The 56311-nt window shown below is 64.7% G+C and carries 51 protein-coding genes (2 of these 51 only partly in view); 16 read left to right on the plus strand and 35 right to left on the minus strand.

Features of this window, described 5'->3' with window-relative positions; translation table 11 throughout:
* The 3 genes in view from VDP79_RS14315 to VDP79_RS14325 are tightly spaced (at most 3 nt apart) and all read right to left on the minus strand, a layout consistent with a single transcriptional unit that may run on beyond the window.
* A protein-coding gene (locus VDP79_RS14315; protein WP_323018831.1) for a TRAP transporter large permease subunit crosses the window boundary here: on the minus strand, positions 1-97 show its beginning. It extends 1184 nt beyond the left edge of the window; the window shows 97 of its 1281 coding nt (coding positions 1-97); its start codon is at positions 95-97; its stop codon lies beyond the left edge, outside the window.
* Positions 98-100: 3 nt separating this feature from the next.
* Complete coding sequence (locus VDP79_RS14320; protein WP_323018832.1) at positions 101-583, minus strand: TRAP transporter small permease; 483 nt, start codon at positions 581-583, stop codon at positions 101-103.
* Positions 570-1064 carry a gluconokinase gene (locus tag VDP79_RS14325; protein WP_323018833.1) on the minus strand — a complete coding sequence of 165 codons (495 nt, stop codon included), beginning with the start codon at positions 1062-1064 and terminating at the stop codon, positions 570-572. The genes VDP79_RS14320 and VDP79_RS14325 overlap by 14 nt, the downstream gene beginning before the upstream one ends.
* Positions 1065-1249: 185 nt before the next feature.
* Here VDP79_RS14325 and VDP79_RS14330 point away from each other — a divergent pair, with 185 nt between their 5' ends.
* A complete protein-coding gene (locus VDP79_RS14330) occupies positions 1250-2308 on the plus strand; it encodes a LacI family DNA-binding transcriptional regulator (protein ID WP_323018834.1) in 1059 nt (352 codons plus the stop codon).
* A 58-nt stretch (positions 2309-2366) separates the two neighbouring features.
* On the opposite strand, the gene VDP79_RS14335 is transcribed toward VDP79_RS14330, so the two are convergent.
* The gene (locus tag VDP79_RS14335) at positions 2367-5000 is read right to left on the minus strand and encodes a DNA topoisomerase III (protein WP_323018835.1); all 2634 of its coding nucleotides are present in this window, start codon (positions 4998-5000) and stop codon (positions 2367-2369) included.
* A gap of 64 nt (positions 5001-5064) precedes the next feature.
* On the opposite strand from VDP79_RS14335, the gene VDP79_RS14340 reads away from it, so the two are divergent.
* Positions 5065-7542 (plus strand): GDYXXLXY domain-containing protein, encoded by a 2478-nt coding sequence (locus VDP79_RS14340; RefSeq protein WP_323018836.1) that lies wholly within the window; start codon positions 5065-5067, stop codon positions 7540-7542.
* A gap of 16 nt (positions 7543-7558) precedes the next feature.
* On the opposite strand, the gene gluQRS is transcribed toward VDP79_RS14340, so the two are convergent.
* On the minus strand, positions 7559-8467 hold the full coding sequence (gene gluQRS / locus VDP79_RS14345; protein ID WP_323018837.1) for a tRNA glutamyl-Q(34) synthetase GluQRS: 909 nt from the start codon (positions 8465-8467) through the stop codon (positions 7559-7561).
* A gap of 20 nt (positions 8468-8487) precedes the next feature.
* Entirely contained in the window at positions 8488-8958 is a 471-nt protein-coding gene (locus VDP79_RS14350; protein WP_323018971.1) for a DUF494 domain-containing protein, read from the minus strand.
* A gap of 135 nt (positions 8959-9093) precedes the next feature.
* Between VDP79_RS14350 and VDP79_RS14355 the strand changes: the two genes are divergently transcribed.
* Positions 9094-9555, plus strand: coding sequence for a hypothetical protein (locus VDP79_RS14355; protein WP_323018838.1), 462 nt, complete (start codon positions 9094-9096; stop codon positions 9553-9555).
* A 38-nt stretch (positions 9556-9593) separates the two neighbouring features.
* Here VDP79_RS14355 and VDP79_RS14360 read toward each other — a convergent pair whose 3' ends face one another.
* From VDP79_RS14360 to VDP79_RS14385, 6 genes are all read right to left on the minus strand, one after another.
* Entirely contained in the window at positions 9594-11615 is a 2022-nt protein-coding gene (locus VDP79_RS14360; RefSeq protein ID WP_323018839.1) for an acetyl/propionyl/methylcrotonyl-CoA carboxylase subunit alpha, read from the minus strand.
* Between the two features lie 14 nt (positions 11616-11629).
* Complete coding sequence (locus VDP79_RS14365; protein WP_323018840.1) at positions 11630-13231, minus strand: carboxyl transferase domain-containing protein; 1602 nt, start codon at positions 13229-13231, stop codon at positions 11630-11632.
* A gap of 113 nt (positions 13232-13344) precedes the next feature.
* Positions 13345-14526, minus strand: coding sequence for an acetyl-CoA C-acyltransferase (locus VDP79_RS14370; RefSeq protein WP_323018841.1), 1182 nt, complete (start codon positions 14524-14526; stop codon positions 13345-13347).
* Positions 14519-16396 carry a bifunctional isocitrate dehydrogenase kinase/phosphatase gene (gene aceK, locus VDP79_RS14375; RefSeq protein WP_323018842.1) on the minus strand — a complete coding sequence of 626 codons (1878 nt, stop codon included), beginning with the start codon at positions 16394-16396 and terminating at the stop codon, positions 14519-14521. Before aceK ends, VDP79_RS14370 begins: the two co-directional genes overlap by 8 nt.
* A 4-nt stretch (positions 16397-16400) precedes the next feature.
* Entirely contained in the window at positions 16401-17579 is a 1179-nt protein-coding gene (locus VDP79_RS14380) for an isovaleryl-CoA dehydrogenase (RefSeq protein ID WP_323018843.1), read from the minus strand.
* A 10-nt stretch (positions 17580-17589) separates the two neighbouring features.
* Positions 17590-18030 (minus strand): MerR family DNA-binding transcriptional regulator, encoded by a 441-nt coding sequence (locus VDP79_RS14385; protein ID WP_323018844.1) that lies wholly within the window; start codon positions 18028-18030, stop codon positions 17590-17592.
* 121 nt (positions 18031-18151) lie between these two features.
* On the opposite strand from VDP79_RS14385, the gene VDP79_RS14390 reads away from it, so the two are divergent.
* Both VDP79_RS14390 and VDP79_RS14395 read left to right on the plus strand, forming a co-directional pair.
* Positions 18152-19228, plus strand: coding sequence for an MBL fold metallo-hydrolase (locus tag VDP79_RS14390; protein ID WP_323018845.1), 1077 nt, complete (start codon positions 18152-18154; stop codon positions 19226-19228).
* A 41-nt stretch (positions 19229-19269) separates the two neighbouring features.
* Entirely contained in the window at positions 19270-20493 is a 1224-nt protein-coding gene (locus VDP79_RS14395) for a PLP-dependent aspartate aminotransferase family protein (RefSeq protein ID WP_323018846.1), read from the plus strand.
* Positions 20494-20507: 14 nt separating this feature from the next.
* Here the strand turns inward: VDP79_RS14395 and VDP79_RS14400 are convergent, their stop codons facing one another.
* From VDP79_RS14400 to VDP79_RS14415, 4 genes are all read right to left on the minus strand, one after another.
* Positions 20508-21131 (minus strand): thiol:disulfide interchange protein DsbA/DsbL, encoded by a 624-nt coding sequence (locus VDP79_RS14400; protein ID WP_323018847.1) that lies wholly within the window; start codon positions 21129-21131, stop codon positions 20508-20510.
* A 110-nt stretch (positions 21132-21241) separates the two neighbouring features.
* Positions 21242-21946, minus strand: coding sequence for an SPOR domain-containing protein (locus tag VDP79_RS14405; RefSeq protein ID WP_323018848.1), 705 nt, complete (start codon positions 21944-21946; stop codon positions 21242-21244).
* A gap of 5 nt (positions 21947-21951) precedes the next feature.
* Positions 21952-23634 carry an arginine--tRNA ligase gene (gene argS / locus VDP79_RS14410; RefSeq protein WP_323018972.1) on the minus strand — a complete coding sequence of 561 codons (1683 nt, stop codon included), beginning with the start codon at positions 23632-23634 and terminating at the stop codon, positions 21952-21954.
* A 147-nt stretch (positions 23635-23781) separates the two neighbouring features.
* A complete protein-coding gene (locus VDP79_RS14415; protein WP_323018849.1) occupies positions 23782-26082 on the minus strand; it encodes a phospholipase effector Tle1 domain-containing protein in 2301 nt (766 codons plus the stop codon).
* Between the two features lie 4 nt (positions 26083-26086).
* Here VDP79_RS14415 and VDP79_RS14420 point away from each other — a divergent pair, with 4 nt between their 5' ends.
* A complete protein-coding gene (locus VDP79_RS14420; RefSeq protein ID WP_323018850.1) occupies positions 26087-26215 on the plus strand; it encodes a hypothetical protein in 129 nt (42 codons plus the stop codon).
* Here VDP79_RS14420 and VDP79_RS14425 read toward each other — a convergent pair.
* Positions 26205-27500: a DUF6531 domain-containing protein gene (locus VDP79_RS14425; protein WP_323018851.1), complete on the minus strand. Its 1296-nt coding sequence runs from the start codon at positions 27498-27500 to the stop codon at positions 26205-26207. The genes VDP79_RS14420 and VDP79_RS14425 overlap by 11 nt on opposite strands.
* Positions 27501-27593: 93 nt before the next feature.
* Here VDP79_RS14425 and VDP79_RS14430 point away from each other — a divergent pair, with 93 nt between their 5' ends.
* Complete coding sequence (locus VDP79_RS14430) at positions 27594-27938, plus strand: DUF1840 domain-containing protein (protein WP_323018852.1); 345 nt, start codon at positions 27594-27596, stop codon at positions 27936-27938.
* Between the two features lie 12 nt (positions 27939-27950).
* Positions 27951-28268 (plus strand): hypothetical protein, encoded by a 318-nt coding sequence (locus tag VDP79_RS14435; RefSeq protein WP_323018853.1) that lies wholly within the window; start codon positions 27951-27953, stop codon positions 28266-28268.
* 80 nt (positions 28269-28348) lie between these two features.
* Here VDP79_RS14435 and leuA read toward each other — a convergent pair whose 3' ends face one another.
* Positions 28349-30052, minus strand: coding sequence for a 2-isopropylmalate synthase (gene leuA, locus VDP79_RS14440; RefSeq protein WP_323018854.1), 1704 nt, complete (start codon positions 30050-30052; stop codon positions 28349-28351).
* A 378-nt stretch (positions 30053-30430) separates the two neighbouring features.
* Here leuA and VDP79_RS14445 point away from each other — a divergent pair, with 378 nt between their 5' ends.
* Positions 30431-31483: a hypothetical protein gene (locus VDP79_RS14445; RefSeq protein ID WP_323018855.1), complete on the plus strand. Its 1053-nt coding sequence runs from the start codon at positions 30431-30433 to the stop codon at positions 31481-31483.
* Positions 31484-31498: 15 nt separating this feature from the next.
* Here the strand turns inward: VDP79_RS14445 and VDP79_RS14450 are convergent, their stop codons facing one another.
* The 6 genes from VDP79_RS14450 to VDP79_RS14475 all read right to left on the minus strand — a co-directional run bounded on the left by VDP79_RS14450 (position 31499) and on the right by VDP79_RS14475 (position 37682).
* The gene (locus VDP79_RS14450) at positions 31499-32572 is read right to left on the minus strand and encodes an NAD/NADP octopine/nopaline dehydrogenase family protein (RefSeq protein WP_323018856.1); all 1074 of its coding nucleotides are present in this window, start codon (positions 32570-32572) and stop codon (positions 31499-31501) included.
* Positions 32569-33672 carry a PLP-dependent cysteine synthase family protein gene (locus tag VDP79_RS14455; RefSeq protein ID WP_416233120.1) on the minus strand — a complete coding sequence of 368 codons (1104 nt, stop codon included), beginning with the start codon at positions 33670-33672 and terminating at the stop codon, positions 32569-32571. Before VDP79_RS14455 ends, VDP79_RS14450 begins: the two co-directional genes overlap by 4 nt.
* Before the next feature lie 3 nt (positions 33673-33675).
* Positions 33676-35172 carry a tripartite tricarboxylate transporter permease gene (locus tag VDP79_RS14460; protein ID WP_323018857.1) on the minus strand — a complete coding sequence of 499 codons (1497 nt, stop codon included), beginning with the start codon at positions 35170-35172 and terminating at the stop codon, positions 33676-33678.
* A complete protein-coding gene (locus VDP79_RS14465; RefSeq protein ID WP_323018858.1) occupies positions 35169-35642 on the minus strand; it encodes a tripartite tricarboxylate transporter TctB family protein in 474 nt (157 codons plus the stop codon). The genes VDP79_RS14460 and VDP79_RS14465 overlap by 4 nt, the downstream gene beginning before the upstream one ends.
* Positions 35633-36592: a tripartite tricarboxylate transporter substrate binding protein gene (locus tag VDP79_RS14470; RefSeq protein WP_323018859.1), complete on the minus strand. Its 960-nt coding sequence runs from the start codon at positions 36590-36592 to the stop codon at positions 35633-35635. The genes VDP79_RS14465 and VDP79_RS14470 overlap by 10 nt, the downstream gene beginning before the upstream one ends.
* A gap of 61 nt (positions 36593-36653) precedes the next feature.
* Positions 36654-37682: a uroporphyrinogen decarboxylase family protein gene (locus VDP79_RS14475; protein WP_323018860.1), complete on the minus strand. Its 1029-nt coding sequence runs from the start codon at positions 37680-37682 to the stop codon at positions 36654-36656.
* A gap of 113 nt (positions 37683-37795) precedes the next feature.
* Between VDP79_RS14475 and VDP79_RS14480 the strand changes: the two genes are divergently transcribed.
* A complete protein-coding gene (locus tag VDP79_RS14480) occupies positions 37796-38707 on the plus strand; it encodes a LysR family transcriptional regulator (RefSeq protein ID WP_323018861.1) in 912 nt (303 codons plus the stop codon).
* A 33-nt stretch (positions 38708-38740) separates the two neighbouring features.
* On the opposite strand, the gene VDP79_RS14485 is transcribed toward VDP79_RS14480, so the two are convergent.
* On the minus strand, positions 38741-39301 hold the full coding sequence (locus tag VDP79_RS14485) for a hypothetical protein (RefSeq protein WP_323018862.1): 561 nt from the start codon (positions 39299-39301) through the stop codon (positions 38741-38743).
* Between the two features lie 19 nt (positions 39302-39320).
* Between VDP79_RS14485 and rpoN the strand changes: the two genes are divergently transcribed.
* The 3 genes from rpoN to bfr all read left to right on the plus strand — a co-directional run bounded on the left by rpoN (position 39321) and on the right by bfr (position 41514).
* Positions 39321-40652 carry an RNA polymerase factor sigma-54 gene (gene rpoN / locus VDP79_RS14490; protein WP_323018863.1) on the plus strand — a complete coding sequence of 444 codons (1332 nt, stop codon included), beginning with the start codon at positions 39321-39323 and terminating at the stop codon, positions 40650-40652.
* Positions 40653-40703: 51 nt separating this feature from the next.
* Positions 40704-40958 carry a (2Fe-2S)-binding protein gene (locus tag VDP79_RS14495; RefSeq protein WP_323018864.1) on the plus strand — a complete coding sequence of 85 codons (255 nt, stop codon included), beginning with the start codon at positions 40704-40706 and terminating at the stop codon, positions 40956-40958.
* 91 nt (positions 40959-41049) lie between these two features.
* Complete coding sequence (gene bfr / locus VDP79_RS14500) at positions 41050-41514, plus strand: bacterioferritin (RefSeq protein WP_323018865.1); 465 nt, start codon at positions 41050-41052, stop codon at positions 41512-41514.
* A 1-nt stretch (position 41515) separates the two neighbouring features.
* Here bfr and VDP79_RS14505 read toward each other — a convergent pair whose 3' ends face one another.
* The 4 genes from VDP79_RS14505 to VDP79_RS14520 are packed head-to-tail and all read right to left on the minus strand — an operon-like array spanning position 41516 to position 45938.
* On the minus strand, positions 41516-42145 hold the full coding sequence (locus VDP79_RS14505; protein WP_323018866.1) for a hypothetical protein: 630 nt from the start codon (positions 42143-42145) through the stop codon (positions 41516-41518).
* A 56-nt stretch (positions 42146-42201) separates the two neighbouring features.
* Positions 42202-43809 (minus strand): peptide chain release factor 3, encoded by a 1608-nt coding sequence (locus tag VDP79_RS14510; protein WP_323018867.1) that lies wholly within the window; start codon positions 43807-43809, stop codon positions 42202-42204.
* Between the two features lie 18 nt (positions 43810-43827).
* Positions 43828-44460: a LysE family transporter gene (locus VDP79_RS14515; RefSeq protein WP_323018868.1), complete on the minus strand. Its 633-nt coding sequence runs from the start codon at positions 44458-44460 to the stop codon at positions 43828-43830.
* A gap of 20 nt (positions 44461-44480) precedes the next feature.
* On the minus strand, positions 44481-45938 hold the full coding sequence (locus tag VDP79_RS14520; protein ID WP_323018869.1) for a DEAD/DEAH box helicase: 1458 nt from the start codon (positions 45936-45938) through the stop codon (positions 44481-44483).
* A 257-nt stretch (positions 45939-46195) separates the two neighbouring features.
* On the opposite strand from VDP79_RS14520, the gene VDP79_RS14525 reads away from it, so the two are divergent.
* Positions 46196-46813 carry a LemA family protein gene (locus tag VDP79_RS14525; RefSeq protein WP_323018870.1) on the plus strand — a complete coding sequence of 206 codons (618 nt, stop codon included), beginning with the start codon at positions 46196-46198 and terminating at the stop codon, positions 46811-46813.
* The gene (locus VDP79_RS14530; RefSeq protein ID WP_323018871.1) at positions 46810-47715 is read left to right on the plus strand and encodes a TPM domain-containing protein; all 906 of its coding nucleotides are present in this window, start codon (positions 46810-46812) and stop codon (positions 47713-47715) included. The genes VDP79_RS14525 and VDP79_RS14530 overlap by 4 nt, the downstream gene beginning before the upstream one ends.
* Before the next feature lie 62 nt (positions 47716-47777).
* Here the strand turns inward: VDP79_RS14530 and VDP79_RS14535 are convergent, their stop codons facing one another.
* The 6 genes from VDP79_RS14535 to VDP79_RS14560 form a co-directional block, all read right to left on the minus strand.
* Positions 47778-49256 carry a GTPase/DUF3482 domain-containing protein gene (locus VDP79_RS14535; RefSeq protein ID WP_323018872.1) on the minus strand — a complete coding sequence of 493 codons (1479 nt, stop codon included), beginning with the start codon at positions 49254-49256 and terminating at the stop codon, positions 47778-47780.
* A complete protein-coding gene (locus VDP79_RS14540) occupies positions 49249-50646 on the minus strand; it encodes a DUF2868 domain-containing protein (RefSeq protein WP_323018873.1) in 1398 nt (465 codons plus the stop codon). The genes VDP79_RS14535 and VDP79_RS14540 overlap by 8 nt, the downstream gene beginning before the upstream one ends.
* Positions 50647-50747: 101 nt before the next feature.
* Positions 50748-51161, minus strand: a complete 414-nt coding sequence (locus VDP79_RS14545) for a DUF1850 domain-containing protein (protein ID WP_323018874.1) — start codon at positions 51159-51161, stop codon at positions 50748-50750.
* Positions 51161-53182, minus strand: a complete 2022-nt coding sequence (locus tag VDP79_RS14550; RefSeq protein WP_323018875.1) for a TRAP transporter permease — start codon at positions 53180-53182, stop codon at positions 51161-51163. Before VDP79_RS14550 ends, VDP79_RS14545 begins: the two co-directional genes overlap by 1 nt.
* 86 nt (positions 53183-53268) lie before the next feature.
* A complete protein-coding gene (locus VDP79_RS14555) occupies positions 53269-54225 on the minus strand; it encodes a TAXI family TRAP transporter solute-binding subunit (protein ID WP_323018876.1) in 957 nt (318 codons plus the stop codon).
* A gap of 161 nt (positions 54226-54386) precedes the next feature.
* Positions 54387-54782, minus strand: coding sequence for a RidA family protein (locus VDP79_RS14560; protein ID WP_323018877.1), 396 nt, complete (start codon positions 54780-54782; stop codon positions 54387-54389).
* A 114-nt stretch (positions 54783-54896) separates the two neighbouring features.
* On the opposite strand from VDP79_RS14560, the gene VDP79_RS14565 reads away from it, so the two are divergent.
* Positions 54897-56311, plus strand: the 5' portion of a protein-coding gene (locus VDP79_RS14565; RefSeq protein ID WP_323018878.1) for an ABC transporter substrate-binding protein. The gene runs 172 nt beyond the window's last position; 1415 of the gene's 1587 nt are visible here — the first part of the coding sequence; the start codon lies at positions 54897-54899; its stop codon lies off the right edge, out of view.

A 56311-nucleotide genomic window follows, 5' to 3' on the forward strand; every position in this document is an offset into this window, starting at 1 on the left:
TCAGGGCGACGCCCGACACCAGCAAGGCGACGGCGATGGGGATGCCGATCGCCATCGAGGCGAACAGAACAGCCAGGAACAATAGGGTGGTTTCCATGAATTATTTCCCGGTGTGAGGGCGCAGGCGGTCCAGGATGGTCTGCTTGAAGAGCAGGACTTCCATCGCGATGGCCATGAACAGGGTGGCGGCCGCCGCGATGGACAAGGGATAGCCGATGACGGGGCTGTGGCTGTGCAGACCGGCGATGACCTGGTCCCAGGCGCCTTTGATCACCATGCCCAGGACGATGGCGCTGATCAGGCTGGCGAGGGCGCCCATGACGGCATGGGTGCGGGGGCCGACCCGGTCCACCAGCAGGGTGAAGCTCAGGTGCCGGTTTTCGTGGGCGGTGACGACGGTGCCCATGCAGACCAGCCAGACGAACAGCAGGCGGGATAGTTCTTCGTAGATCACCAGGCCGGTGCCGAAGGCATAGCGCAGCACGACGTTGCTGAAGACGGCGATCACCATCAGGGCCAGCGTGGCGGCCATGAAGGCTTCTGCCGCCTTGCGGATCAGGGGTTTGGGTTCAGGGGTTGGCATGAGGTCTCCTTTGCAGCCAGTCGGCGGCGCGTTGCAGGATATCGTCCAGGGGGTGCTCGCTGTCCAGGTGCAGCAGGCCGGTCTCGTCGTAAGGGGGCTCCAGCGCCGCAAACTGGCTGTCGATCAGCGTGGCGGGGAAGAAGTGGCTGGCGCCCCGGCCGGCTACCCGCTGGGCCGCCGCTTCGCGTCCGAGATCCAGCCAGATGAATGCCAGATCGGGGACATGGGCGCGCAACTGCTGCCGGTAGGCGCGTTTCAGCGCGGAACAGCTCAGGACCACGCCGTGGGCGGCGTGGCGGCGCAGTTCCAGGCCCAGGGCTTCCAGCCACGAGGAGCGGTCCTCGTCGGTCAGGGGGATGCCGGCGCGCATTTTGGCGTGGTTTTGCTCGCTGTGGAAGGCATCCCCTTCGATGAAGACCCAGCCTTGCTGCTGCGCCAATTTGTCGCCGACGGTAGACTTGCCGCTGCCGGAGACACCCATGACCACGACGGCCTGTCCCGAAGGGCAGGTATGCTCTGTCTGTGGCGATAAATGAGATAGCGCTATCTTTTGCATTGAAAAAAAAGGGGCTTTCCGTAAAATTGTGATCAACGAATCTGGCGCCGATGGCGGTGAAGTGCAAAGATAGCGCTATCTTTGCTGAATGGACATTAGGGAATTCCTGTATGAATGATGCCTCCTCTTCGAACCGGCGCCCGGCGGCGGCGTCACGCGGCCGCACGCGGGCGACTGGTCGGGTAACGCTGGCGGATGTGGCGGCGCTGGCGGGAGTCAGCCCCATCACGGCATCGCGGGTGGTGGCGGGCAAGACCACAGTACGCCAGGAATTGGCCGAGCGGGTACAGGCGGCCGTCGCGCAATTGGGGTATCGCCCGGACCCCTCCGCGCGGGCGCTGGCCTCGGCCAAGAGCAGCCATGTCGTCGTCTTGATCCCTTTGCTGTCGAATACCTTGTTTACGGAACTGCTGGAATCCGTCCAGAACGTCATGTGGGATGCGGGGTATCCGATTTTCGTCGGCATCACCCAGTATCAGCCTGCCCGGGAAGCCGCGCTGCTGGAAAGCTATCTGTCTCATCGGCCCGCCGGTCTGATCCTGACGGGTTTTGATCGCAGCGAGGCGCAGCGGCGGTTGATCGCGGACAGCAGCACGCCTTGCGTGCATGTGATGGAATTGAGCCCGGATCCGGCCCTGTATTGCGTCGGGCTGTCGCAAAGGGAAGCCGCGCAGACGGTCGCGCAGCACTTGCTGGCGCGCGGCAGGCGGCGCATCGCCTTTGTGGGCGCGCAGCTGGATCCGCGCACGCTGGAGCGCGCCGAAGGCTTCCGCAGCGTCTTGTCGGCGGCGGGCTGCCATGATCCCCGTCTGGAATTCCTGGACGACAGGCCGTCGTCGGCCGCGCTGGGGGCCGAGGCGTTCCGCCGGCTGATCACCGCCCACCCGGATCTGGATGGCGTGTTTTTTTGCAACGACGACTTGGCGCATGGTGCGCTGCTGGAAGCGCTGCGGATGGGGATTCCGGTGCCGGATCGGGTCAGCGTCGTGGGTTTCAACGACCTGCCTGGCAACGAGCAGATGCTGCCGGCATTGACCAGCCTGCGCACCCCGCGCCGGGAAGTCGGCGAGGCCGCCGCCCGGATGCTGCTGCAGCTGATCCGCGGCGAAACGGTGGACACGCCCGTGCTGGATCTTGGGTTTGAATTGAAGATCCGGGCCAGCAGCTGAACCGCGGCGGACGAGATAGCTCTCGTCCAACCGGATTCAGGCCGCTGGGTGGATGGGTTTAAAACGCCGGACTGTCGTCGTCTACCGGGGCAGTTGCCTTTTTAGCCGGCTTGCGGGTGCTGGCTTTAGCGCTGGCTTTGGCAGGCGCTTTTGCCGTTTTGGCCTTGGTGGCGGCAGCCTTCGTCGTGCTGGTTTTGGCGGCGGCCTTGCCCGTTGTGGCGGCCTTGGCCCCCGCTTTGGGCGCGCGTGCCTCGAATTCAAAACCGATCTTGCCGTCGGCCTGGCGCACCAGATAGGCCTTGAACTTGCGGTTGGTGCGGCTGGAGACGAAGCCGTCGAACAGTTTGGTCTTACCGGTCGCCAGCAGCTGCGTCATCTGCTCGGCGGGGATTTCCTGCTGCAAGATGACCTTGCCGCTGCGGAAGGTGCAGTTCTTGGCGGGTCCCACCGAGTGTTCGCAGACGTAGTTCATGCCGTGTTCGAACACCTTGCCGCCGCATTTCGGACAGTCGCCCAGGGGCGTATGGCCGGAAAAATCCACAGGCTCGGCGTCTTCGTCGTCCTTTTGGCCGAAATCGAATTCCAGCTTGAATTCGTCGGTGATGCGCAAGACCGCGGCAAAGGGGCGGCCCATCTTGCTGATGAAACCGGTCATCGGTCCCAGGGTGCGCTTGTCCAGCAGTTCTTCGACTTCGGGGACTTCAAACGTACGCCCGCCGGGATGTTTGCCGATGGAAAATTCGCAGGCGGTGCAGGCATAGCGCCGGTAGTTTTCCTTGACCACGCCGCCGCATTTGGGGCAAGGGGTCTGCAAAGTCGCGTAGTCGCCGGGGACGGTGTCGCGCTCGTATTCTTTGGCGCGCTTGACGATCACCTGTGTCATCTGCGCGATTTCGCGCATGAAGGATTCGCGGTCCAGCTGGCGCTGTTCGATCAGCTTCAGCTGATGTTCCCATTCGCCGGTCAGTTCCGGCGAGGTCAGTTCGTTGACCCCCAGGCCCGACAGCAGCGTCATCAGCTGACGGGCCTTGGCGCTGGGAATCAGGTCGCGGCCTTCGCGGCGCAGATAGGTTTCGTTGATCAGGCCTTCGATGATGGACGCCCGGGTGGCCGGGGTGCCCAGGCCGCGTTCGGACATGGCTTCGCGTAGGGCCTCGTCGTCCACCAGTTTGCCGGCGCCTTCCATGGCCGACAGCAGCGTGGCTTCGTTGAAGCGGGCGGGCGGTTTGGTGGCCAGGGGACGGGCTTCGATGTCCTCGGTGCGCACGCGTTCGCCGTCGGCCACGGCGACCAGGGAGGCGTCTTCGCCTTGTGATTCCTTGCCGTAGATGGCCAGCCAGCCCGGCGTGATCAGGATCTTGCCCTCGGTCTTGAATTGATGACCGGAGACTTGCGTGATGCGCGTGGTGACGCGGAATTCGGCCGCCGGGAAGAACACCGCCAGAAAGCGCCTGGCGATCAGCTCGTAGATCTTGAATTCGGCGTCGCTGAGTTCGCGCGGCACCTGCAGGGTGGGGATGATGGCGAAGTGATCCGAGACCTTTTTATCGTCGAAGATGCGCCGGTTGGGTTTGACCCACTGTTGGGCGACGACCTGGGCGGCGAAAGGCTGCACCGATCGGGCGACGCCTGATTCGCTGTCGGACAGGACCTGCATGGTCTGCTGCACCGTGCTGACATAGTCTTGCGGCAGATAGCGGGAGTCCGTCCGGGGATAGGTCAGGGCCTTGTGGCGTTCGTACAGGCTCTGGGCCAGGGACAGCGTGGTTTTGGCGGAAAAGCCGAAACGGGAGTTGGCCTCTCGTTGCAGCGTGGTCAGGTCGAACAGTGCGGGCGATTGCTGCGTGCTGGGCTTGGATTCCTCGGTCACGGTGCCGGGCTGCTCGCGGCAGGCGCTGACCACGCTCTGGGCCGCGCTGGCCGACCACAGGCGCGAATCGCGCGCATCCGGATCCTGCTCGTTTTTCTTGAAAGCGGGATCGAACCAACGGCCTTCGTACAGGCCGGCGGCGGCGACGAAAGTGGCGTGGACTTCCCAGTAGTCCCGGCTGACGAAGCTGCGAATGCGATCCTCGCGTTCCATGACGATTGCCAGGGTAGGGGTCTGCACGCGGCCGACGGGCGTCTTGAAAAAGCCGCCATCCTTGCTGTTGAACGCCGTCATGGCGCGGGTGCCGTTGATGCCGACCAGCCAGTCGGCTTCGGCGCGCGACCGGGCGGCGGCTTCCAGCGGCTTCATGGTTTCGTCATCGCGCAGATTGGCGAAGGCATCGCGGATGGCCGCCTGGGTCATGGATCGCAGCCATAGCCGTTGGATCGGCTTTTTCACGCCCGCATACTGAACGATGTAGCGGAAGATCAATTCGCCTTCGCGGCCCGCGTCGCAGGCGTTGATGACGGCGCCCACGTCCTTGCGCTTGAGCAGCTTGACCAATAGTTTCAGGCGTTCGGCGGACCGTTTGTCGGCCGGGCCGAGTTCGAATTGCGGCGGGATGACAGGCAGGTGGGCGAAACTCCATTTGCCGCGCACCGGATCGTTGGGCGCGACCAGGCTGAGCAGGTGGCCGACACTGGATGACAGGACGAATTGCTCGCTTTCGAAGTAATCCCCCTCGCGGGTGAAGCCCCCCAAGGCGCGGGAAATATCCAGAGCAACCGACGGCTTTTCAGCAATAATCAGAGTTTTAGTCATGTGGTTCCATGAGTGGCCGTTTTACGACCACAATAGCGCGGATCATACGAGGGGGCACCGCACCATGCAAGTCGTCACACCTTGGCAAGCAGCTGAAAGCCCGGTCTGGTGGCGTCAAAACCTGGCCTGGGGCGCCGGTCTGTTGGCCGTTCTGTTAGCCGGTTCAGCGTTGGTGTCCTGGGTGGCCGCCAACTGGCCGCAGATGGCGCCACAGGCCCGTTTGGCGCTGGTTCAGGGGGCGTTGGCACTGACCGTATTGCTGGCTGCCGGCCTGGCCTGGCGCGACAGTCGCTGGGCGGGTTTGCTGACGGGCGTGGCGGCCTTGGGGGTCGGCGGCTTGCTGGCGCTCCTGGGTCAAATATATCAAACCGGTGCAGATCGCTGGCAATTGTTCCTGTTGTGGGCGGCCTTGATCACGCCTTGGCTGCTGCTGATGCCTTCGGTGTTGTTGGCGTTGTTGTGGGCGGCGCTGCTGAATCTCAGCCTTTGGCTAGCCGCCGATGGGTGGACGACGCTGCATCGATGGGCATGGGTGGATGACGGGGCGATGGTCGCCGCCTGTCTGTTGGTGGTCTTGAACGCCGGATTGCTCGGGTTGGCGGAATGCCTGCATCACCGCCTGCGCGACTCCTGGCGTCTGGTCCGCCGGGTTCTGGCCGTGGCGGTACTGGGGTGGGCGTTCATCGCCGTCGTGCAGGGGCTGTGGCTGGGCCCGCGTCTGGCTGCTGCGCCGGGCCTGTTGGCGGGGTTGGCGCCGGTCGCCGTGCTCTATGGCGTGTACGCGTATGGGCGGCGGGACTTGGCGGTGGTGGCCCTGTCCCTGCTGGCCGGTATCGGGATGGTCGGGGTCTGGTGGCTGCAGATGCTGGATTCCATCAGCGGCGTACTGGGCTTGAGCCTGCTGCTGTTGGTGTTGACGCTGTTGGCGCTGCGGCATGTGATGCATCTGTGGCGCTCCACGGGCGGATCGGCGGCGGGGCCGGCCGCCGCCGATCCGGATCTGGACAGAAGCGCGATGGCGCCCTGGTACCTGACGGTGCTGCGGGTGGGGGCTATGACGCCGGTGCTGCTGTTGCTGGGGGTCTGGGTGGCGGTCAGTTTCGAGCTGGATTCGGCGGCGGACGCCTTGGTGGCCGGTGTGTTGTTGATGCTGCCGGGCTTGCTGGCGGAACGCATGACAATCCGTGACCTCTGGCGAGAAGTCGGCGCCGTGCTGGTCGTGTTGGGCCTTTTGCTGTGTGCAGGCGGCGCGGTGCTCCTGGTCGATGAGGGAGGAGACCGGGTGACGAGCCTGCTGGCGTTGACGGCAGTGGGCAGTGCGGCCTATCTCTTCACCCGGCAGTCTGCCGTGCGACTGGTGGCGGCGATGCTGGTGCTGGGGATCGGATTCTGGCTGACCGGCCCGGATGCCGACGCCGTCGCCTGGCCGTCGGATGCGTCGGGGATCGAAGCGTCGCAGCTGGCTTGGCGTCTGTGGGGGTTTCTGGCGGCGGGGACGGGTTTGTGGATCTGGTCGGTGCGGGCATCGCACCGGACCGTCTGGCGTCCCCTGGCGTGGGCCCTGATGGCCATGGCGGCAGGCGTGGCGCTGTTGATCGCGCAGGCTATGCCTGCGCCTGCCTGGAGATGGCCCTGGTTCGGCCAGGCCGCCATGTTCCTGTGCGCGTTACTGCCGGGCCTGCTGTTGGCCGCCGGGATGGCGGCAGTCCGCCCCGCTTTGCCTGCCGGCTTGCGGGTGGGGGCGCCGCTGGCCTGTTGCGTCGCCGGCTTGGGCTGGGTGAATGTACCCGTTCTGTCGGTGGCGCTGGTCTGGCTGGTGCTGGGCCGCCTGACCGGGGGGCGGATTTTACAGGTGCTGTCCGTCCCCTTGGGCATGCTGGGACTGCTGCTCCATTACCTGGACATGCAGGCGGGCAGCCTGCTGACCAAGGCGGCGGTCCTGGGAGTGACAGCTGCCTGGCTGGCAGCGCTGGCCGTGTGCCTGGTCGTGCGGCATCGGCAATCGGTTCCTCGTTCCAGTGGTGTGCGGCGGCGCCGCTTGCCGGCGGGAGTGCTGGCGGGCGGGCTGCTGGTGCTGGGATTGGCGCAGACGCAGGTTCAGCACTACGAAACCATCCTGTCTCAGGGGCGGCAGGTGGTATTGGCCCTGGCCCCGGTGGATCCCCGGTCATTGATGCAAGGCGACTACATGGTGCTCGACTATGCCGTGCGCCGTGCGGCGCACAATTGGTTGCGGATATCGACCGCTGACGAGCAAGCAGTGAGCGCTGCGGGCCGTGGTTGGCTGCTGTTGCAGCGTGACGATCAAGGCGTCTGGCAGCTGCAGGGGGTTGCGGCAACGCTGCCGCCGCCGACGCCGGATGCCGTTGCCTTGACCTTTCGCTGGCGCAAGGGGCGTGCGGATTTTGGGGCGGACAACTGGTTCTTTGCCGAAGGCCAGGGGGAACGGTTTGCCAAGGCCAAGTATGGCGTGCTGCGGGTTGCTGCAGATGGCACTGCTTTGCTGGCGGGCTTGCTGGATGAATCGCAGCAGCCTTTGTGATCAGGCGGATCGGATGTCAGGCAAAGCGCTGCGCCCATTGCGCGGTCGCCAGCGGCCAGAAAGCGTCGACCCGGGTGGCTGGCAGGGTTGCGAAGCCCAGAGCGCTCCAGGCCTGCTGCAAGGCGTCCAGCGGCCGTTCCAGGTCCAGAGCGGGGGCGTGGTTCTGCTTGGACAGTTTGCGTCCCTGCCGGTCGAGCACCAGTGGCACATGCAGGACGCGCGGGCAGGGCAGGCCCAGCGCACGCGCCAGCTGTCGCTGCCGGGCGGTGGAGTCCAGCAGATCGATACCGCGCACCACATCGGTGACGCCCTGCTGGCCGTCATCCACGACCACGGTCAATTGATACGCCCATAGGCCGTCCGTGCGGCGGATGATGAAGTCGCCCACCTCTCGGGCGACATCCTGGGATTGCATGCCCATCCAACGGTCTTGAAAGCGCTCTATGCCGGGCTCGACCAGGAAACGCCAGGCCGGTGTCCGGCGGTGTTGCGCCTGTGCCGCGTCCAGAGGCGGGCGGAGCGATATGTGCGGCGGGTTTCCAGGTGGCGGGCGGCAGGTGCCGGGATAGGGGCCGTCGGGCAGTTCACGCCGGGTGCAGCGGCAGGTGTAGATGCGTCCCGCCGCCCGCAGCGGTGCGCAGGCTTGTTCGTAGAGGGCATGGCGCCGGGTTTGCCAGACGGGCGGCTCATCCCAGTGCATGCCCAGCGCCTGCAACTGGTGCAGGATGGTCTGGTCTGCGCCCGGCACGGTGCGCGGTTCGTCGATGTCTTCGATGCGCAGCAGCCAGCAGCCGTGATGGGCGCGGGCGTCCAGGTAGCTGGCCAGGGCTGCCGCCAAGGATCCTGCGTGTAGCGGACCGCTGGGGCTGGGGGCGAAGCGCCCCCGGTAGCCGTGAGAGGCAGAGGCGGCGTGTGTCGGTGGCATGGACAGCGGCCTGCGTCTGCCTAGTGTGAGAGCCGGCCTTCGTCGTCGGTCAGCAGTTCTTCGAATACCAGGTGATCGACTTCGGCCTCCTGGCTCCAGAGCACCATCAGCGCCAGCACCTTGATTTCGGCCAGGGACAGCGGGAAATGATCCGCGGCCTGGGCGGCCTCGATCAGGATTTCCCGCAGGGCTGGCGGCAGGCTGTCGGAGTGTTCCAGGAAGCTGATGAAGCCGATGGCTTCGGTGCCCAGCGCGGCGTATTCCTCGTCGGTATAGATGCGGGCGGCGCGGGGTTGCGCGTCGTCGTGCTGGATCGCCAGCGGCAAGCAGCGTTCTGTGGTGCTGGCCAGGCCGCGCAGCCAGTTCAGCGCATCGTCGATGTCTTCGTGTTCGAACCCGACGGCCGCCAGCTTGCTGGCCAGGATCTCGGCGCGCGGGCAAGCCTGGGGCGTGTAGTAGTTTTCAAACAGATAGACCAGAATGTCGTACATGGCGGTGGGCAAGGCAAGGTTCTTTGATAGTGTACTTGGCTTGCGGCGGCATGGCGTGCGTGCTGCTAAAGACCTGTTGCCAGACGACGTAAAGAGTCATGAAGGGTCTATGCGCTTGCGCCAGGAGATGCCGCCATGAATATCATTGGTACTTTGCGATCCGCTGCCGATGCTGAGTCTGCTGCGAACCGCCTGACGGCGCGGGGTCAGGGTGACGGGCCGGCGTACCTGAGCCCGCCGTCTTCCGATTCGGATGTCTCCCCCGTGGGGAAAATCCTGTCGCAGATGACGGAAAAGGCGGGGGACTTCCAGGACATAGAAGACAGCAATCTTCCCGAGGCCATCAAGAGCTTCCTGAAAATCATCCGCAAGCTGCAGCAGGAACTGGCCGAACTGTATCAAAAACTGCAGGCCATCCAGGCGGATTCGCGTCTGGATCCAGAGGCCAAGAAGCAGCAGACGGCCCAGTTGCAGTCGCAGATCTCGCAGATCAACGGGGCCGTGTCGGCCATGACGCACAAGCTGGCCGATCTGATCCGGGAATTGAAACTGGATTCGGCTCAGTCCATGAAGGTCGCTTCGCTGCTGGCACGCTGAATGCGCAGCAATGCGGCAGCCTGTCGTGCAAGCCGCCGTTATTTTTCAGATGCTTCCAGCGCAATCAGCGTGACGCCTTCCATCACCTGGTCCCCTGCCGCGTAGAACACATCCTGCACGGTTCCGTCGTGGGGGGCTTCGATGGTGTGCTCCATTTTCATGGCCTCCATGACGACCAGGGGCTGACCCTGGCGCACACTGTCGCCGATGGCGACGGCGACAGACAGGATCTTGCCGGGCATGGGGGCGGTCAGGCCGCCGCCGGTGTCGTCGATCCGGCCGGTCGCCAGGGCGATCGGATCCTGCCAGTCCAGGGTGTAGCGCTGGCCATCGGTGAAGACGTCCAGGCGCAGACCTTTCAGATAGATCTCGCCGCGGTATTCCGCGTCGCCCAGCCGCACGCGCAGATGCCGGGGGTGTTGTGCGTCCGCCTGCCAATGAAAGGGCCGGCCATCGGCGTCGCCGATGCGCAAACGCCAGTCTGCGCCTTGGCGTTGCATCTGTACTGCATAGGCGCCTTGCGTGTCCTGCAGCATCAGCAGGCGTTCATAGGCGCCGCCTACGCGCCAGCCGTCCGCCTGCTGCCATGGGGCGGCGGCGTCCGGGTTGGTCGGGCCGGACCCGTGCAGGCCGCTGTGCTGCTGCACGGCAGCCGCTGCCAGCGCCAGGACGCCGTCCGGCACGGCCTGGGCGGGCGGGAACAGACGCGCGTGTTCGCGGGGGATCAGGCCGGTATCCAGGTCTGCCGCCACAAAGGCGGGATCGTCCATCAGCCGCCCCAGAAAGGCGATGTTGGTGTGCAGGCCGGTCGCCCGCACGGCGCCCAGGGCATGCAGCATGCGCTTGCGCGCCTGTTCGCGGTCTTGACCGTGCACGATCAGCTTGGCGATCATGGGGTCGTAGTAGGGCGTGATGGTGTCGCCTTCGCGCACGCCGCCGTCGACCCGCACGGGGCCGGTTTGAAAGCCGACGTGGGCCGGCCATTGCAGCACGTCCAGATGGCCGATGCTGGGCAGGAAGTCCTTGTCGGGATTTTCAGCGTAGATGCGGGCTTCGATGGCGTGGCCCTGGATGTGCAGCTGGTCCTGGCGCAGGGGCAGGGGTTCGCCGGCGGCCACGCGCAATTGCCATTCGACCAGGTCCTGGCCGGTGATGGCTTCGGTGACGGGATGTTCGACCTGCAGCCGGGTGTTCATTTCCATGAAGTAGAAGCGCCCGTCCGGTTCGGCGATGAATTCCACCGTGCCTGCGCCTACGTAGCCTACCGCCTGGGCGGCGGCCACGGCGGCCTGGCCCATGGCGGCGCGCCGTTCGGCGGTCATGCCGGGCGCGGGGGCTTCCTCGATGACTTTCTGAAAACGCCGCTGCACGGAACAATCGCGTTCGAACAGATGGACGCAGTGTCCGTGGGTATCGGCAAAGATCTGGATTTCGATGTGGCGCGGCTTTTGCAGATAGCGCTCGATCAGCACCAGCGGATTGCCGAAGCTGCTGGCTGCTTCGCGCTGGCAGGACGCCAGGGCGGCAGCGAACTCACCGTCCGATTCGACGATGCGCATGCCCTTGCCGCCGCCGCCGGCGCTGGCTTTGATCAGGATCGGATAGCCGATGGCGCGCGCCTGCTCCTGCAGGAAATCGGTTTCCTGGCGGTCCCCGTAGTAGCCGGGGACCAGGGGCACATCGGCGCCGGCCATCAAGGTCTTGGCGGCTGATTTGCTGCCCATGGCGGCGATGGATGCAGCAGGCGGGCCGATGAATGCCAGCCCTGCCTCTGCGCAGGCCTGGGCGAATTCAGCGTTTTCCGATAGAAAACCATAGCCTGGGTGGATGGCCTGGGCGCCGGTGCGCAGGGCGGCGTCCAGGATGGCATCGGCCCGCAGATAGCTGGATCTGGGCTCGGGGCCGCCGATGGGGACGGCCAGGTCGCAGGCCAGCACATGGCGGGCCTGTGCGTCGGCGTCGGAATAGACCGCCACGGTGCGGATGCCCAGGCGGCGGGCGGTGGCGGCGATGCGGCAGGCGATTTCGCCCCGGTTGGCAATCAGGAGAGAGTCGAACATGGCGGCGGTGATCCTTACATTCTGAACACGCCAAAGCGCGTGGCTTCGGCTGGGGCGTGACGAGCGGCAGCCAGGCCCAGGCCCAGCACCCGCCGCGTATCGGACGGGGCGATGATGCCGTCGTCCCAGAGCCGCGCCGTGGAATAGTAGGGGTGGCCTTCGTGTTCGTACTGCTCGCGGATGGGCGCCTTGAAGGCGGCTTCTTCGTCAGCGGACCATTGCCCGCCCTTGCGCTCGATGCTGTCGCGGCGCACGGTGGCCAGCACGCTGGCGGCCTGTTCGCCGCCCATGACGGAAATGCGGGCGTTGGGCCACAGGAACAGCAGTCGGGGGCTGAAGGCGCGCCCGCACATGCCGTAGTTGCCGGCGCCGAAAGAGCCGCCGATCAGCACCGTGAATTTCGGCACGGCGGCGGTGGAGACCGCCGTCACCATTTTTGCGCCGTGACGGGCGATGCCTTCGTTTTCGTATTTGCGTCCCACCATGAAGCCGCTGATGTTCTGCAGGAACACCAGGGGGATGTTGCGCTGGCAGCATAGTTCGATGAAGTGCGTGCCTTTTTGCGCAGCTTCGGAAAACAGGATGCCGTTGTTGGCGATGATGCCCACCGGCATGCCGTAGATGGTTGCGAATCCGGTCACCAGCGTCGTGCCGAAACGCGCCTTGAATTCCTCGAATGCCGAGCCGTCCACGATGCGGGCGATGATTTCGCGCACGTCGTAGGGTTTGCGCGTGTCTTGCGGGATGATGCCGTCCAGCTCTGCCGGGTCGTGCAGGGGTTCGGACCAGGCGCCGGGGGCGGGTGGCGCCGGGCGGTTCAGCCGCGCCACCGCGTCACGGGCCAGGCGCAGGGCATGGGTATCGTCTTCGGCCAGGTGATCGGCCACACCGGACAGGCGCGTGTGCACATCGCCGCCGCCCAGGTCTTCGGCGGATACTTCTTCCCCGGTGGCGGCCTTCACCAGGGGCGGACCGCCCAGAAAGATCGTGCCCTGGTTGCGCACGATGATGGACTCGTCGCTCATGGCCGGCACGTAAGCGCCGCCGGCCGTGCACGAGCCCATCACCACCGCCAGCTGGGCGATGCCCAGGGATGACATCACCGCCTGGTTGTAGAAGATGCGCCCGAAATGGTCGCGGTCGGGAAAGACCTCGTCCTGATTGGGCAGGTTGGCGCCGCCCGAGTCCACCAGGTAGACGCAGGGCAGATGATTCTGTTGGGCGATTTCCTGCGCCCGCAGGTGTTTTTTGACGGTCAGGGGATAGTAGGTGCCGCCTTTGACCGTGGCATCGTTGCAGACGATGACGCATTCGGTGCCGCTGATGCGCCCGATGCCGGTGATCAGGCCTGCCCCCGGAGAGGCATTGTCGTAGATGTCGTGCGCGGCCAGCGGCGATAGTTCCAGAAAGGGGGTGCCGGGATCCAGCAGACGTTCCACCCGTTCGCGGGGCAGCAGCTTGCCGCGCGCCAGATGCCGGGCGCGGGCGGATTCGCTGCCGCCTTGCCCGGTGCGGGCGATCTGTTGGTGCAGATCGTCGATCAGGGCGCGCATGGCGCGGGCGTTGTCCTGGAATTCCTGTGATCGTGGATTGACGCGGGATTCAATGACCGGCATGAAGTTTCCTGGAAAAGAGGATCAGGTCGCTGATGCTGCGTCGGGGTGGCCGGCGCAGCGCGGCAGGCAGGTCGGCGGCGGATGACCGCCGGCCTGCGAGGACAGTGAAGGCGTTAGAGCATCTCGATGGCCAGGGCGACGGCTTCGCCGCCGCCGATGCACAGGGATGCGATACCGCGCTTGCCGCCGGTCTTGCGCAGCGCGCCGATCAGCGTGGTCAGCAGGCGTGCGCCCGAGGCCCCGATGGGGTGGCCCAGGGCCGTGGCGCCGCCGTGGATATTGACCCGGTCATGCGGCAGGTTCAGTTCCTTCATGGCGGCCATGGTGACCACGGCAAAGGCCTCGTTGATCTCGTACAGATCAACGTCTTCCGCCTTCCAGCCGGTCTTGGCCAGCAGTTTCTGGATGGCGCCCACCGGCGCGGTGGTGAACCACTGGGGTTCCTGGGCATGCTGGGTGTGGGCCACGATGCGGGCCAGGGGCTTGGCGCCCAGTTCCTGGGCCTTGGACGCGCGCATCACCACCAGCGCCGAGGCGCCGTCGGAAATGGACGAAGAATTGGCCGCCGTCACGGTGCCATCCTTCTTGAAGGCCGGCTTCAGGGTGGGGATTTTTTCCGGCATGGCCTTGAAAGGCGCCTCGTCGGTATCGACCACCGTGTCGCCCTTGCGGCCGGGGATCGTGACAGGCGTGATTTCCCATTTGAAGCTGCCGTCTTCGGATGCCTGGCGGGCGCGTTTCAGGGATTCCAGGGAAAAGGCGTCCTGATCTTCGCGGGTGAAATGGTATTTCGAGACGCAGTCCTCGGCGAACACGCCCATGGCCGTGCCGCGCTGGTAGGCGTCTTCCAGACCGTCCAGAGCCATATGGTCGTAGACCGTGGAATGCCCGTAGCGGTAGCCTTGGCGACCGCGCAGCAACAGATAGGGGGCGTTGCTCATGCTTTCCTGGCCGCCGGCGACCACCACGTCGGCCGATTCGGCCTTGATGATGTCATGGGCCAGCATGACGGCCTTCAGGCCCGATCCGCAGACCTTGTGCAAGGTGCTGCAGGGCACGCTTTTGGGCAGGCCGGCGCCGATGGCCGCCTGACGGGCCGGGGCCTGGCCCTGGCCTGCCTGCAGCACGTTGCCCATGATGACTTCCTGGATGGCTTCGCCCGCGATGCCGGCGCGTTCGACGGCGGCGCGGATGGCGATGGCGCCCAGTTCGTGGGCGGACAGGCCGGACAGGCTGCCCATCATGCTGCCCATGGGCGTGCGGACGGCAGAGACGATGACGATGGAATCAGGCATGGAGTGCTCCTGGTGATGGCTGCGGCGCCGCTTCCGGGCTGGAAGCGGCGGGTTTAGGGGGCTGCAGACGCCGGCTGGGGTCGTAGGGGAAGATGTCTTCGATACGGCCCTGAGATGCGCGGCTGCGGCAGTCTTGCCACCATTGTGCATCCAGTAGCGCTGCATGGTGTTTCAGGAAGGCTGCCCGGACCCTGGTGTCGCCCAGCAGGAAGTGGGCGAACTCTTCGGGAAAGACGTCGTTGGCGCCCACGGGATACCAGGGCTCGCCGGATAGTTCGGCCTCTTCGTTGGGGGCGGGCGGGATGCGGCGGAACTGCATTTCCGTCATGCGCTGGATTTCGTCGTAGTCGTAGAACACCACGCGCCCCAGACGGGTGACGCCGAAGTTCTTGTACAGCATGTCGCCCGGGAAGATATTGGCGGTTGCCAGTTCGCGGATCGCCTGGCCGTACTGCCGCACGGCGGACTCCAGGGCTGCGTCGGACGCCCCGGCCAGAAAGATGTTCAGCGGCGTCATGCGCCGTTCGATATAGACGTGCTTCAGCACCACCAGATCGTCGGTTTCTTCGAGCAGGCTGGGAACTTCGGCGCGCAGACCCGCCAGCAGGCGCGCGGAAAAGCGGCTGCGCGGCAGGGCGACTTGGGAATATTCCCAGGTGTCGGCCATGCGGCCTACGCGGTCATGTTTTTTCACCATCTGGTATTTGCGCCGCACGGTGGGCTCGTCCATGCCTTCTTTGGCGATGCGGTCGCGGATCAGCTTGAAAACGTAGGGGTAGGACGGTTGATTGAACACCGTCATCACCATGCCCTGGATGCCGGGGGCGTAATCGAAATTGTCGCGTGAATGCGCCAGATGGTGCAGGAAGTCGCGGTAGAACAGGGTCTTGCCCTGTTTCTGCAGGCCGATGGTGGTGTAGATCTCGGCCTTGGGCTTGCGCGGAAACAGCGACGACAGGAACTCCACGTAGGCGGCCGGCGCCTCCATGTCCACCAGAAAATACGCCCGGGTAAAGCTGAACAGGGTGCTCAGATCGTCGCTGGTGTGCAGCAACGCGTCCAGCTGGATGTGGCCGGAGGGCGTATGCAGCAGCGCGATGGCAAAGGGGTGGATGGCTGTCTGGTTGATCAGGCGACCGACGATATAGGCGCCCTTGTTGCGGAAGAACAGGGTGTTCAGGACCTGGATCTGGCAGTCGGGCGCCAGGCGCTTGCCCAGGCCGCGCGGCAGGGTGTTGCGCAGGTGGCGCAGCCCCATGCGAGCCAGTCGGCGGGCGTCGGCGGGCAGGTCCTGGTAGGGTGCTGCCAAGCCGAAATCGGCCGCCAGGCGCACCAGGCAGGGCAGCAGGCCTTCGGTCAAGGGGTAATAGGATCGGTAGGTGGACAGGGCGCCGTCGATGTATTCGGTCGCCACCGCCGGGCGTACGAACAGGAAGTCATTGTTGAAATAATTGCGATGCAGGATGCGGCAGGACACCGAATTGAAGAAGGTTTCCGCGCATTCGGGCTGCAAGTGGCTGGACAGCAGGCCGATGTAGTTGGCCTTGGCGGCTTGCCAGAATTCCAGCTGTTCGGCGGTCAGGGCGGTGTCGGGGGCGGTCTGCGCCGGCGTCGTGCCGCGCAGCGCCTGGCCCAGGGTGGTGGCGCATTCGCGCACCCGCGTGTCATAGTATTCGATGCGTTCGCGCGACAGCTGCTGGATGCCGTGCCAGTCGCCGGATTCGAATAGCGCCTTGGCCCGCTGGGCGCTGTAGCGAAACAACGAGTAGTGGCGGTCGAAGCCGGCCAGGATGATGCGGGCGACCGCATCCGGGGATTGGCCCCGGGGCGTGACCGGTTCGATGTGCTGGTGATCGCCGTCGCTGCGCATGCTGTCAGGCCGTTTCGTTGAACAGTTCGCGGCCGATCAGCATGCGGCGGATTTCACTGGTGCCGGCGCCGATCTCGTACAGTTTCGCGTCGCGCCACAGGCGACCGGTGGGATTGTCGTTGATGTAGCCGTTGCCCCCCAGAATCTGGATACCTTCGCCGGCCATCCAGGTGGCTTTTTCAGCGCAGTACAGGATGACGCCGGCGCAGTCCTTGCGCACCTGACGCACGTGTTGTGCGCCCAGGCGGTCCAGGTTTTTGCCCACGGTATAGCAGAATGCGCGGCTGGCCTGCAGCGTGGTGTACAGATCGGCCAGCTTGCCCTGGATCAGCTGGAATTCGCCGATGGCCTGGCCGAATTGCTGGCGTTCGTGCACGTAGGGTACGACCACGTCCATGACGGCCTGCATGATGCCCAGCGGGCCGCCTGCCAGCACGGCGCGTTCGTAGTCCAGACCGCTCATCAGCACGCGTACCCCGCCGTTGACCTCGCCCAGCACGTTGTCAGCCGGGACTTCGCAGTCCTGGAAGACGAGTTCGCCCGTATGCGAGCCGCGCATGCCTAATTTGTCCAGCTTTTGCGCCACGGAAAAACCGGGAAAAGATTTTTCGATGATGAAGGCGGTGATGCCGTGCTGGCGGGCCTGGGGGTCGGTCTTGGCGTAGACCACCAAGGTATCGGCGTCCGGCCCGTTGGTGATCCACATTTTCGTGCCGTTCAGGATGTAGCGGTCACCGCGCTTTTCGGCGCGCAGCCGCATGCTGACGACGTCGGAGCCGGCGCCGGACTCGCTCATGGCCAGAGCGCCGATCTGTTCTCCCGACAGCAGGCCGGGCAGGTATTTGCGTTTCTGGGCTTCGGTGCCGTTGCGGTGGATCTGGTTGACGCACAGATTCGAGTGCGCCCCGTAGGACAGCGCGATCGAGGCGCTGGCGCGCGAGATTTCTTCCATGGCGATCATGTGCGCCAGGTAGCCCAGATTGGCCCCGCCATAGGTGTCGGCCACCGTGACGCCCAGCAGGCCCAGGTCGCCGAATTTACGCCAGAGGTCCATGGGGAACTGATCGTCGCGGTCGGCGGCAGCGGCGCGAGGCGCGATTTCCGCCTGCGCGAATTCGCGCACGGCATCGCGCAGCATGTCCAGGTCAGAGCCCAGATCGAAGTTCAGGCCGGGTAGATCCATGGAGTGTCTCCTAGGTGAGAGGCTGGTCAGATGCAGCTTGGGAGGATTGGGTAGACGCACTGGCGCCGTTGCGCCGGTCGCGTAGCAGCGCCTGGCAGTCCGCCTGCTGGCGGCGGATTTCCTTCAGGGTTTCATCCAGGTCGCAGCGCTGCTGTTCCAGTTTCTGGCGGTGGCTGTCCAGCACGTCGGCATAGTGCTGCAGCTGGGCGGTCGTGCTGCCATGATGGCGGTCGTACAGGTCGATCAGGGTGACGATTTCCGCTAGTTGCAGGCCCAGACGGCGGCCCCGCAGCGCCAGTTTCAGGCGGGCGCGGTCACGCGACGCATAGACGCGGTTGCGCCCGGCGCGGCTGGGGCTGACGATGCCCTGATCCTCGTAGAAACGGATCGTGCGCGGCGTGACGTCGAATTCCCGGGCAAGCTCGGAAATGGTCCAGGTGGCTTGGCTCATGAGGACCGCTGATGAAGATTCAGGAAGGTTTTATTATGCATGCAGTTTACGTTAACGTAAAGATCAGACTCTGACATAATACGGAAAACACTGGATCAGCCGGATACAAAGGAGACGCGGCATGAATCTGCAGGAACAGGAACTGCAATACCCCTGGGATCAGACCCTGCCCGAACCCGGCCATGCCCTGGCCGTAGCCGATGGCGTGCGCTGGATCCGCATGCCGCTGCCCTTTGCGCTGGATCACATCAATCTGTGGCTGTTGCGTGACCGCATCGGCGGCCGGGACGGCTGGACGGTAGTGGATTGCGGCATCGACCGCAGCGAGGTCCGTGAGACCTGGGAAACCGCCTTTGACCAGGCGCTGGATGGCTTGCCGGTGTTGCGCGTGATCGTCACGCACATGCATCCCGATCATGTCGGGTTGGCGCATTGGCTGTGCGAACGCTGGCAGGCGCCGCTGTGGATGTCCATGACCGACTACGCCCTGGCCCGTTTGTGGGCTGGCGCCGCCGTGGCGGATACCGCCCAGGAAGGCAGCGGTCCGGCCGGGGATAGCGCCGCCCGGCACTTTGCCCGTCATGGCCTGACGGATCCCGATGCCCAGACCTTGATTCGCAAACGCCACGATTATTACGCCCGTCTGGTGCCGGACGTGCCCAAGCGCTTTCATCGGCTGATGCACGGTCAGGATGTGCAGATCGGCGGCCGCCCCTGGCGCGTGATCGTCGGCTACGGCCACGCGCCGGAACACGTGTCCCTATGGAGCCCGACGCTGGGCGTGCTGATCTCCGGCGACATGGTGCTGCCGCGCATTTCCACCAATGTCAGCGTCTTCGATCTGGAACCCGAGGCCAATCCCCTGCCGCTGTACCTGGATTCCCTGAAGGCCTACGACAGCCTGCCGGCCGATGCCCTGGTGCTGCCCTCGCATGGCCGCCCCTTCCGGGGTCTGCATCGACGCATCGCCCAGCAGCAGACCCACCATGCCGAACGCCTGGTGGAAGTCCTGACCGCCTGTGCGCAGCCTCAAAGCGCCCATGATCTGCTGCCGGTGCTGTTTCATCGCCAGCTGGATCTGCACCAGCTGGGTTTCGCCATGGGTGAATCCATCGCGCATTTGCACGCCCTATACTTTCGAGGCGACCTGACCCGCACCCTGGATGCCGATGGGGTATACCGTTTTCAGCGGGTCTGATCCGACGCTTTACCCATTCTTGACGACACAGGATACGAACCATGACCAGCGCCGCGAACGGCCACGCCGACGACCGCATCGACACCTTGCTTCAGCACATCGGCCAGGCGCCGCTGGACCCTGTCACAGGGTCTGGGCCGGTCGCCCTGCCGTCGATGCGCACCAGCACGGTGCGGTTCGCCTCCATGGATCTGCTGGACCGCGCCCAGGATGCCAAGCAGCGCGGCGAACGCGCGCCCACCTATGGCCGGGTCGGCCTGCAGACGCACGAGGCCATGGAAACCCTGCTGTGCAGTCTGGAAGGCGGTCAACGGGCCTTTCTGGCGCCGTCCGGCATGGCGGCCATCAGCATGGCGCTGATGGCGTGTCTCAGCCAGGGCGATCATGCGCTGGTGGTCGATTGCGTCTATGGGCCGGTGCGCTATCTGCACAAGACCATCCTGGCGCGCATGGGCGTCGCCATGGACTTCGTGCGCCCCGATCTGGCCAGCCTGCAGGCGGCCCTGCGCCCCGAAACCCAGGTCCTGTATCTGGAATCCCCGGGCTCCCTGCTGATGGAGATGCTGGACCTGCCCGCCTTGTCGCGTTGGGCGCATGATCATGGCCTGACAGTGATCGCCGACAACACCTGGGGATCGGGCTACATCTATCGGCCGCTGGCCTTGGGGGCGGATATTTCCGTGATTGCCGCGACCAAATACATCGGCGGGCATTCCGACCTGATGCTGGGCGCGGCGGTAGCCAGCGATCCGGCGCTGATCCGCAAGCTGCATGAAACCCACTATGCCTTGGGCAATACGGTCAGCGCCGATGACGCCTGGCTGGCCCTGCGCGGCGCTCGCACCCTGGGTCTGCGCATGCGGGGCTGTGGCGAGCATGCGTTGACGGTGTGTGAATGGCTGGCGGCCCAGCCCCAGGTCTCCCGGATTTTCTTTCCCGCCTGGCCGCAGGACCCGGGGCATGCGCTATGGCAACGCGATGCCAGCGGGTCCAACGGCCTGCTGGCCGTGGCGGTCGATTTCACGGAACCGCAAGTGCGCCGCGTGATCGATGGCCTGCGCCTGTTTGGCATCGGCTATTCCTGGGGCGGCTACGAAAGCCTGGTGACGCAGGTGGAGCCGTCCGCCCTGGTTTCGCATGCCTACTGGGCGTCGGTGGCGGACGAGCGCATGAAAGCCGGCACGGTGCTGCGGCTGCATATCGGGTTGGAAGACCCGGCGGATCTGATCGCCGACCTGGCGCAGGCGTTTGCAGCAGCCGGCTGATTAAAAGCAGCCGCTTACTTCTGCCCCGCCAGCAACTGTTTCACCAGCTTGTCGGCCTCGTCGATCGCGCCTTGATAGCTGCCCGTATGCGACGGCGACGTCACATACCGGCCGCCGATGGCCAGCGACGGCGTTCCGTCGATACGATAGGCCTTTGCCAGTTCGTCGGCGCGCGTGATCTTCGTCTGCACCCCGAACGAATTGAAGGCATCCGTGAACGCCTTGCGATCCACGCCTTGGGCGGCTACCCAGGCGATGATGTCGTCCGCCTTGAACAGCTGCTTGTTGTCTTCGTGGATCGCCTTGAACACCGCGTCATGCAGGTCCATCCGGTCGACCGCTTCCAGCGCGTAGTACAGCTTTTGTTGGTCTTTCATGCTGGCATTGAAGGCGACGGGCACGCCCTTGAATGCCACCGTGTCCGGCAGCGTCTGGCGCCATTTCACCACCAGCGGCTCGATTTTGGCGCAGTGCGGGCAGGTATAGGAGAAAAACTCCAAGACCTCGATCTTGCCCGGGGTGTCGGAGGGCTGTACCGGGTCCAGGGTGTCGAAGGAAGCGGCGTGAGCAGGCGACAGGGCCAGTGCGGCCATGCCTAGCAGCAGACCGGAAGCGAAACGGGAAAACAAGGCGGTCATGATGGTGCAACTCCAAAAAATCTACAGGGACTGTGATCTTGGATCACTATAACCAGATCAGGTTCCCTGCTATGTGAATCCGTGACCTGGCTGGATGTACAGTGCGGGCCTCAGGGGCGGATGACGGAGGACTCGATCTTCTCGTCGCCCAGCTTGGTGCGAGCGCGGTTCATGTCGTCGATGCCCTTGAAGGGACCGACCCGCACCCGGTTGATGGCGGCGCCGTTCGATTCCCCTGCCTCAATGCGTACCGGCAGGCCCAGCAGCACTACGCGGGCCAGCATCGCCTGGGCCTCAGTGTTCGAGCGGAACGCGCCCGTCTGCAGGAAATAGGTGGTCTGGGTGTTGGCGGCGGGCTTGTTGGGCGGCGGTGCAGGCGGCGGGATGGGCAGACCGGCAACCGGTTTGGCGCTGGTCTCGGCCGGGACGGGCGCCTTGACGGCAGGCGGCGTCGGCGCCTTGGCGGCCGGCTGATCCAGTCCGGCGATGATCTGGCCGATGGCGTCGGACAGCGGGTTTTCCGGTTGGCCCGGTTCGGGGGCGGCGCCTGGCGGATTGATGGCGCTGCCGCCTTGCGCCGGCGCGCGGGTGCCGGCAGGACCGTCCTTGCCGTACAGGGCGATGTTCGGGTCGGGGGCGTTCTTCACGTCCGGCAGCAAGGTGGTCGGTGTGTCGCGGCTGGCCTTGTCCTTGAAGGGCATGGGCGCTTGGGTGACGAACAGCGCGACCGCCACGGCGGCGGCCACGCCCAGCACCATGCCCAGCACCAGGCCGAACCAGGCGCTGCCCGAGGTTTTTTTCTTGCGTGTGGCCATGAGGCTTACATCCGTTCGGGGGCGCTGACCCCCAGCAAGCCCAGGCCATTGGCGATGACCTGGGCGGTAGCCCGTGCCAGACGCAGGCGGGCGGCGCCCAGCGCGGGGTCGTCCACCAGAATGCGTTCAGCGTTGTACCAGGCGTGGAAATCAGCGGCGCAGTCGCGCAGCCAGAAAGCCAGTTGGTGCGGGGCCAGTTCGTGGGCGGCCTGCGTCAGCACGGCGGGATATTCGGCCAGGCGCTGCAGCAGGGTGATTTCGGTGGGGGCCGTCAGCAAGGACGGGTCGGCGGACTGCGCCTGTTGCGCCGTATCATGCTGGCGCAGCAGCGAATGGATGCGCGCATGCGCATACTGGATGTAATAGACCGGGTTTTCCTCGCTGTGCGACAGGGCCAGATCGATGTCGAAGACGAATTCCGAGTCCGCCCGGCGCTGCGCCAGGAAGAAGCGCACGGCGTCGCGCCCCACCCAGTCGATCAGGTCGCGCAGCGTGACATAGCTGCCGGCCCGTTTGGAGATTTTGACCTCGGCGCCGTCGCGCATCACGCGCACCATCTTGTGCAGCACATACGCCGGATAATCCGCCGGGATGCCCAGGTTCAGGCCCTGCAGACCGGCGCGTACGCGGGCGATCGTGCCGTGGTGATCAGTGCCCTGGATGTTGATGGCCTGATGAAAGCCGCGTTCCCATTTGGCGACGTGGTAGGCCACGTCCGGCACGAAATAGGTGTAGCCGCCTTCGGATTTGCGCATGACGCGGTCTTTATCGTCGCCGGTGCCCAGTTCGGTGGTGCGCAGCCACAGGGCGCCGCCCTGTTCGTAGGTGTGGCCGGCGTCGATCAAGGCCTGCACGGTGCGGTCCACTCGGCCGCTGGTATACAGCGAGCTTTCCAGGTAGTACCGGTCGAAGCGCAGATCGAAGGCCTGCAGATCCAGGTCCTGTTCGCGACGCAGATAGGCGACGGCAAAGCGGCGGATCGCGTCCAGATCGTCCAGATCGCCGCTGGCCTGGATGGGCTCGCCATCGCTGGCCTGCACCGTGGCGCGGGCCAGGTAGTCGCGGGCGATATCCAGGATGTATTCGCCCTTGTAGCCGTCTTCGGGAAAGGCGGCGTCCTCGGGTTCGACACCCCGGGCGCGGGCCTGCACGCTGATCGCCAGATTGTGGATCTGGTTGCCGGCGTCGTTGTAATAGAACTCGCGCGCGACCTGGGCGCCTTGGGTGGCGAACAGGCGGCAGATCGAATCCCCCAGCGCCGCTTGGCGGGCGTGGCCCACGTGCAGCGGCCCCGTCGGGTTGGCGGATACGAATTCGACCAGGATGCGTTCGTCCTGGGCAGGGCGGTGGCCGTAGCGCTCGCCCTGCGACTGGATGACGTCCAGCACGGCCTGGTGCGCGGCGTTGGACAAGCGGAAATTGATGAAGCCGGGGCCGGCGACCTCGGCCTGGGCGATCAGGTCGCCGGCGCCCGGCTGAGCCAGGACGGCATCGACGATGGCCTGGGCCAGTTCGCGCGGGTTGCGGCGGGCGCTGCGGGCCGCCTGCATGGCGATGTTGCAGGCCACGTCGCCATGCGCGGCGACCTTGGGGCGTTCCAGGGTGATGTCCAGCGCATGGTCCGGGATCAGGGAGTCCAGGGCGGTGCGCAAGAGGGAAGTAAGCTGGGCGGTTTGCTGTGGCAGCATGACGGAATGATGAACGGTGACGGCGGCGTCCAGCGTGTTTTGCACGTGTCGCCGCCAAAGATATCCCGAAATGATAGCCCGATTTCAGGGCCTTCGTGCCGGGGCGGCCTGTTCCACCCTGGGGGCGGCTCGACTCGGGCCCGGGGTTCAGCGCATCCCCGGCATCCCCAGTTGCGACTCTAGCCAGGCGCCGTAGCCCTGCATGTCCACCTGGCCCACGACATTGCCGGCATTCAGTTCCCAGTGGCTGATCCGTTGGATGAAGGTTTCAAACTGTTGGCGCTGGGCCGTTCCCAGCTGGGCATCGGCGCCTTGCGGGCCTCGTGATCGGGTGTCTGCGTCTTGCAGATTGCGATCACCCGCCAGCAGGCGTTGCGCGGGACTGCGTTCGTCATGCAGCCAGGGGCGTGTGATTTGCTGCTCTTCGGGCGCCAGCGCCTTCATGGGCGCCAGTGCGGCCAGTGCCTGCCAGCGCATCCAGTTCAGAGCGACATCCGACAGGTCGCCGTCCGTTTGATCCGGGCCGTCGTTGTCCCGCAACAGGCCGCCGCCGATGTCGGCGTGAGCGCCGATGAAGGGGGCTTCCACGGTATTGGTCGATGCGCCTGCTCGGGCCGCGACCAGAGGAAATGTGTGGCGCAGTTCGTGCAGAGCCACGGCGTGCGCCACCCAGCTCCAGGCGCCATCGATGGATAGATCGAACCCGGCGTTGGCAGCGCCCAGCAGCCCGAATTGGGCCACGGTATCGAACAGGCCCAGAAAGCGCAGGTCCACACATAAGCCGATCGTGCCGCGCAAGGGATCGTCGTAGGAAAACCAGCCGTTGCGGGTCTGGCGGGCAATGCGATTGGCAAAATCCCGTGCCAGGGCGGCGCCCCGTGAATACCCCAGAATGTCGATGGGGACGGGCGCGGCGGCCCCTTGCGCCCGCTGCAGGGCGTTCATCAGCGACTGCCATTGGTTGCGCAGAATCTGGCCGCTGCTGGCGGCGGTGACTGCGTCCCAGTCCAGGTACAGATTGTTGCCGGGACCGGCGTGGTAATAGACCGGGCCGTCGTCGTAGGCCTGGGACAGCCGCCAGACATTGCTCTGGTTGGCGCGGCCATAGCGGGTGCCGTCGAAGGCCAGCAGGATCAGGCCCAGCGGATCGGTATGGCGTAACGGTTGCTGGGCGGCATAACCCAGTGCTTGCTGTCCCGGAACCGGCCCCAGGGGGTCCGGCTCCAGATAGTGGCCGCGCTGCGGCAGATAGGTGCGAAAGACATTGTCATGCCACCCCGTGAACGGATCTTCGTCCTGTCCCGGCCAACGCAGCGGCAGGGACAGGTCGCCGGACACGCTGGCCCGGCCCAGGATGTCGTAGGCGGCGGACCAGCGGATGGCGCGCGTCTCGTCCGTTATCAGCACCGGGGCGCCCAGCAGATCGGCATGGATGAAGAACAGGCGGGTGCGGCCTTGGGCGTCGGTGCGCAGCAGGCCGACAGGGACATCCTGAGCATAGAGATAGCGTTCGCTGACGCCAAAGCGCGGCGCTGTCTGACCAGGGGCTGCCGTTGGACGGATCCAGCGCGCCGCCAGGCGGTTATCCAGGTAATAGCGTTCGATCTCCTGTGCGCCGGACCGCTGGCGGATCTGCTGGCCCCGGGCGTTGTAGGTGTAGCGGACCAGCACATGATCGCCTTGGCGGACATCGGCCAGACGCTGTTGCGCCTGGTATCGCAGGGTGCGGCTGCCCACCCGCAGCGGCAGACCGGCAGCGTCGCGTTGGATAACGGACAGGCGTTGCGTTGCCCCGCCAGGCGCTGCTGCGCCGGCGGATGGGCTGTCGGAAGGGCTGTCGGGAGGGCTGCGATTGATCAGGCGGCCATCGTCGGCCCAGGCCAGCCAGTGCCGGACTGCTTTGATTGCGGGGCCGGCGGATGCCTGGATGCCGATCAGTCTCCCCTGGGAATCATAGGCATAGCGGTGCTGCGTCCGGCGGTTCACGTTCAGTCGGTGCTGCTGCAGAATCTGCCCATGGTCGTCGTATTGGCGGTGCTCGCCCCAGAGCACCTGCTCGTCCAGCGTCAGCATCGAGCGATCAGCGCGCCCCTGCGGATCTGTGCCCGTTTGCAACTGCAGCCCGTTGCCGTAGCGATAGCCGGCTAGGCCCGTCACGGTTTCAATGACCGGGCGCCGTGAACCGTCAGGGGATTCCCAGGTGAGACCTGCCAGCCGCTTGTCAGTCGACCAGGCGTAGTGCAAGGCCCCGCCTTCCGGCAGATCGTGGCGCAGCAGGCGGCCGGCGTGGTCATAGGCAAAGGTTTCCCGGTATCGCAAGGGGCCGGATGCATGGGGCCGCAGCACGGTGCGGACCAGCACACGTCCATCAGGATCATGATCCAGGGATTCGGTTTCATCGGGGTGTTCCAGACGCCGCAGGCGCGGTCCGCGCCAATACAGTGTCACGGGAATGTCCGGCCTTTCCGGCGCTCGTATAGCGCAGGCTGACGGGGCGTCCTGCGCCATCCCGCTGCAGCGCCAGGGCGTCCCCATTGGCGGCCGTCAGCGCTTGCAGGCGGCCTTGGGCGTCATGACGTAGCTGGGTGCGGCCCGTCAGTGTGCTGCTCCAGGCGCTGCGGCGTTCCTTGTGCATCGTATTCCATCCGCAGGCCGGGCCAGCCGCCTTGTATCTGGCTTAGGCTTTGGATGCGGCCATCCCGGTCGCGTTGGATCTGCAGGCGATCGATAGCGCTCAAGCGACCCTGTTCATCTCGCGTCACGGTGGCGGATCTGTCAGGGGGATACTGCAGCGCCAGGCGGCCTGTGCTTTGCTCGGGCGGCCCGGGAATGGCGTGCGTGACCCGGCCTTGAGCATCGTAGGCCCAGCTGCGTATCCGCTGATCTTGCCCGGTGCGGCTGTGCAGCGTGACGCCCGTGATGGCGGCCGCATGACCGGCCTGTCGCTCAGGTTCATAGTGGTAGCGGCGCTGCATGCCGTCCGGGCGCGTGACGGCGCGCAAGCGGTGCAGGCCTGCGGGGGGCGCGTCTGCGCCAGGGATCGAAGCGCGGGGCAGAACATCGTATTCATAGAGAAAGGTTCCCAGCGGGGTGTCCAGCGACCGCATCAGGGGGCCGGGGCCGGGCGGGCCGTAATGCGGTGTCAGGCGCTGCGCCCCTTGCTGAATGCGGGAAATCAGGCCCTGATAGGGGCCGTCGGGGTGATAGTCGATCTGCGTGGCGGGTTGTCCGGTCCGGCTGATGGCGCGCAGGCGGCCCTGGGAATCGAAGCCCAGGCGGTGTCCATCCTGGCCGATCCAGCGATGGGTGATGCCGTCCTCGAGCATGGTTTCTGCACCGGTCGCGGGCGAGCGTATCGGCTGCGCCGAGACGACGTGGATGCGGCCGTTGCCTGCTTGTGCCGGATGGCCTTGCGTGTCGTACTGCGCGATCCGGCCATCGGCCAGTTGCAGCCGCCAGCCTCGCGGGCTGTGGTGCAGCGTGACGTCATAATCGCTGGTCCAGCCTGCGCCCAGCGGGCCGGCCTGGGTGGAGCTGGATCGGTACAGGCGGACAAAGCCGGGGCTGTCTCCTTTCAGGGCGGCGGGCAGGTCGATATCCCGCAGGAATTTTTCCCCCGTGGCCCGATGAATGGGGTTGCTGATGCCGGTATCCAGGTCCGGTTCGCGGGCGGGGCCCAGGGTCGATCCGGCGCCGCAGGGCGAGGACAGGCCGGGGGTGCCCGAGGGCGCCCGGCAGCTGAGATCGGCGCGTGTGTCCGCTACGCCGGGACCCAGGCACAACAGGCTGATCAGCAGCCACGGCCCCCAGGCCGGCTGTCGTCGAGGGAACGCCGGAAAGCGGCGACGGATGCGGGTTTCGGACATGGTTCGGCTCCTGTCAACGTCGGATATTGTCCGACTTGGCAGGGTGCTGAACTTGGGTTAGTGTATGTTTATGTCCATTGCGGAAGACCCACCATGCTCATTTTGTTTCAGTCCAAATCGGCAGCCGAGGTCCTGATGTTCGCCCAACACGCCAGGCCCATTCTGGTTGCTGCAGGCAAAACATTCGACTCGCCGGATCTGCCTGAACGAGGGGTCATCACCCGCGCCCAGCTGGATGCGGCGATTGCGGGCATCGAGTCGCTGGCGGCGGCCGATACCAGCCATCATGATCATGCCGATGAACACGACGATGCGACCGAACACCCCATCGCTCAGCATGTCGGCGTGCGTCGCCGCGCCTGGCCGCTGCTGGCCATGTTGCGCCTGGCCCGCGAAAAAGGCGAAGACGTCACCTGGGAACCAGCACCCATCTGGTAAGGAAACCATGCCATGCAGGGTCACGTGATCATTGTGTTTGATGCGCAGCATTCACTGGAATTCACAGTGGATGCGCCCGTCGATGCGGAACAGGCCCGGGCCGCTCGGGCCTGGTTCGAACAGCGTTGGGAATCCCTAGGCTGCGAACCGCTGCGGGTCAGCGGGAAGGTCCTGTTGTTGGACAAAATCCTGGGGGTGGCCGATGCACTGGGCTATCGCGCCCTGTCATCCCAGGCCGATCTGGCCCAGGAATTCGCCGCGCATGCTGTGCAGGCATTAGAAAAGCCCCGGGTCACTGTTGATGTACCGGGGCTGTCCATCGTGTATTGACGGCGTCTGGCCGCCGCCGCCCCGGCCGGGTAGGCCGGGGGGCTGGTCAGCTCAGATGGATCGGAACGATATTCCTGTGATCAGGCTGCGGCGGATACCCGCGCCGGCAATGTCTTGTGGCTGGCGCAATAGCGATTGATGGCGCTCAGGATGCCCAGGAACGATGATGTGACAATGTCTTCGTGGATACCGACGCCATAGCCATTGGCCTCGTCGCCGATGCGGATTTCCACATAGGACGCAGCCCGGGTATCGGTGCCGGTGCCGATGGCATGTTCCTGGTAGTCCATGATGCGGGCCTCGATGCCCAGCGCGTCCACAAAGGCGGAAATCGCACCATCACCCTGGCCTGACAGATGCCGGGTCTGGCCGTCGGCCTGGATCTCGACTTCGATCATGAACTGCTTCTGGCCGGTGGTCTTGGGGCTGCCCGTGATGCGGTGACGGATCAGTTTCCAGGGGGTCTCGCGATCCAGGTATTCGCGGGAGAAAATCTCGTAGACGTCCTTGGGCGTGACTTCGCTGCCGGTTTCGTCGGTCACGCGCTGGATGGCGCGGCTGAACTCGATCTGCAGGCGGCGCGGCAAGACCAGGCCGTGTTCGTGTTCCAGCAGGTAGGACACACCGCCCTTGCCGGATTGGCTATTGACGCGAATGACGGCGTCGTAGCTGCGGCCCAGGTCGGCCGGGTCGATCGGCAGGTAGGGGACTTCCCAGACGGCATCGGCTTGCTGGACGGCAAAGCCTTTCTTGATGGCGTCTTGGTGCGAACCCGAAAAGGCCGTGAACACCAGGTCGCCCACATAGGGGTGGCGCGGATGGACGGGCAATTGATTGCAGTCTTCGACGCAGCGGCGGACTTCGTCGATGTCGGAGAAGTCCAGACCTGGGTGGATGCCCTGGGTGTACAGGTTCAGGGCCAGCGTGACCAGGTCAACGTTGCCGGTGCGTTCGCCGTTGCCGAACAGACAGCCTTCGATGCGGTCGGCGCCGGCCATGACGGCGAATTCAGCGGCGGCCACGGCAGTGCCACGATCGTTGTGCGGGTGCACGCTGAGCACGATCGTGTCGCGTTGCGCCAGATTGTGGTGCATCCATTCGATCTGATCGGCGTACAGATTGGGCGTGGTGGCCTCGATGGTGGCCGGCAAATTCAGAATGATCTTGTCCTGCACGGTGGGTTGCCAGGCGGCGACCACGGCATTGCAGACATCCAGCGCGAAATCCGGTTCGGTGGTGCTGAAGACTTCCGGCGAATATTCGTAGCGCCAGTGGGTCTCGGGGTGTGCGGCGACGGCAGCCTTGACGGTTTTCGTGCCCGCGACGGCGATGGCGCGGACTTCGTCGCGGTTCATGTTGAAGACGATCTTGCGAAAGGCCGGCGCGCAGGCGTTGTACATGTGCACGATGGCATGCTTGGCGCCTGCCAGGGCCTGCACGGTGCGCAGAATCAGGTCATCGCGCGCCTGGGTCAGGCCGATGATGGTGACATCGTCGGGGATGCGTTTTTCATCCACCAGCTTGCGCACGAAGTCGTAGTCGGTCTGGGAAGCGGAAGGAAAGCCGACTTCGATTTCCTTGAAGCCGATCTTGACCAGTTGGTCGAAAAAACGCAGCTTGCGATCTACGCTCATGGGTTCGATCAGGGCCTGATTGCCGTCACGCAGGTCGGTGCTCATCCAGATCGGCGGCGTGGTGATGCGGCGGCTGGGCCAGGTGCGTTCGGCATAGTCGCGTGCGAACGGTGCGAACGGAATGTATTTGGAAGCGGGGTTTTGAATCATGGCAATACCTGTCTGGGTTCGGGGTCCGGATCACGGACGGACTACGATCGCGGGGTCGCGAAGATGTGGCGTAGGAAAGGTTGCCGAACTGCCACGCGGCGCTAGGCCCGGCAACCGATCGCTAGCAGTAGGAGACCCGATAGGACAGGAGAGCGCCGCACCGGAGTCGGTGCGGAAGCGCGCACAAACGCGTCGGCAGAGACCTGCCGGATAGCGTCAAAGGGTGCGCGTGAAATATTCATAGGCTCAAGTCAAACATATTTTCCGCGCCTTCGCAAGTGTCGAAGCAGGTTTGTCTTGGCACAATGTGCGGTTTATCCAACATGAAATACGTGTCCGCCGGGCTGATCCGGCCTGCTGCGGGCGAGTGAGAGCACCATGAATCGACAGGTTCTGCAGCTGGCTTCTGCATACATGAGCGTGATCATCGGGGGCGGCTTCGCTTCCGGGCAGGAGGTCCTGCAGTTTTTCACCCACTTCGGTCTGTGGGGCGTGGCAGGGACGCTGGTGTCCGGCCTGTTGTTTGCTTTCCTGGGCATGCAAGTGGCGCGCATCGGCACACAGCTGCAGGCGCATTCGCACAAGGTCGTGCTCAACGCCGTCTTTGGCGAGAAGCTGGGGTCGCTGGTCGATCTGGCCCTGATTTTCTTCTTGTTCGGGGTGGGCGTGGCCATGCTGGCCGGCACGGGGTCGCTGTTCCGGGAGCATTTCGATCTGCCGCTGGCGGCGGGCGGCTTGTTCATGGCCGTGCTGGTGTCGCTGACGCTCTGCCTGAATGTGCAGCGTATCGTCGATCTGATCAGCGCGGTGACGCCGCTGCTGCTGTGTCTGGTCATCGTGCTGGTCGTGTATGCGCTGTTTCGCAGTGATACCGATATCGCCGCGCTGAACGCCCTGGCGGCGCAACAGCAAGACCGCGCTGCGCCTAACTGGTTTCTGGGCGGCGTGCTGTATGCGTCCTTCAATATTGCCGTCGGCTTTCCGCTGCTGGCTGTATTGTCAGGGGGCAGCCGCAATATCCGCAATACCACGCGCGGCGGGGTGTTGGGCGGCCTGGGACTGGGGATGCTGATACTGCTGTTGAACGTCGGCCTGTTTGCCAATCTGAACCAGATCAGCGGAGCGGAGATGCCCACGGTCTTGCTGGCCAAGAGCCTGAACCCCTGGCTGGGCTGGCTGATGATGGTGTCGCTGTGCTGCATGATCTACAGCACGGCGGTGGGCATGTTCTTTGCCTTCAGCGCCCGTTTCGCCGATCCGGAGACGCCGAAATTCCGTCTGATCAGCGTGGTTTCCAGCTTTGTCGGTCTGGGGCTGAGCTTTGCCGGCTTCACGACGCTGGTGGGCACCGTGTATCCCTTGCTGGGCTATCTGGGTATTGCGCTGATCCTGGGGGTGACGGTGTATTGGTGGCGTCACCGCCGCGCCTGATTCAGGCGCGGCGGATTAGTTTTCGGCGGCGGGGCGGGCCAGGATTTCGTCCAGGCCGCAATCGTCGATCAGGTCATTGGCCGCAGCGAAGTCTTGCCCGCACAGGCTGCTGAGCAGCGTCAGTCCGGCTTCGTGCAGCGGCAGGTGTACGCCTAGCAGCTGGGCGGCGCGGATCATCGGCCACACCCCAAAGGGCAGGTCTTCGGTCAGAAAGCGGGTCGCCAGGCTGGTGGGGCCGGGGGGAGCGCCGCGCCGACGTCGGTGCAGCTCGGCCGCCATCTCGGCCAGCGTCAGGGTGTCGGGCAGATCGAAGCTGCGATGGAAGTGCTGGCGTACGCTGCGCACGGTCAGGCCGCAGCGGCTGGCCAGCTCCAGTCTTTCCCGATCCAGATCTTCGATCAGGCGGGCGACGGCGGGGGTGATGCCGTCATAGTTTCCCCAAGCTTCCGCTTTTTCGATGCGGGTGATGTTGCACAAGGCGTTGGCCATGTGGACGGGCGGGTTCAGATTGCCCATCAGGATCGCCAGCGGGCCGGCGGCGGTGAAGCCGGGGCCGAACAGCTCGGTGCAGACGGCGAGGGCGCGGTTCTGGGCCGAGACGGGCAGGACCGCCATCGGGCCCACGGGGCGGATGCCGCCGATCTGGACCTGATGGGCAGCCAGACGCCGGCCCATGACGGCGGTCGTGGACCAGGCCGCCACATCGGCTTCGATGCCTGCGGCCATCAGCCGACGGTGCAGATAGCTGCCGCCCAGGGACAGATCCCCGCTGATGATCAGGGTCTGTCCGGGGCGGATCATCGGCAGCAGGCGATCGAACAAGACGCGCCGGCCGTTGGCGGGCAGGGTCAGCAAAATGACGGCGGCATGTTCGACGACGGTTGCCAAGTCGCTGTCGACCAGCACCGGGAATCGGCCTTCCAGAGCGCCCTGGGCCTGGACGCCCTGTGCGCGGATGGCCTGAACGGCCGCATCATGGCGCGCCCACAAGACCGGTGCGTGCCCCTTGTGCGCCAGTACGGCGGCGCAGGCCAGGCCTACGCCGCCCGCGCCCAGAATGGCGACGCGAATCGGCGTGTGCGTCGTCATAGCAGGGCGCCTTCGCCGGTATCCAGGAAGGTTTCGATCCGGCTGCGCCATGCGTCGATATTGATGTCCTGGGCCTTCAGCCAATCATCGTTGTAGTAGGTGGTGGCATAGCGGTCGCCGCTGTCGCAGATCAGCGTCACCAGAGATCCCGTCTGACCGCGCTGGCGCATCAGCGATGCCATGCACAGGATGCCCATGAAGTTCGTGCCGGTCGATCCGCCGACCCGGCGGAACAGACGGTCGGACAACACATGGGCGGCGGCGATAGAGGCTGCGTCGGGGATGCGGATCATCTCGTCGATGACGCCGGGGATGAAGGATGGCTCGACGCGCGGGCGGCCGATGCCTTCGATGCGGGATCCGCGCGCCGTCGTGCTCAGGTCGCCGCTTTGCCAGGCATCGTAAAAAGCCGATCCTTCGACGTCCACGACGCACAAGTGGGTATCCAGGTTGCGGTAGCGGATAAATCGGCCGATGGTGGCTGACGTGCCGCCGGTGCCGGCGCTCATGACGACCCATTCCGGGATGGGGTGCGGTTCGCCCGACAGCTGGCGGAAAATGCTTTCGGCGATGTTGTTGTTGCCGCGCCAGTCGGTGGCGCGTTCGGCGTGGGTGAACTGGTCCAGATAATAGCCGCCCGCCTCGTCCACCAGCGTCTGTGCTGCGGCATAAATTTCGCCGGCGTGCTGGACGAAGTGGCAGCGGCCGCCGAAACATTCGATCGCCTGGATCTTCTGCTGGCTGGTGGATTCCGGCATCACGGCGATGAAGGGCAGACCCAGCAGCCGGGCAAAATAGGCCTCGGATACCGCAGTGGAGCCCGACGACGCTTCGACCAGGGTCGTGCCCTTGCGAATGCGGCCGTTGCAGATGCCGTACAGAAACAACGATCTGGCCAGCCGGTGCTTCAGGCTGCCGGTTGGGTGGGTGCTCTCGTCCTTGAAGTAGATGTCGATACCGGCCAGGCCGGGGAAATCCGGCTTGACCATGTGGGTATCGGCGGACCTTTTGCCATCCGCCTCCAGGATGCTGATGGCATGCCGGGTCCAGTCACGATCGGCGAGGGATAGGGCGCTGGGCGCCTTGGTGCAATAGTCCACGAATTATTTCTCCTGTGTTTTGCGTGTTCGCCACATGGCGCGCAGCGGGATGAACAGGATGACCGCCGTGAGGAACACGAGAATCATCGACATCGGCGAGGCGATCAAGGCCAGCGGGCGGCCGCCTGAAATCGTCAGGGCAAGATTCAGTTGGCTTTCCGCGATGGGACCCAGGATCACGCCGAGAATGATTGAGACGCTGGGGTAACCCAGACGATCCAGCGCATAGGCGACGATGCCGACGATGACCAGGGTGCTCAGGTCGAACAGGGAATTGTTGACCGCATAGACGCCGATCATCAGGAACAGCAGGATCATGGGCGCCAGCACCACGGGTGGCAGGCGCAGCGCCTGACCAAAGATCCGGGTCGCTGCCAGACCGCCCAGGGCGATCAGGAAAAATGCCGAAATCAGCATCTGCAGCATGAATCCGTACACGATGTCCGGATGCTCCGTGAACAACTGCGGCCCGGGGCGCAGACCGTGCACCAGCAGTCCGCCCAGGATGACGGCGGCGACGCCCGATCCTGGAATGCCCAGGGACAATGCAGGAATCAGGGACGCGGCGTTGTCCGCGCCGTTGCCGGCTTCCGAGGCGGCGACGCCTTCTGGGTTGCCCTTGCCGAAGGTCTCGGGTTCTTTCGAGCGCTGCTTGGCGTCGTTATAGGCCAGGTAGCAGGAAATGGACCCCCCGGCGCCGGGCAGGATGCCGACGATGATGCCGATCACCGAGGACCGCATCCAGACCGGCAGGAAGCGGCGCCAATCGCGCAGGACCGAGCCCTGGCGTTTGAGTTTCAGCAGTTCGCGTGGCATGCCTTCACGGCTGGCTTGTTCGATCATTTCCAGCACCGGCGGGATGGCGAACAGGCCCGTGAGCAGCACCACCAGATCAATGCCTTCCGCGAATTCCAGCCGCCCGAAGGTGAAGCGTTCGACGCCGGACGAAATATCGATGCCGATGGTGCCGAGCAACAGGCCGATGACGGCCGCCAGCAGACCTTTGAGCAGGTCGTCGCCCAGCAGAGACGCCACGGTGGCCAGGCCCAGCAGCGCGACCCAGAAGTATTCGGCAGGTCCGAACAGCAGGCTGAGTTTGGCCAGTGCGGGCGCGAAGGCGATCAGAGACAGGGCCGAGAGCACCGACCCGATCACGCCCGAGACGACGGCGACCTGCAGCGCATAGGCGGCACGGTTCTGCTTGGTCATCTCGTAGCCGTCGAGAATGGTGGCAACCGCCGCCGGCGTGCCGGGGACGCGCAGCAAAATGGCGGGAATCGCCCCGGCGTAGCTGCCGCTGTTGTACATCCCTGCCATCATCCCCAGCGCGAACAGGGGTTCCATGCCGAAGGTGAGCGGGATCAGGACGGCGATGCCGGTGGTGACGGTCAGGCCGGGCAGTGCGCCGACCACCAGGCCGGCCATCGAACCCAGCAGCACGGCGAACAGATTCGAGAGCGAGAAGACGTGTGGCAGCGCGCTCAATAGTGCGTCAATCATCGCAGGAACTCCAGGATCGGGTTCAGGAGGTCTGGCGGCATCGGACGGCCCAGGATCGTGTGGAACACAAGGACGATGAACACGATCGTGCCCAGTGTGACCGTCAGGGACAGCTTCAGTTTGCGATAGCCCAGACACCAAGGCACGAAGACGCCAATCGCAAGGCTGGGCAACAGATAGCCCACCAGGCCGATGGCCGCCACATAGGCGATGATGGCGGCCAGGCCCAGGGCGAATCGCCCTGCATGCAGGAACAGACGGGGTTCGTCATCTCTGGCTGCAGTCCTCAGGCGCCGCGCGATCACCAGCGCGGCCCCGATCGCCAGCAGGATGCCCAGCACCTGGGGATAAGTGCCGCTGGTCCCCGGGTAGTCGCGCGCCTGGGCGATCACCCAGGCCGCGACCACGAGGAGGATCGCTGCAAATCCCAGATCGGCCTGTTTGCCGCTTGGATTTGTGCTTAACGCCACGGCATCACCTTCCACGTAGCGGTCAGGCCGGTGTAGATTTTGTTGATGAGCGCGGTGTAGGCGGCGGAATCCATATAGGCCAAGGGGATTTCAGCTTTTTCCGCCGCCTTCAGGTATTCCGGGTCTTCCATGGCGGCCTTGAGGGCGCCTTCCAGCTTGACGACGATCTCATCCGGCACGCCCGCGGGAGCAGCCAGCCCGCGCGAGGCGGTCACGATCAGGTCGTAGCCGTTTTCCGCGAACGTCGGCGCGTCGGGCAGATAGGGGGACCGCTCTTCCGACATCACGCCCAGCACCCGGATGTCGCCGCTGCGCACCATGGTCAACGCTTCGGACAGGTTCATGGTTGCCGCCGGCACGTGGCCGCCCAACAGCGCCTGGCGAGCCGGGGCGGTGGCGCCGAAGAACGCCGGGGTGAAGGTGACGCCGGCCGTGTGGTTCAGGCTCAGCAGGCCGATGTGCTCGGATGAACCCGCGGCCCCGGATGTCCCCACGACAATGGCGCCGGGACTGGCTTTGGCCGCCGCCATGATGTCTTTCAGCGTTTTATAGGGGCTGTCCTTGCTGACGGCCAGAATGCCGGGATCCAGCACGATGTTGCCGATGGGCTTGAAGCTGTCCATCGTGTATTTCGCCTTGCCTTCGACGGCCAAGGCAACGAAGGCCGGCGGATTGATCATGCCGATGGTGTAGCCATCCGGCTTGGCTTGCGACAGCATCGTCCAGCCGATTTCACCGCCGGCGCCCGGTTTGTTGATGACGGCGACTTTGGCGCCATTGCCCAGCTTTGCTTCCATGAATCGGGCGATGGAGCGCGCCGCTACATCGGTGCCGCCGCCGGGCCCAAAGGCCACGATGACTTCGATGGGTTTTTCGGGATATGCCGCGATGGCCGGTGTGGCGATGGTTGCGGACAGGGCCAAACACACAAGGGGAATCAAGCGTTTCATGTCTTACCTCACGGTTCCTGGATGGAATGATTTTGTAGTGATTCTGGGTTGTCGGGCGAGTCTACCCGGTGGAAAGCGGGTCGGCGGCGTGCTCCTCCTGCCGCGCACTGGGGTTGCGGATGAAATCGCGCAGGGCGACGATGGTGTCCGTGTCGAAGCCGGCACGAATAGTACAGCTGGGGGCCAGGATCAGATCGCCGACCTCGCTCATGGCGTTCAGGGCCGTCGAGATCTGGCGGCGGATGGCCGGAATGTCGTTGCGCGTGACAGAGCGGCGATCGATGCCGCCCAGGATGCATTTGCCCGATGTCAGCGCGCCGGCGGTGACGTCGGGATGGGTTTCCCAGCTGTGCCAGTTGAGCGCATGGACCGGGTAGTCCTGCAGTTCCCGGAAACGGATGCGTTCGCCGTGGATGTGCAGCACGTTGAAGCGCCCGGCGGCAGCGCCTGCCAGGACGGCGATGTCATAGGGGGCGACGAATTCGCTGAAGGCGTCATAGGACAGCAGATGTCGTCCCGTATCCTGATGCGCGAGAAAAACGCCATCCGCGCCGGCGGCCAGGGCAGCCTGGGCATAGGCGCTCGTGGTGTCGGCCAGGCGGCTCAGGGCGGCATGGATGCGAGGGCCGTCATGGCCTTCCGCAATCTGGCCGTGGATACGCCCCTGGCTGAGTTTCGAGGCGATCGTCATGGGGCTGAAAATCGTGAAGACGATGGGGACGTCGGGCAGGGCTTGGCGTACCAGGCGCAGCGAATGCAGTTCGCGAGCCAGCGCGCCCCGGGTCAGGTCGCCTTCGGGCAGCTTGTCCCAGTCGGATGCTTGTTGATAGGGCGTCGACACGATGCGGGCCACGCCCCCCAGGGGTACCTGGGAAAAGTCGATTTCCACCCCCAGGTCTTCGACGGCATACATGCCGTTGGGGGCCGTTTTCACCAAGTCGCACTGGAACTGCTGTTGCAGACGGATGGTGGCCTCGGCCAGGCGCTCCGCATCCAGGTCGGCGTCGGGGAAGTGCGTCCAGAAAGTGAACAGAGGTCCGCGATCCGCTCGGTCGCCAAAGACGCTCTTGGTGGCCTGACTGTATTTCAAAACGTCCCCCTCTTGGATTTTATGTTATGTCCAAGGCACTATAGCGAGCTATTTGCAATCGTGAAAATAGTATGTGAGGATGATTGCCATCGCAAAATACGATGGATAAACAGATGCGTCTGGATCAACTCAGGTTCTTCATTGCAGCGGCTGAAAGCGGCAGCATCTCCGAGGCGGCGCGGCGGGTGCATCTGGCGCAGCCGGCCTTCTCGGCGCACATCAAGGCCCTGGAGCACGATCTGGGGGTCACGCTGTTTTTGCGCAGCACGCGCGGCGTCTCTCTGACGGCGCCGGGCAAGCGGCTGTATAACGGGGCGACGGCGCTGTTCCGGCATGTGGCGCAGGTACGGCAGGAAACACTGTCGGCGGGTAACGAACCGTCGGGCGATGTCCGTATCGTGCTGGCGGGCTCGTTGGCGCCCCTGCTGGCGGGGCAGGTGTTCTTTGATGTGCAGCGGGTCTACCCGGAAATCCGCCTGTCGATTCTGGATTTGTTGCGAGTGTCCGGTGAAAACCTGGTGACGGCCCGGCTGGTGGATTTTGGCCTGTTGCCGAATGCGGCGACCCTGGCGGGGGCTGCATCAGAAGCGGTGCTGTCGCAGGAACTGTATCTGGTCGGGCGGGCGCTGCCGGGCGACGAGGTGGCTTTTCAGGATCTGCATCACTATCCCCTGGTGATGGGGGGGCGCCACAATCAGCTGCGCATCGATCTGGAAAATACGGCGGCCCAGGAAGGCTACCGCATCAATGTCGTATCCGAGCAGGATTCATTGTCCATCTACCGCAGCATCATCATGAATGGGCCGTACTACACCGTCGTACCTTATTCCGCGTATGTGACGGATATCGAAAGCGGCCGCCTGGCCGCCGCGCGCATCGTCGGGCCCGCCGTCGAGCGTACCGTGTCGTTTGTCTGGCATGCTCATTCCGATCTGTCCGTGGCCGCGCGCGCCGTGATGGATCTCTTGCGGGCCAGCATCGCCGAGACCATCGAAAGCAACAGTTTGCGCGGACGCTTGCTGTGATCGTTGGCAGGCGATGCGTCGCAGGAGCAACACCTATGCGGCGTCTGGCGTCTGTTTGCGCGTGCGGGCGTTTTCCAGCGCAGCCAGCTGCTGGGCGGCTTGCTGCAAACGGTAGGATCGGCCAGTCGCCAATTCCTGACGGGCCAGTTGCAGATCGCCGACCCGCAGCGGCTCGTCGCGCGGTTGCCAGGCCCATAGCAGTACATCCAGGGCGGGCGCGCTCAGGTGGTTGGTCAGTTGTGCGAAAGAAGCCTCGTCCACCCGTTTCAGCCGGACGCGGGTCAGGATTGCTCGCGCGGCCAGATACACCATCCAGGCGACGATGATGGTGCACAGGATCACCAAAGCCCCCCAGAAATAAGGGTTGTAGCGCTGCAGCAGGGCGGTGGCTTCCGCTCCCATGATGTGGTTTCCGGCATAATCGATACCGTTGCCAAACGCCAGCAGGCGATTCAGCAGGTCATACCAGGTCAGCGCCACCAGCACGACCAGCGTGGCAGACAGAATCTTGGATGTCGCCGTCAATTTCAGCAGAAGCTTGCGCAACAGGGCGAAATCCTGCCGGCTGGGAGTTTGGAATGATTCCTGTGTCATGGCCTTCAATGAGTTGAATATGCGTTCGCAACCGTCCCTGGAACTGGGCCAGCATCAGCAGCTGGCGCTGACGCCGCAGCTGCGTCAGGCGCTGCGGCTGCTGCAATGCTCGACTCCGGAACTGGAACAGGAGATTGCCCAGGCGCTGGCGGACAATCCGCTGCTGGAGCGCGAAGAACCTGCGCCGGATGCAGTGTCAGCCGAGATGCTGGATCGCCACTGGGCGCAGCCGTCGCGCCGGACTGTCACGGATGATATCCCGGAATCACCCGCTTCGCAGAGCCTCACGGATCATTTGTTGCAACAATTGCGCACCACACGGGCCAGCCCCCGGGATCAGGGGCTGGTGACGATTCTGATCGGTGAACTGGATGAGCAGGGCTATCTGGACTTCGATCCACAGGGCTATGCGGTATCCCTGCCGGGCCTGGATATCCAGGAGGAGGAGTGGCTCGCTGCCTTGAGACTGCTGCAATCCTTTGATCCTGTCGGCGTCGGCGCGCGGGGCGTGGCCGAGTGTCTGCGCCTGCAGCTGCGGGCGCGCGCGGATGAATGGCCGCCTGAAGTATTGGACCGCGCTTTGCGCCTGACGGGTTTGCTGGATGACCTGGGAGCGGGACGCTGGGGGCGCTTGTGCGAGGCGCTGGGGTGCGATCGTGCGCAGCTGGATGCCGCGCATCGGGCCGTGCTGTGCCTGGACCCGCATCCGCTCGGTCTTTGGCAGGACGAGGCTACGTGCTATGTGGCGCCCGACGTGCTGTTTTACCGCAGCGGCGACGCTTGGCGGGCCAGCCTGAATCCGGCGCTCGAGCCCCGCTTGCGGGTGGATGCCGATCTGGTCGCTCGGCTGGAGAGCGCATCGGCGCCGGCGCTGCGCGAGCAGATGACTCAGGCCAGGCAGCTGATCCAGCAGCTGGGCCAGCGCCGGCAGACGATCTTGCGGGTGGCGGAATTCATGACCGTGCATCAGCGCCTGTTTCTGGATCAGGGCGCTGCGGCCTTGCGTCCTTTGGCCTTGCGCGAGGTGGCGCAGGCGCTGGAACTGCATGAATCGACCATTTCCCGGGCTACGCGTCTGAAATACGCCCAGACCCCCTGGGGGGTGATCGAACTGAAGCAGTTTTTCGGCAATAGCGTGCAGACCGCCTCGGGAGAAGACACATCTTCCCGGGCGATTCAGGCGGTCATGCGCACTTTGCTGGATGCCGAATCGGCGGATCGGCCATTGTCGGATATGCGCTTGGCCCAGTTGCTGGCGGACCAGGGCACCGTCATCGCCCGCCGCACGGTTGCTAAATACCGCGAGGCCATGGGCGTGCCTGTCGCCAGTCTGAGAAAGGCCCGTCGCTGAGGATGCCAAAACCGCTTGCTTTCTAAATAAAGAAGGATGATAATGATTCGCATGTATATTTGTGTATGCAATGCGATCAGCGAGCGTCAGGTGCAGGAAGCCATCGCCCAAGGGGCGGCGGATCTCAGCGATCTGCAGGCTCAGCTTGGCATCGCCACCTGCTGCGGCCAGTGCGCCGATACGGCGACTGACTACCTGCCGGGGGGCCGGTATGCGACTGAATTCGTGTCGACTCCGGCGGTAGCGCCTGATCGCGTGGTTCAGGCGCCCTTGCTCTCCAGTACCGAAGTCCGCCGCGTCGCCTGACGCACGACTGCCTTCTCGGGCAGATCGCTGCGTGTTAGCCTAATGACTTGCAGCCCGCACGCCTGCGGGCCGTGTCTTAGGAGCACAGGTCATGAAGGGCGACAAGACCGTCATCAAATATCTGAATCAACAGCTGAAAAACGAACTTTCAGCCATCAACCAGTATTTTCTGCACGCGCGCATGATGCGCCATTGGGGCTACGAAAAACTGGGCAAACATGAATACGAAGAATCCATCGGCGAGATGAAGCATGCGGACATGCTGATTGAGCGCATCTTCATGCTAGATGGCCTGCCCAATCTGCAGGATCTGCACAAACTGCTGATCGGCGAATCCGTCCCGGAAATCCTGGCCTGTGACCTCAGGCTGGAATCTGCCGCCCAGGCGACGGTCAAGGAAGCCATGCAGTACTGCGAATCGGCGCAGGACTATACGTCGCGCGATTTGTTCCAGACCATCCTGAACGATACCGAGGAACACATCGACTGGCTGGAAACCCAGCAAGGCCTGATCGAGCAGGTCGGGCTGCAGAACTATCTGCAGTCCCAGGTCTGATTCAGGGTTTGGCGGGGCAGTCTTTTGCCTTGCCCCAGGCCTGGTGGGCTTCACAGTATCTGTTGCGGGCCGCCCAGGCGCAGGAAGGCCGGGAAAAGAAGCCCAAGGTTGCGCAGGTCTTGAGTTCAGCCTGGAATGCAGCCTGCCAGTTGCCGCTGTCGGCGGTCTGTGCGCCGGATGGATTCGGGGCGGCAGGCAGCGACGGCACGTCGATGGGCTGCACCGGCTGATTCGTGATCAGGGCGCCGATATCGGCGATCCCCTGCAAGCCAAAGCCATCCTGCTGATTCTGGGCAGCCAGGGCGATGGCCTCGTCCATGCTGATGGTCGTTGTCGCCAGCGCGATAGGCCGGTGTTCGCCCATCAGGGGGGCGGTCTGGATCTGCCAGTCGACGGGCGGCGGCAGGCTGGGGACGCCCTGGCGCCCATCTGACAAGGGCTGAGGGGCGGAGGCGACAAAGGGCTTGCCATTGGCATCCAGCACCGGCGTGTCGGTCAGTTCCACCGGCGGTTCGGTGGTCTGGACCTGTGAGGGGCTGTGGATGACCAGCCAGTCGCCCAACTGCAGGCCGCCCCAGGCGGAGGCCCCGGCGGCTAGCAGCAAGATGGCGAAAATCAGACGCCAGGACATGGGCAGATTCCTTCGTCGGTCAAAGCGGTTGGTCGTCCCATTGTATCGGATCGCGCTCAGACACCGCTGCCGAAGACACGCCCGGCGTGTTCGCGCAGCGCATGGAATTCGATGTCGGGGTAGCGTTCCTGGGCAACCCGCAATTGAGCGGCCGAGGTCGCCAGAAAGGCGACGGCGTCGACCACGTCATGGGCGATGTTGGCGTGGTTGGCATCCATGAATTTCTTCAAGGCCTTGGCATCCTTGCTGGTGATCCAGCGCGCCATGCTGTAGCGCGAGGGCATCAGGCGGGCATCGACGCCGTATTCGGTCTTCAGGCGATGAGCAACCACTTCGAACTGCAACTGGCCGACCGCGCCCAGCAGCAGCGCGCCACCGGCGGCTTCCGGACGGAATACCTGGATGGCGCCTTCTTCGCCCAGCTGGGTCAGGCCTGTGCGCAGCTGTTTGGTGCGCAGGGGGTCCTTGACCTCAACGGCCTGGAACAGTTCGGGAGCAAAGAAAGGCAGACCGGTGAAGGTCAGGGATTCGCCTTCGGTCAGCACGTCACCCAGTTGCAGGATGCCGTGGTTGGGGATGCCGATGATGTCACCGGCAAAGGCCTCTTCGACGATTTCGCGGCGCTGCGATAAAAAGGAAACGACGTTGTTGGGGCGGATTTCCTTGCCGTTGCGGGCTACCTTCAGGCGCATGCCGCGCTGGAAGTGGCCGGAACTGACGCGCACGAACGCCACGCGGTCGCGGTGCGCCGGGTCCATATTGGCCTGCACCTTGAAGACCACGCCGCTGAATTTGGCCTCGTCGGGCTCGACGGATCGTTCCAGCGCGGCGCGAGGGCCGGGGGACGGAGCCAGCTCGACCAGGGCGTCCAGCACTTCACGCACGCCGAAATTATTGATGGCTGAACCGAAGAACACCGGCGTCTGGCGCCCCGCCAGAAAGGCGGCATGATCGAAGGCCGGGACGGCGCCTGAGATCAGCTCGATTTCTTCGTGTGCTTTTTCGTAAGCGTCGGTAAATCGTTGCTTCAGGATCGGGTTGTTCAAGCCCTCGATGGTGTCGTCATCGTGCTGATCGCGCTCCGCCCCGGGGCGGAACAGGCGCATGTGGTCGTGACGGATGTCGAAGACGCCGCCGAAATGCCGGCCCATGCCCACGGGCCAAGAAAACGGGATGGCGTCCATGCCCAGATGGCCTTCGATCTCCGACAGCAGATCCAGCGGTTCGCGCACTTCGCGATCCAGCTTGTTGATGAAGGTGATGATGGGCGTGTTGCGGGCGCGGCAGACCTGCAGCAGGCGGATGGTCTGGGGTTCGACGCCGTTGCCGGCATCGATCACCATCAGCGCGGCATCCACGGCGGTCAGCACGCGGTAGGTGTCTTCTGAAAAGTCCTGGTGGCCTGGGGTGTCCAGCAGATTGATCACGCAATCGCGGTATTCCATCTGCATGACTGACGAGGCCACGGAAATGCCGCGTTGCTTCTCGATTTCCATCCAGTCGGATGCCGCATGGCGGCTGGCCTTGCGCGCTTTGACGCTGCCGGCGATCTGGATGGCGCCTGCGAACAGCAGCAGCTTTTCCGTCAAGGTGGTCTTGCCGGCGTCGGGGTGGGAAATGATGGCGAACGTGCGTCGGCGGGCGACTTCGGCGGTCAGACTCATGAGCAGTGATCGGTGGGTTCAGCTTTTATGGCTGAAAGAGGCCAGGACGGTGCCGGCCAGGATGAACAGGGATCCAAAGCCGCGGTTCAGCCAGCGAATGTGGCCGGGACGGCGCAGCAGACCCAAGATGCGCGAGGCCAGCGAAGTATAGCAACTCATGGCGACTACGTCGGTCACGCTGAGCGTGGCGCCGATCAGCACATATTGCAGGGCCAGCGGGCGGTTCAGATCCAGGAATTGCGGCACGACGGCCAGCAGGAACATCGTGCCCTTGGGATTGCTGATGTTGACCAGATAGCCGCGCAGCAGCTGGTCGCGGATGGGATGTGCGCCGGGGTGGGGTTGGGCCTCGACGGCGACGGGCGCCGCGTCGGTCCGGAATTGCCGTATCCCCAGGTAGACCAGGTAGGCCGCCCCCGCCCATTTCACCAGGGTGAAAGCCAGTTCGGACGTCGCCAGCAGAGCGCCCACGCCGATGGCGACGATGAACAGCTGGCAGATGATGCCGGCCTGCAGTCCAAGGATCGTCCAGGCGCCGTGACGAAAGCCGTACTTCATGCCGGAGGCCATGGAACAGATAGCCCCAGGCCCCGGCGAAAACGAGATCGCCCACGCGGCGGCAAAGAAAGCGAGCCAGGTGGAAAGGGCCATGGAAGTCTCCGGCGCAGCGTTCAGTCAGCCTTGTGCAGCAGGGCCGCCGACGAACGCCCGCCTTGCGGGCGCGCATCGCGGCGCGGCGCGGCGGTGGCGCCGCTGCGGTTCGAGCGGTTGCCGGCAGCAGCGCGGGACTCGTTGCGTCGGGCATCGCCACGGCGGCTGTCCTGGCTTTGACGGGGTTCGGACGAGGAACGGCGGTTGCCGTCGCGGCTGCCGCTGCGGCCTGCATCATGCCGGCCACCACCGCGCAGGTCGCCTTGCAGACGCGCCTGCGCGCGTTTTTCGCGGGCGTCCGGGGCGCTGTCCGACGTGACCATGGCATTCGGGTTCCAGCCTTCGACCTGAATCGGGGCGATGGTCTGCTTGGTCAGGCGCTCGATCGCTCGCAGCAGCTTGATTTCGGAGTGGTCCACCAGCGACAGCGCCGAGCCGGTGCTGCCGGCGCGGCCCGTGCGGCCGATACGGTGCACGTAGTCTTCCGGCACATTGGGCAGTTCGAAATTCACCACTTGGGGCAGATGATCGATGTCCAGGCCGCGAGCGGCGATGTCGGTGGCGACCAGCACCGCGACCTTGCCGTCCTTGAAACCCGCCAGGGCCTTGGTGCGGGCAGCCTGGCTCTTGTTGCCGTGGATAGCAGCCGCCGTCAAACCGTCTTTGGACAGTTTTTCGGCCAGTCGGTTGGCGCCGTGCTTGGTGCGGGTGAAGACCAGCACCTGATGCCAGCCGCTTTCGCGGATGATGTGGCTGAGCAGGTCGCGCTTGTGGGATTGCTCGGTCATCACGACTTGCTGGCTGACCAGTTCGGAGGTCGTGTTGCGGCGGGCGACGGAGACTTCGCCGGGGTTGCGCAGGATGCCTTGGGCCAGGCTGCGGATTTCATCCGAGAACGTGGCGGAAAACAGCAGATTCTGGCGCTTGGCCGGCAGCAGCCTGAGCACCCGGCGGATGTCGTGGATGAAGCCCATGTCCAGCATGCGGTCGGCTTCGTCCAGCACCAGGATCTCCACGCCGGACAGGTCCAGCGTTTTTTGCTGTGCGTGATCCAGCAGGCGTCCGGGCGTTGCCACCAGGATGTCCAGCGGTTTTCTTAGGGCGCTGATCTGCGGGTTGATGTTCACCCCGCCGAAGATCACCATGGATCGGATCTGCGTGTGCTGGCTGTACAGCCGCACGGATTCTTCCACCTGGGCGGTCAGTTCGCGGGTGGGCGTCAGCACCAGGACGCGCGGACGGCCCGGCTGGCGGGCGGCGGTGGCGGGGTTCTGGAGCAGGTAGTGCAGGATGGGCAGCGTGAAGCCGGCGGTCTTGCCGGTTCCGGTCTGGGCGGCTGCCAGCAGGTCGCCGCCTTCCATGACGCGCGGAATGGCTTGCGCCTGGATAGGCGTGGGGTGGGTATAGCCTGCGTCATGAACGGCACGCAGCAGGGGTTCTGCCAGGCCTAGCGAGGCAAAAGTAATGGTAGTGTCCAACAGTGTGACTCCAGCGACCGCCTATCGCTCGAGTCGAGAGATACCAATCGAGGCCGACGAATGAAAAAAGTCTGGGAGGGTGCCGCCGGCCACGCCACAGCGTGGTTCGGGGTCCGGGGAATGCCGCGCAGTGACTGGTAAGCCGCGCGAAAGGCTGGATTATAACGTGTTGGCTGGTGGATGGGGACTATTATCGGGGCGGCGGCTTCCCTAAAATACGACATTCGCTCCAGTGGGGCTGTTTCAATGAGACTCGCATGATCCGACGTTACCTGAATCTGGCCGCGGTGGCGGCCCTGGCGCTGCTGCTGTCCGGCTGCGGCTATAACGAGATCCAGCGCCAGGACGAACAGGTCAAGGCGGCCTGGTCCCAGGCGCTGAACCAATACGAGCGTCGCGCCGATCTGGTGCCGAAACTGGTGTCCTCGGTCAATGCCTATATGGTCAACGAACGTACCGTGCTGCAGCAGGTGACGGAAGCCCGCGCGCGGGTCGGCCAGATCCGCATCAGCGCCGACGACCTGGCCGACCCTGCGCTGATGGCCCGTTTTGAACAGGCCCAGGGGGCGCTGGGGTCCAGCCTGTCGCGACTGTTGGCGGTGTCGGAAAACTATCCTCAGCTGAAAAGCGACGGTCTGTTCCGCGACCTGATGACGCAGTTGGAGGGCACGGAAAACCGCATTGCCGTGGCGCGCGAACGCTACGTAGGCGCCGTGCAGGCCTACAACCTGACGATTCGTGAATTTCCGACGCTGATCACCGCCCGCGTCTTTGGCTATCAGCCCAAGGCGCAGTACGGCTTGGACAAGGCGGACGAAGTCATGCGGGATCCTGCGGTGACCTTCGATCTGCCGGCGTCCGGGGCAGCGAAGTGAGGATCTTCAGCGCCTGGCGTCTGGCAGCCGGTCTGCTGGCGGCGATCCTGGTATCGACAGCGGCAGCACAGGGGCCAGCCGGCGATGCACAGACGGTAGCGGGTGCGACTGCCGTGCCGGCCTGGACGGCGCCGGTCATGGATCTCAGTCAGACGCTGGATGCCGCGCAGGTCCAGGCCCTGACCCGGCAGGTGCGCGAACTGGAGACGCAGCAGGGCTCGCAGTTGTTCGTGCTGCTGGTGCCGACGACCGGCGCCGATACGATCGAGCAGTATGCCCGTCGGGTCTTTGACCAGTGGGCAGTGGGCCGCCAGGGGGTGGACGATGGCATATTGCTGCTGGTGGCGGTGCAGGACCGTCGCGTGCGCATCGATGTCGGCTATGGCCTGGAGGGCGCCGTGCCGGATGTGGCGGCTGGCCGCATCATCCGGGAGCAGATCACCCCGCATTTCGCCCAGGGTGATGTGTTCGCCGGTTTGCAGGCAGGGGTGACGGCCCTGCAGGCGCTGATGCGGGGCGAATCCCTGCCGCCGCCGCCCGAGTCGTCAGCGGGCGACGAGGACGCGCCTTATGCCATGGCCTTGCCCTTGGTCGTCATGGCGCTGGTCATGCCCGCCTGGCTCAGCGCCCTGTTGGCCGGCGGTTTTATATTTGTCACGACCGGCAGTTGGGGATGGGCTGCGTTGGCGGCGCTGGGCGGCCTGCTGCTGGCGCTGCTGGGACGTGCTTTTGGGGTGGCGAAAAAATTAGGGCATGGCCGCTCGGGACGTGGCGGCGGAGGTGGCGGCGGCTTTGGCGGCGGGTTCGGAGGTGGTTTTGGCGGCGGCGGTTCGAGCGGCGGCAGCGGGGGTGGAGGCGGTGGAGGTCGAGGCGGCGGCGGGGGCGCATCCGGCAGTTGGTAGATGTGCACGGCGGGCGCCGCCGCCGTGCTTCGTCCGGTCAAGGCCTGGCGCTGCCCAGCGCCTTACAGCGCCAGAAACAAGGCGTGGGCCATCTGGCCGATCAGCTGATCGCGGCGCGAGTCCGGGCTGGGTGCTTCGCCGATGTTGGACCAGGACGGGTGTGTGCGCGCCTCGTCCAACAGGGTTTGCACATCGGCGGGCAGCTGATGCAGGGCGGCGCTGGGGTTCGGCTCGGTAACATCCGTTTCGGAGTCTGCCGCTGCATCGTCAGCCGCAGGCGGGGCCTCGGCTGCCGGGGCAACGGTCTGCGCCATCAGATCGTTGTCGATGGGGCGCATAGCGGCGTGTCCGCGGCATTCCAGCGCTCGCACCAGCGCCAGCTGGCGCAGTCCCAGCAGATGCAGCACCGGATCGTCCACGGTCATTTCCATATTGCCTGCCAGGCGGCCCATCAGGCGCTTGCCCCATTGGTTGGCGCCCTGCCAGGCCCCGCCGATGGCGGCGCCCAGCAGGGTGGCCGCGCCCAGGCTCAGGCCGCCGGTCAGCATGTCCAGCGTGGCGCCAGCCATGGCGCCGGTGGCCAGACCTTTGCCGACCTGGATGCCGAAATTACGCAGCGCCTGGGGATTGAACAGATCCATGCCCCAGCGTTCGCCTTCCAGGGGCAGGGGGTGGTGCGGAAAGGCCATCTTGCTGAAACGATAGCGTTTCAGCAGGGCGTGCACGCAGTCCTGCTCGCGGTCGCGGGTGCGTTTGCGCAGCACCAGCGTGATGGTTGCCATATCCGTAGGATCTTGCGCGCAGGGCAGGCGCAAGGCGGCGGCATCGACCAGCAGTTCAGCGATCAGGCGGGTGGCGTCTTGCAGGCGCTTGAGGCGTTGCTGGCCCAGATCGCTGCGCAAAGCGGCCAGCGTGGCGGATTGCGTGTCCAGCATCAGGGCCAAGCGGTCCAGCATCTGGCTTTCACCGTCCAGCGCGGGCGCCACTGTATCGAAATCGACCGTGGCATGCAGGCCGAGCCGGGCCAGCGCTTCGCGCCAGGCTGTGATATTGGCCAGCGGACTGCGGGTGAAGTTCAGGACGGGCAGGATCGGCCGGCCGCAGGCTGCCAGCAGCATTAGTTCGTCCCGGTGCTTGGGTAGTACCGGATCGCGGGCGTCGATGACGTACAGGGCGGCATCAATGGTCAAGACCGTGGCGAGCACCCGGCATTCCTGTTCGAAGCGACCGGCGGCTTCCGGGCTGTCCAGCAGGCGCTGGATTCTTTCCGGGCCGTCGAGCCGTTCCTCGTGGGGGATCAGCTGATCCAGGTAGTCCAGCACGCCCATGGCGTCTTCCAGGCCCGGCGTGTCGCGCAGAATCAGCATGGGCTTGCCGTCGTTCGACAGCAATTGGGCGCTTTCGACATGGCGGGTCGTGCCGGGCTGGTCCGCCACTTCGCCGAACAGTTCGTCGCGCAGCAAGGTGCGCAGCAGGGATGTCTTGCCCGTATTGGTGTGGCCGACCACGGCCAGATCGATAGGGAGGGTGGCGTCAGTCATGGCGAGAAGATCCGATGTGTTCGAGCCAGGCGTTCAGGTCGGGGACCTGCTGCAGGTTTTGTCGGGACAGGACGTGCTGCCAGGTCTGCCGGCGTTCTGTCGTGCCGCCCAGGCAGAGCACTCGCAGGTCGGGGCAGGCGTGATTCAGTTCGTCGAACCAGGCGGCAGTGCCTCGGTCCGGCGTCAGACGGGCATCGCAGACCAGCAGCACGTGAGCGGCATCGATCTGTGCGCGGATGCGTTGGCGGTCTTCGCGGCTGTCGCAGCGCCCCAGATCGTGGATGGCGTCGGGCAAGCCGGCCGGCGGCCAGAGCAGATCCGGTCCTAATTCACAGGCCAGCACGGCGGCGTGCCGGGCGGGCGTGCGGGCAATCTGCGCCCCTGTCCTGACCGGGCCGTCGGCAGGCGCGGGCTTGTCGATGCCCAGCGCCTCGTGTGTGGGCAGCAAACGTTCGCGCAGTTCCAGCCAGCCGGGCAGGTCCGGATCGATCGCCAGGCGGCGGATGCGCTGGCGCAGCCACACGCCGCAGATCGCCAGGGACAGCAGCCGGGGCAGCAGGCCCCAGCAGAGCAGGCAGCCGATCAGCCACAGGGACCAGTCGGCCTGGATGGCGGCTGCTGCAGACGCGGTATCGCCCATGCTCAGCGCGACGGTCTGGTAGTCGGGAGAGGGGAAGCCCAGCAGCCGTGGCAGGCTGCTCAGCCACTGGCTGAAGACCGTGAAGGCCTGTGGCGAGAGCAGCGTCGTTTCCCAGTGGAAGGTATAGCTGCGGGTGCTGAGCAGCACGATGAGCGTGGGGATGGCGCCCAGATAGGCTGTCGTCCATGCCCCATGGCTGAGCAGGCCAACTGCAGGTTTCCAGGCGCGCGCGCGCATCAGCAGCGATAGAAATGCCTGAGCGGCCAGCGCGGCATCCGGGCCGCGCACGATCTTGCGGGTCAACCAGAGCCACAGGCGCGACAGGGCCGTCGTAGGCTGCAGGCCCGGCAGACTGCTGATCAGCCAGATCAGCAGGGTCAGGGCGTGCAGTCCCAGCAGTCCCAGCAGCGCCGAGGCCAGGTTGACCGAACCCTGACTGGGATTCAGGGCGGCGGTTGCGGCTGCGATGCCCGCCAGGCCGGTCGCCAGCCACAGCGCGGCCAGCGCCCAACGAGCGCCGAGGGTCCATTGATGCAGGCAGTCCTGCAGCGGGCTGTGGCGCGCCAGCCAGGCCGCCCGTGCCAGAATGCGCGGCCCCAGTTGGGCCGGTCCGCGCAAGGCGGCTTGGCAGGCGGCGCGGTCTTCCAGCGGCCCCCAGTGCGCTTCGCGCAGGCGCACGGCTTCGGCCCGCCAGTGCTGCAGCAGCGGCGAGTCGGGGTGGGCGGAGGGGGGAAGCGGGCCGTTCCTCATGGAGACCGAAGTGGCGGGGAAAAGAAGATGATACCGAGTTTTACAAGGGGGGCGGTGATTTGTGCGGTGCTGCGCCGCCAGGCGAGAGAGCGGGTGGAAGGCTAGGGCCGCCGGCAAGGCTGCAGCAGCGTCACGTCGCCATCCGTGGGCATGATGGCGCGCAAAGGCTCGCAGCGCCCCGCGACACACCAGTCGTAGTCGGCGGTGTAGGGAGAACGGGTCAGGCGCAGAATTTTCAGCGGCGCGGTATGCGGCTGGTATTCGTACCAGCCGTCCGCATGATGCACTGCGTCTGGCGGCGGGTCCATGCCAGCCCCGGAGCCCAGGATACGAGCGTGGCCGGCGATCAGAACGGGGGCGCCGGCCGCATCTTGCTGGACCCGGTAGTCTTCTTCCCAGCGGATTTTTTCGATGGAATGCGTCCAGGCCAAGGTGAAGGCCTGGACGGGGACGAAGCGCGGCGGCGCCAGCGGCGCCGCCGCCAGCGTCAGGCAGACGCCCAGCGTTCCCAGCATCAGGCGGTCTGCGCCTGTGGCGGCAGGGTGCGCCGGCTGCGCATCAGATGCCAGACCAGGAACAGTGCCGTGGCGGCAAAGCCGATTTCGTCGGTCATGGGCAGGGCGGCGACCAGCAGGGCCGCGGCCAGCACGATGTAGACGCGCTCGAAGAGGTTGATGCGGGTCTTCAGGAAGCCGGTGATGCCGGCTGCCCACAGCGTGATCGCCAGCAGCGCCTTGATGACGACATAGATCGTGTCCCAGGCGGTGCCGCCCTGCAGCATCAGGGCGGGCGAATAGATCGCCATATAGGGCACGACAAAGCCGGCTGCTGCGACCCGCAGCGCCTGAATGCTGATCTTCAGGCCGTTTTCCCGGGCGATCGGCGCGGCGGCAAAGGCTGCCAGCGCCACCGGCGGCGTCAGATCGGCCATGATGCCGAAATAGAACACGAACATGTGGGAGACGATCAGCGGCACGCCCAGTTTCAGCAGGATCGGCGCGGCCAGCGAGCTGGTGATGATGTAGTTCGGGATCGTCGGGATGCCCATGCCCAGCACCAGGCAGGTGATCATGGTCAGAAACAGCGCCAGGAACAGATTGTTCTCGCCGATGGCGATCACCTGGCCGCCGAATTCGGCGGCGACGCCGGTCAGGTTGATGATGCCGATGATGACACCCACCAGTGCGCAGGCCGTCGCCACGGACAGGGCGTTGCGCGCGCCTTCCGCCAGAGAATTGAGCGCCAGTTTCAGTGCATCGCGGCCATGCCGCTTGAACAGCAGGATGGCGACCAGTATGGCGACGATGACGAAGAAGTCGGTGACGCCGAATTTTACGAAACCGGCGCAGGCGATTCCCAGCAAGAGCCAGAACAGGTAGCGCAGCACCATGGGGCGTGCGCCCTGGATCAGGGCGGCGCCAAAGATCAGGATCACGGTCAGGCCCAGACCGACGGTGCCTGAAAACAGCGGCGTGTAGCCTGAAAACAGCAGGGCCACCAGACCGATCAGGGGGATCAGCAGGTACCAGCTTTTGCGCACGGCAGCCCAGGGGTTGGGGCAGTCTTCCTTGGCCAGACCATGCAGTCCGCGCCGGCCAGCTTCCAGGTGTACGGTCAGAAAGGCCGTCGCAAAATACAGAATAGCCGGAATGATGGCCGCCTTGACGACCTCGACGTAGGGGATGTTCAGGGTTTCGGCCATGATGAAGGCCACTGCGCCCATCACCGGCGGCATGATCTGTCCGCCCATGCTGGAGGTGGCCTCGACCCCGCCGGCAAAGGCCGGGGAATAGCCGAAGCGTTTCATCAGCGGGATGGTGAACTGGCCGGTCGTGACCACGTTGGCCACGCCCGAACCGTTGATCGTGCCCATCAGGCCGGAGCTGACGACCGACACTTTTGCCGGGCCGCCGCGCGTGTGCCCGACCATGCCCATGGAAAAGTCACTGAACAGCTGGATCATGCCGGCCTGTTCCAGAAAGGCGCCGAACAGGATGAACAGGTAGATGTAGGTGGATGACACGTAGGTCGGCGTGCCGTAGATGCCCTCGACGCCGAAACTCATGGTGCTGACGATCTGGTCCAGCCCGTAACCCCGATGCATGAACGGTCCCGGGATGTATTGCCCGAACAGGCCGTAGGCCAGAAAAATCCCGCAGATGACGGGCAGCGCCCAGCCCATCATGCGGCGCGTGGCTTCGAAGACCAGGATGATGGTGATGATGCCGATCACCATGTCGGCATCGGTCATTTGGCCGGCGCGCGCCGTCAGGTCGGATTCGTAGAACCAGTGATACAGGCTGGTGAGAAAGCCGATGCTGCCCAGTGTCCAGCCGATCATCGAGCCCAGCCGGCCGCTGCGGGCATATAAGGTAAACACCATCAGCAGGACGAAGCCCACGTGAATGGCGCGGATGACTTGGCTGGACAGGGGGCTGTATGCCGCCGTCCAGATCTGGAAGGATGAGAAGATCACCGCGATCCAGAAAACGCTACGCGACAGGGGTTTGTCAGCGAGATCGTGTGCAGAACTCATGTGAGGGGTTCCAATGCGTTATAAGCCCCCTCGGGATGGGTGCCGGAGGGGGCTTTGGGGTCTTGCCTGATGCGTGACGGCTGGTCTTATTTGATCAGGCCGACTTCCTTGTAGTAGCGCTCGGCGCCGGGATGGACCGGGACGGGCATGCCCTTCAGGGCATTGGCCAGTTCGATGGTCTTGGCGGCGTTATGGGTGGACTTCAGGGTGTCCAGCTGCTCGTAGAAGACTTTCGTCATCTGGTAGACCAGATCGTCGGGAACGGAGTCGGAGGTGATCAGGAAGTTCGGCACGGCCACGGTCGGAGTGTCGCCTTCCATGCCTTCGTAGGTGTCACCAGGGATGGTGGCCGGCTGGTAGGCCGGATTGTTGATTTTTGCCACGATATCGGTGGGGATGGGCACCACCACGATTTTCACCGAGGTCGCCAGATCGCGGATCGAGGACACGCCCAGGCCGGCGGATTGCAGGGTGACGTCCAGCTGGCGGTTTTTCATCAGTTCGACGGATTCGCCGAAGGGCAGGTATTCGACCTTCGAGAAGTCGTCATAGGTCAGGCCGGCGGCTTTCAGCACGGCGCGGGCGTTCAGTTCGGTCCCCGAGCGTGCGGCGCCGACGGAAATGCGCTTGCCTTTCAGGTCGGCCAGGGTCTTGATGCCGGAATCGGCATTGGCGACGATCTGGATGTAGTTGTTATAGGTGGCCGTCATGCCGCGCAGTTTCGTCAGCGGAGCCTTGAAGCCGGCCTCGGCGTTGCCGGTATAGGCGTCGGACACCGTATCCGCCAGGGCGAAAGCCAGTTCGCCGCGACCCGACTGGATCAGGTTCATGTTTTCGGCGGATGCCTTGGTGACCTGGGCGGTGGATTTGGCGTCGGGAATGTGTTTGTTATAGATCTGCGACAGGGCGACTCCCATGGGGTAGTACACGCCGCTTTGGCCGCCAGTCAGGATGTTGATGAATTTGGTGTCGGCGTGGGCCGGGACCGAAGCGACGGCTGCGACGGCCATTGCGGCCGTGACCAGCCATTTCGTCATTTTCATGGTGTGCTTTCCTCTGATGCGGACGGAGTTTGATCCGCCATGGTATCAGGCCCGCCCTTGCATCAAACTTGGGAATCACCCTAGGAATGTCAGGGTTTCCCGGGGATTGCACGCGGCGGGCAAGCCCGGGAGGCGGGGTGTGGCTGCCGGATGTCGCCCGTTCAAGCGGTTTGCGGCTTGTAGGCGGTCACGTCCATCTCGACTTTGGCATCGACCATCAGGCGGGATTCGACCGTGGATCGGGCCGGGCGGTGCGTCCCCAGGCATTCCATATAGACCCGGTTGAAGGCGCCGAAGTCGCGGGCGTCATCCAGCCAGACGTTGATCTTACAGACGTCTTCCAGGGTGCAGCCGGCCAGCGCCAGGGCGCGACTCAGGTTCTCGAACACCTGGCGGGTCTGGGCCTCGATGCCGCCCGGGACCAGTTCGCCTTGCGCGTTGGCCGGCACTTGTCCTGACACGAAAACGAAATCGCCGGCGCGCACGGCGGGCGAAAAGGGGCGGATCTGGCGATCCGAGGCATTGGGCTCGCCGCCCAGCAGTTGCAAAGAAGACATATGTTGGCTCTCGTGTAATAAATTTACAGGGAAAACCCTGAATATGAAAATATTGACAGGAATTCAGCCCCAAAATAGGATGTCGATGTAATTTTATTACTAATGGGGAGACACATGCAATCACGCGCTTTTCCTGGCCCATCCCGGTCTGGCCAACCTCTCGATCCCAGGCGGCGCCAGGTTTTGCTGGCCGGCGCCCTGGGAGTGCCGGCCCTGAGTCTGATGGGGCGGTCGGCCTTTGCCGCAGGCGGAAAGAATTCCGTCAGCCTGGCCATGATCGGCGAGCCGCAGACGCTCGATCCGATGTTCACCACCGCCGACCTGGTCGGCACCCTGATGCAGCACGTCTACGAACCGTTGTATACCTTTGATTCGCACTGGCGCATCGTGCCCATGCTGGCGGCGGCCATGCCGACAGTGCAGGACGGCGGCAAGCAGATCGACATTCCCTTGCGCAAAGGCCTGGTGTTCCATGACGGCAAGCCGGTTCAGATCAGCGACGTCGTCGCATCGCTGAAGCGCTGGATGACGGTATCGCCGCGCGGTAAATCCGTGGCGACCGAAGTCGTCTCGGTCGAAGCCTCGTCGGATTCCGTGCTGAGCTTCAAACTGAAGTCTCCCTATGCGCCGCTGCTGGCGCAATTGGCGTTGCCGACCAGCATGGCCTGTGTCATGCCGGAACGCACTATCGCCGCTCAACTGGCCGAATTCATCGGCACAGGGCCTTATCGCCTGAAAGAACGCCGCCCGGACCAGTACACCATTCTGGAAAAATTCGATCAGTACGCCTCGCGCACCGAAGCCGCCGACGGCTATGGCGGACGCCGCATTGCCTATATCCAGGAATTGCGCTTCATCCCGGTCCCGGATTCCAATACCCGGGTCGAGGGCGTGCTGTCGGGCCAATTCGATTTCGCCGACCTGCTGCCGACCGAAGCCGCCGGCCGCCTGGAAAAGGGCGGTGAACAGGTCGTGACGCTGATCGGCAAGAACTTCGGCTTTCCCTATCTGGTCTTCAACACCAAGGGCACGCTGGATTCGGCCGCCTTGCGCCAGACCGCGCAGACCGCCATCGGGGCGGAAGAGCTGATGGCCGCCGCCTTCGGCGATCCGAAATTCTTCAGCATCGGCGCCAACTTCTTTCCGCAGGGCACGCCGTACTATTCCCTGGCCGGCAAAGACCACTACAACGTCAACGACCCGAAAAAGGCCGCGGAACTGGCGAAAAAGGCCGGTTATGCCGGCAAGCCCATCCGCATCCTGGCCAGCCGCCAGTATGAGTTCCACTACAACATGGCGTTGGTGCTTTCCGAGCAGTTCAAGCGCGCCGGGCTGGAAGTAGACCTGCAGGTGGTGGACTGGGCGACGCTGCTGCAACGGCGCAATGATCCCTCGCTGTGGGACATCTACATCACGCACTCGGGCATCTTCCCCGAACCCATGCTCTCGCCCCCGCAACTGGGTGACAATGCGCCGGGCTGGTGGGAAACCCCGGAAAAGCAGGCCGTGCTGGATGCCTTCAACCGCGA

It is taken from the genome of Castellaniella sp. (genome assembly GCF_034675905.1).
In the GTDB taxonomy this organism is placed as follows: Bacteria; Pseudomonadota; Gammaproteobacteria; order Burkholderiales; family Burkholderiaceae_B; genus Castellaniella.

Bases quoted from the DNA above. Each gene is read 5' to 3' on its own strand.
- VDP79_RS14320 (WP_323018832.1), bottom strand. From the start codon at position 583: ATGCCAACCCCTGAACCCAAACCCCTGATCCGCAAGGCGGCAGAAGCC.
- VDP79_RS14325 (WP_323018833.1), bottom strand. From the start codon at position 1,064: ATGGGTGTCTCCGGCAGCGGCAAGTCTACCGTCGGCGACAAATTGGCG.
- VDP79_RS14330 (WP_323018834.1), top strand. From the start codon at position 1,250: ATGAATGATGCCTCCTCTTCGAACCGGCGCCCGGCGGCGGCGTCACGC.
- VDP79_RS14335 (WP_323018835.1), bottom strand. From the start codon at position 5,000: ATGACTAAAACTCTGATTATTGCTGAAAAGCCGTCGGTTGCTCTGGAT.
- VDP79_RS14340 (WP_323018836.1), top strand. From the start codon at position 5,065: ATGCAAGTCGTCACACCTTGGCAAGCAGCTGAAAGCCCGGTCTGGTGG.
- gluQRS (WP_323018837.1), bottom strand. From the start codon at position 8,467: ATGCCACCGACACACGCCGCCTCTGCCTCTCACGGCTACCGGGGGCGC.
- VDP79_RS14350 (WP_323018971.1), bottom strand. From the start codon at position 8,958: ATGTACGACATTCTGGTCTATCTGTTTGAAAACTACTACACGCCCCAG.
- VDP79_RS14355 (WP_323018838.1), top strand. From the start codon at position 9,094: ATGAATATCATTGGTACTTTGCGATCCGCTGCCGATGCTGAGTCTGCT.
- VDP79_RS14360 (WP_323018839.1), bottom strand. From the start codon at position 11,615: ATGTTCGACTCTCTCCTGATTGCCAACCGGGGCGAAATCGCCTGCCGC.
- VDP79_RS14365 (WP_323018840.1), bottom strand. From the start codon at position 13,231: ATGCCGGTCATTGAATCCCGCGTCAATCCACGATCACAGGAATTCCAG.
- VDP79_RS14370 (WP_323018841.1), bottom strand. From the start codon at position 14,526: ATGCCTGATTCCATCGTCATCGTCTCTGCCGTCCGCACGCCCATGGGC.
- aceK (WP_323018842.1), bottom strand. From the start codon at position 16,396: ATGCGCAGCGACGGCGATCACCAGCACATCGAACCGGTCACGCCCCGG.
- VDP79_RS14380 (WP_323018843.1), bottom strand. From the start codon at position 17,579: ATGGATCTACCCGGCCTGAACTTCGATCTGGGCTCTGACCTGGACATG.
- VDP79_RS14385 (WP_323018844.1), bottom strand. From the start codon at position 18,030: ATGAGCCAAGCCACCTGGACCATTTCCGAGCTTGCCCGGGAATTCGAC.
- VDP79_RS14390 (WP_323018845.1), top strand. From the start codon at position 18,152: ATGAATCTGCAGGAACAGGAACTGCAATACCCCTGGGATCAGACCCTG.
- VDP79_RS14395 (WP_323018846.1), top strand. From the start codon at position 19,270: ATGACCAGCGCCGCGAACGGCCACGCCGACGACCGCATCGACACCTTG.
- VDP79_RS14400 (WP_323018847.1), bottom strand. From the start codon at position 21,131: ATGACCGCCTTGTTTTCCCGTTTCGCTTCCGGTCTGCTGCTAGGCATG.
- VDP79_RS14405 (WP_323018848.1), bottom strand. From the start codon at position 21,946: ATGGCCACACGCAAGAAAAAAACCTCGGGCAGCGCCTGGTTCGGCCTG.
- argS (WP_323018972.1), bottom strand. From the start codon at position 23,634: ATGCTGCCACAGCAAACCGCCCAGCTTACTTCCCTCTTGCGCACCGCC.
- VDP79_RS14420 (WP_323018850.1), top strand. From the start codon at position 26,087: ATGTCCGGCCTTTCCGGCGCTCGTATAGCGCAGGCTGACGGGGCGTCC.
- VDP79_RS14425 (WP_323018851.1), bottom strand. From the start codon at position 27,500: ATGTCCGAAACCCGCATCCGTCGCCGCTTTCCGGCGTTCCCTCGACGA.
- VDP79_RS14430 (WP_323018852.1), top strand. From the start codon at position 27,594: ATGCTCATTTTGTTTCAGTCCAAATCGGCAGCCGAGGTCCTGATGTTC.
- VDP79_RS14435 (WP_323018853.1), top strand. From the start codon at position 27,951: ATGCAGGGTCACGTGATCATTGTGTTTGATGCGCAGCATTCACTGGAA.
- leuA (WP_323018854.1), bottom strand. From the start codon at position 30,052: ATGATTCAAAACCCCGCTTCCAAATACATTCCGTTCGCACCGTTCGCA.
- VDP79_RS14445 (WP_323018855.1), top strand. From the start codon at position 30,431: ATGAATCGACAGGTTCTGCAGCTGGCTTCTGCATACATGAGCGTGATC.
- VDP79_RS14450 (WP_323018856.1), bottom strand. From the start codon at position 32,572: ATGACGACGCACACGCCGATTCGCGTCGCCATTCTGGGCGCGGGCGGC.
- VDP79_RS14460 (WP_323018857.1), bottom strand. From the start codon at position 35,172: ATGATTGACGCACTATTGAGCGCGCTGCCACACGTCTTCTCGCTCTCG.
- VDP79_RS14470 (WP_323018859.1), bottom strand. From the start codon at position 36,592: ATGAAACGCTTGATTCCCCTTGTGTGTTTGGCCCTGTCCGCAACCATC.
- VDP79_RS14480 (WP_323018861.1), top strand. From the start codon at position 37,796: ATGCGTCTGGATCAACTCAGGTTCTTCATTGCAGCGGCTGAAAGCGGC.
- VDP79_RS14485 (WP_323018862.1), bottom strand. From the start codon at position 39,301: ATGACACAGGAATCATTCCAAACTCCCAGCCGGCAGGATTTCGCCCTG.
- rpoN (WP_323018863.1), top strand. From the start codon at position 39,321: ATGCGTTCGCAACCGTCCCTGGAACTGGGCCAGCATCAGCAGCTGGCG.
- VDP79_RS14495 (WP_323018864.1), top strand. From the start codon at position 40,704: ATGTATATTTGTGTATGCAATGCGATCAGCGAGCGTCAGGTGCAGGAA.
- bfr (WP_323018865.1), top strand. From the start codon at position 41,050: ATGAAGGGCGACAAGACCGTCATCAAATATCTGAATCAACAGCTGAAA.
- VDP79_RS14505 (WP_323018866.1), bottom strand. From the start codon at position 42,145: ATGTCCTGGCGTCTGATTTTCGCCATCTTGCTGCTAGCCGCCGGGGCC.
- VDP79_RS14510 (WP_323018867.1), bottom strand. From the start codon at position 43,809: ATGAGTCTGACCGCCGAAGTCGCCCGCCGACGCACGTTCGCCATCATT.
- VDP79_RS14515 (WP_323018868.1), bottom strand. From the start codon at position 44,460: ATGGCCCTTTCCACCTGGCTCGCTTTCTTTGCCGCCGCGTGGGCGATC.
- VDP79_RS14525 (WP_323018870.1), top strand. From the start codon at position 46,196: ATGATCCGACGTTACCTGAATCTGGCCGCGGTGGCGGCCCTGGCGCTG.
- VDP79_RS14535 (WP_323018872.1), bottom strand. From the start codon at position 49,256: ATGACTGACGCCACCCTCCCTATCGATCTGGCCGTGGTCGGCCACACC.
- VDP79_RS14540 (WP_323018873.1), bottom strand. From the start codon at position 50,646: ATGAGGAACGGCCCGCTTCCCCCCTCCGCCCACCCCGACTCGCCGCTG.
- VDP79_RS14545 (WP_323018874.1), bottom strand. From the start codon at position 51,161: ATGCTGGGAACGCTGGGCGTCTGCCTGACGCTGGCGGCGGCGCCGCTG.
- VDP79_RS14550 (WP_323018875.1), bottom strand. From the start codon at position 53,182: ATGAGTTCTGCACACGATCTCGCTGACAAACCCCTGTCGCGTAGCGTT.
- VDP79_RS14555 (WP_323018876.1), bottom strand. From the start codon at position 54,225: ATGAAAATGACGAAATGGCTGGTCACGGCCGCAATGGCCGTCGCAGCC.
- VDP79_RS14560 (WP_323018877.1), bottom strand. From the start codon at position 54,782: ATGTCTTCTTTGCAACTGCTGGGCGGCGAGCCCAATGCCTCGGATCGC.